We start from the raw sequence: 57671 nt of genomic DNA, 5'->3' as shown, positions 1-57671 counted from the left end.
ATGGTGGCAGCGACAGCGTTCAGCGCGTACGCGGCGTGGCGGACGGCGCAGGTAACCTCGCACATCTTCGCGCTCGAGGAGCGCCCGTTTGTCGGTATCGAGAACGTCACCTTCGAGCAGGGCGACACGCCCAATCCGCGGGCCGTGATCCAATATCGCAACTTCGGTAAAATTCCGGCGAGCGGCGCGATCCTTACGGTAACCGCGCTGGCGGAGGGCAAGCGCCTCGCCGATACGCCCGGCGAGATGTCCTCGACGTCGCCGGGGATGCTTTCGCCCGGCGTGCCGCACTTTTTCTATACCTACTTTCCGCCGGATACGTACAAAGCCGTCGTCGCGGGGAAGGAGACCCTGATGATCGACGTGCACGCGGAGTACAAGGGCACGAGCGGAGACATCTTCTGCTATAGCGAGCGCGTCGTCTTCGACTATCGGTCGGCAAGTTTCAGGCCGGCCGGCGGAACCGATAGCTGCCGGGGTTCCGACATCTTTTGATTGGACGTGCGGGATGATGACGAGCCGGATGAGGATTTGCGCGCCGCGCCGCCATCTGGCAATTCTCGAATCGGGTGAATGGCGATGCGCTGTCCAATTTGCAAGCAGCCTGCGGAGATGAGGCCGGCCAACCGCTTCCGCCCGTTCTGCTCGGAGCGATGCCAGATGCTTGACCTCGGCAAGTGGGCGGGAGAGGACTATCGCGTCGCAGGCAACAAGGTCGAGGATCGCGAGCATCCTGACGACCTGAAGAAGAAATTCCTCAATTGAGCATCCAATCCGATGCTCCGGCCGAGGCTACGGCGCCGGCCCGGATCCATCCAAGCGCGGTGGTTGGGCCCGAGGTCGTGCTTGCGCCGGGCGTCGAGATCGGAGCGTTTTGCCTGCTCGACGGCGCGATCCGGATCGGCGCGCGCACCCGGCTTATCGGCCACGTTACGGTCCTCGGCGAGGTCGAGATGGGCGAGGCCAACGTGCTGCATCCCAACGCGGTGATCGGCGGCGAGCCGCAGGACCTTGCCTATAGCGGCGCTCCGCGCCGCGTGCGGATCGGCGCGCGCAACGTCTTTCGCGAAGGCGTGACCGTCCATCGCGGCAGCGAGCGCGGCGACATCACGATCATCGGCGACGACAACTTCCTGATGCAGAACGCGCACGTTGCGCACGACTGCCGCGTCGGCAACTCGACGATCATCGCGGGCGGCGCATTGCTCGCGGGATGGGCCGAAGTCGGCGAGCGGGCGCTGGTTTCGGGCAACTGCGTGGTGCATCAGTTCGTCAGGATCGGGCGGCTCGCGATGATGCGCGGGATGAGCCGCACCAGCCGCGACATCCCGCCTTTTTGCCTCGCCGACGGGACTCACACGCTGCGCGGAATAAACGTCGTCGGGCTGAGGCGCGCGGGAATCGATGCGCGCGCGATCTCCGCCCTTCGCCGCGCCTTCAAGACCCTGTTCGGCGAGCGGCGCAATCTCAAGCTGGCGCTTGCGGAGCTGGCAGCGGCGGGCCCGATGACGCCCGAAGTGGCCGAGATGGTCGAGTTCATCCGCGCCTCGCGCCGCGGCGTCGCCTTCGGCCCGCGCAGCGCTGACGATGCGGGATCCGACGGCGCAGCGGAATGAGCGCTGCTTTCAGCTATGTGAGCGATGCCGTCGATGAGTCGGAGAGCTTGCCCGCGACCCTTGCGCCTACACCCACAGCGTTGCGATTACGCCGATATGATCCGACGGCCAAAGCCACGTGCCGTCGCTCTGGCGATGCGGCCGGTCGGCGAACAACGCGACTTCGCTTACTTCGGGCGCGCGGCGGCCTGCCGGACGCATCATCAGGTAGTCGATGCGCTGATTGTGCGATGCATGCTCGGCATTCAGCTCGAGATCATCGCGATCGTTGGTGTAGCCGGGGCCGCTGCCGAAGGCTTCGTGCAGATCGATGAAGCCGGCGCGGCTCAATTCAGCGATCGTCTCCGACCCGGGAACGTCATTGAAGTCGCCCGCAAGGATCAGCGTGCTGTCCGTATCGCCTTCGGCCGGGGCCCATGCGGCGAGCTCGCGCGCCTGCATCGTCCGCACCGCGGCGCCGCCGACAGCTTCCGCTCGGTCCGTCAGATGCGAGACAGCTATGTCGACACTGGCGCCGTTCTCCAGCCGAAACCGCCGGCGCAACGCGACACGGTCATCCGGCAGGCGGTAGCGATGTCCGGCCACCTCGGTCGCTAGCTCGACCTGCGCCGCATACTTGAGCGTCTTGGCCGGGCCTGCCGGCGCCACGCGGCTCAGCAGCGCGACGCCCTCATCGAAGGAAAACTCACCCTCGCCGGCGCCGTCGGCCGCCACGTAATCGAGCCTGTAGGACTCTCCGCCGCAGAGCTGATTAACACGGTCGCGGATTTTCGCCCCGATATCCCCCGTGCTCGTTGCGCGCAGCACCTCCTGGAGTGCGGCGACGTGCGGACGGCGCGCCGCGATAGCCTCGGCGATAAGCTCGCAGCGGCGCTCCAGGTGGCGGTATGCCGGCAGGTCATGGAAGATGTTCAGCGTGAGAATGGTGAATTCGCTGCGATGCATAGGCTCGCGATCCTCCTTGCGCGCCGCGGAATCTGTGCCGGTTTGTCTGCCTGCGGACGCTGCTGAGATGGCGGATCTCCCGCGCCCGGCGGCGATTTTCGCGAAGAGGCGGCGCTTGCTTGAAACGGCCTCGCTCGGCCACAATTGCTACGATACTGAAGGATAAGAGAATTCGATGCGCTCGAAGCTGCGTTTTGTGATCGGGGCGGGCCTTATCGTGCTCGCCATCGGCTACCTCATCGTGACGGCCGTCCGTAACACGTCCGAATATTATCTGACGGTCAACGAAGTCGGCGCGCGCGAGGCCCAACTGAGCGGCCAGATGCTGCGCGTGGCCGGACGGGTCAAGGCCGGCTCGATCAGCTGGGACCCGGCGACGCTGACGCTCGGCTTCGCGATGGTCTCGCCGCCCAATCCCGACGGCTCGCCGGTCAAACCGGTCGCCGTCACCGACGCCACCGAGTTTCGCGTGATCGCACGCGGCGAGCCCAGGCCCGACATGTTCGCGGCGGGACGCGACGTGATCGTCGAGGGGCGCCTTGGGGCCGGCGGCACAATCGAGGCGCGGCAGGTGCTGACGTCGTGCCCGTCCAAGTACGCGCCCAAACAGCCTGCGAAGTGAAGGTACAATGCCGCTCATAGGTCAGCTCGCTCTCGCGCTTGCGCTGATGGTCGCGGTCTATTCGATCGCGGCCAACCTGCTCGGCATCCGCCGCAACTCGCCTGACCTGCTGCTGAGCGCGCGCCACGCGCTATGGGCGATGTGCGCGATGGTGACGGTCGCGGTGGGCGCGTTGTGGACCGGCCTGCTGACCAGCGATTTCTCGCTGGAGTACGTCGCTTCATATTCCAGCGTTACCCTGCCGATCCAGTACAAGGTCGCGGCGCTATGGGGCGGGCAGCAGGGCTCGCTGCTCTTCTGGACCTGGCTGCTCTCGATCTTCACCTCGATCGCAATCTTTCAGAACCGCCGGCGCAATCCCGAGATTACGCCCTGGGCGCTGATCGTGCTGGCCGGAGTCGCGATCTTCTTTCTCGGGATGCTGAACTTCGTCACCCGCCCGTTCGACCTGCTCGCCAGCATGCCGCCCGACGGCTCCGACCTCAACCCGCTCCTGCAGAACTACTGGATGGCGATTCATCCGCCGTCGCTCTATACCGGTTACGTCAGCGCGGCGGTGCCGTTCGCCTTTGCCTGCGGCGCGCTCGTCACGCGCCGGCTCGACGACGGATGGATCCGCACGACGCGGCGCTGGGCGATCTTTTCCTGGTTCTTCCTCACGCTCGGCAATCTGTTCGGCGCGCGTTGGGCTTACGAGGTGCTGGGATGGGGCGGTTACTGGGCGTGGGATCCGGTCGAGAATGCTGCCTTCATGCCGTGGCTCGTGATGACCGCGTACCTGCACTCGGTGATGATCCAGGAGCGCAAGGACATGCTGAAGGTGTGGAACCTCGCGCTCATCGGGATGGCCTTCATGCTGACGCTGTTCGGCACGTTTCTCACCCGCAGCGGCGTGATTTCGTCGGTTCACTCGTTCACCCAATCGGGCCTGGGTCCATACTTTCTGACGTTCCTGATCGCGGTCGTCGTAGCATACACAGCCCTGCTGCTGAGCCGCGTCGGGGATTTGAAAAGTCCGGCCGAGTTCGAATCGTATCTGTCGCGCGAGGCCACGTTCCTGTTCAACAACCTGATGCTGGTGGGAATCGCGTTCGCGGTTTTCTGGGGCACGGTCTTTCCTGTGCTCTCGGAGGCGGTGCGCGGCGTGAAGATAACCGTGGGGCCACCCTTCTTCGACAAGGTCAACGGGCCGCTCGCGCTTGGGCTGATATTTCTGATGGGTGTGGGACCGCTGATCGCGTGGCGGCGGACGTCGCCGCAGACGCTGCTTAGGACCTTCCTTGCGCCGGTCACGATGGGCGTGGGCGCAGGCATCGCGGTCTTCGCGATGGGGCTCCGCCAATGGTACGTGCTGACAGCGCTTTCGCTGGCCGTGTTCGCGCTCGGCACGGTGGTGGTCGAATTCCGCCGCGGCGTGATCGCGCGGCGCCATCTGGTGCACGAAACCCCGGCGCGCGCGCTGGTCAATCTCGTCGCCAAGAACAACCGCCGCTATGGCGGCTATATCATCCATCTGGGCGTGATTTTCGCGTTTATCGGAATCGTCGCTTCATCATTCTTCAGGACCGAGGTCAAGCGCAGCGTGCGCAGAGGACAGAGCTTCACTATCGGCGCTTACCAGATTACCTATCTCGGAATGAAGGGCGTCGAGAACGCTCATCTCGAGGACCTGAGCGCGCGCCTCGACGTGCAAAGCGGCGGCCGCGAGATCGCCACGATGACGCCCGCGCGGCTCTTCTACAAACGCCCGCAGCAGCCTGCCACGCGGGTCGCGATTCGCTCGACCCCGCTCGCCGACCTCTACGTGGTGTTCGCTGGCGTTGACGATCAGAGCGGACTTGCCACCTTCGAGGTGTTCCTCACGCCGCTGGTTTTCTGGCTCTGGGCGGGCGGCCTGATGATGGCGATCGGCACGGTGGTCGTGATGTGGCCCAACGTGCGCGAACGCGCCGCGATGGCCGCTGCGTTCGAGCGGGCGGATGAGGCGATTGCCGCCGAACCCGCGCCGGGAGGCGACTGACCGGATGAATGCCAGGGGACGGGAATTCTCGGCGCCAGCGATGGCCGCGGTGCTCGCCGCAATCCTGATCGCTTCGCTGATGGCGCCGATACGCCCGGCGCACGCGGCCGCCGCGACCCGCCAGGAGATCGCGGAGGGACTTACCTGCCAATGCGGATGCGGCCTGACGGTCGCCAACTGCAATCATCCGAACTGCAGCTTCTCCGTGCCGATGCGCGAGCGGATCGACACGATGCTCGCGCACGGGATGGGCCGGGCCGAGATAATCGGCTACTTCCGCAAGCAGTATGGCGAGAAAATTCTCTCCGCTCCGACCACTCAGGGCTTCAACTTGCTCGCGTGGACGATGCCCTTCGTCGCGCTGATGATGGGCGGGGGCCTGGTGGTTCTGATGATGGGACGATGGCGCGGCAGAGCATCCGCGGCCCCCGAATCGCAGCAATCCGGATCGCGGCAATCCTCGGGCGGCTCCGGCGCAGGCGATTCCGAGCCGTCGAGCAAAGCCGCTTCGGCGCTCCGCGAACGCCTGGAACGCGAGCTGCGGGAGCGTCTCTAGGCTGTGCTCTACCTGGCCGCGGTGCTGATCGTCGCGAGCGTGGCACTGTTCGTCGCCGCGCCGCTCGGTGGCGGATTGCTCGCGACGCGGCGCGCCGGACGCGATGCGGCCGAGGCCGAGCGGCTCGAGCATGAGCGAGGGCTCGCGATGCAGGGATTGCGCGAGCTGGAGTTCGATCGCGAGATGGGCAAGCTCTCCGAGACCGATTACGCCGGGTTGCGTGAAGCCCTGATGGCGCGGGCGCTCGCCGCGAGCGCCGCGCTGGAGCGTCTGCGCGCGCCCGATGCGGCTCCGGCGCGTCCGCGGTTGGTCAAAACCGTCGCGGCGGCGCCCCCCGCCGCCGCGCGTATTCGATTCTGCCCGCAGTGCGGCGTCGAGGTTGCGGCAGGGAGTTTCTGCAGCGAATGCGGCGCGCCGCTTTCCGTCGCGGCGCGCTCCGTTGCGCGGGCCGAGCGATGACCGCGCCGCTTATCGAAGCGCGCGCACTGGGCAAGAGTTTCGGTCCTGCGCCGGTCCTGCGCGAGGTGAACCTGAGCGTTGCAGCCGGCGGCGGCCTCGCGGTGGTCGGCGCGAACGGGGCGGGAAAGTCCACGCTCATCCGGTTGCTCGCCGGACTTTCGGCGCCGAGCTTCGGCGACGCGATGCTCTTCGGCGAGGCGGCGCGCACGCTCGCGCCGGCGCTGCGCCGGCGCGTGGGCCTGCTGAGCCATCAGAGCTTTCTCTATCCCAACCTTAGCGCGCAAGAGAACCTGGAATTCTACGCGACGCTCTACGGCGTCGAAGACGCGCGGAAGACGGCGGCGCTATGGCTCGAGCGCGTCGCGCTCGGCGCCGCCGCCGACGCGCGCGTGCGCGGATTTTCGCGCGGCATGGAGCAGCGCCTTGCGCTCGCGCGCGCGATGCTCGCGCGGCCCGACGTTTTGATGCTCGACGAGCCGTTCGCGGCGCTCGACGGCGACGGCGCGGCGCTCGCCGCCGCGCTGGTGCGCGAGGCGATGAGCCGCGGATGCGCGGTGCTGGCGAGCGCTCATTCGGCCGAGCCGCTGGCGGCCCTGGGCTTCGCGGTCCTGGCGCTTGCCCGCGGCAAGCTGGTGCGCGCAGAGCCGGACGCCGCGCGCCAAAGCGCGGCGCGCGCGCCGCTTGCGCGGCAGGTTTCCTGACACAAGAGCCGGAGGGGATTCGCGCGCTCATCATGAACTCCTTCGCCGCCGTGCTCCGCAAGGACTTGCTGCTCGAAGTGCGTGGCGGACAGAGCACAGTCGCGCTCGGCGCGCTGTCGCTGCTGGTGCTGGTCGTGCTGGTGTTCGCGTTCGACCCCGGCGGCGGCGAACAGGGGGCCGCAGCGGCGGCGGGCGCGCTCTGGGTCGCGCTCGTGTTCTCGGGGATGCTCGGGGCGACGCGTGCGGTCAGCGCCGAGAACGAAAACGGCTGCCTGCGCGCGCTTTTGATGAGCCCGCTCGACCGCGCCGTGCTCTATGCGGCGAAACTCGCCGCGGCCTTCGTCTTCATGGCCGTGGCAGAGGCCGCGTCGATCGTGCTGATGGTGCTGTTCTTTAATCTCGACTTCGACGCGCGCGTGATGCGGATGGCGCCGGTGGTGCTCCTCGGCGCGCTCGGCTTCGCCGCGCTCGCGACGCTTCTCGCCGCGATTTCCTCGCGCCTGCGCGGCGGCGAACTGATCCTGCCGCTGCTGGCGGTGCCGATGTTCGTGCCGGCGCTGATCGCCGGAGTCAAGGCGAGTGCGCTCGCTCTGGGCGGTTCGCCCCTGGACGAGCTTGCGGTCTGGATCAAAGTGTTGGCCGCGTTTGACGCGATCTTCGTCGCCGCCGGCTACCTGCTGTTCGAATATGTTGCGGGAGAGGAGTGAATGAACGGCCGGCCGGTCAGACTCGGATTGGGATTCGTCACACTGGCGCTCGTGCTCGCGGCGCTTTACATGGTGTTCGTTTACGTGCCGACCGAGGCCGACCAGGGGATCGTCCAGCGCATCTTTTATTTTCACGTTCCCTGCGCGTGGGACGCCTTCGCCTCTTTCGCGCTGGTCGCAATCGCGGGGATCTTTTACCTCTGGCTCGGGCAGCAGGTATGGGATGACCTGGGCTATGCGGCGGCCGAAGTGGGGATGGTCTTTTGCACGCTGGTACTCGCGACCGGTTCGATTTGGGCCAAGCCGATATGGGGCGCGTGGTGGACGTGGGACTCGCGCCTGACGACCACGCTTATCCTGTGGCTGCTATATGGCGGCTACCTGATGCTGCGCGCGATGGCGGGCGATTCGGCGCAGGGCGCGCGCTTCGGCGCGGTGGTGGGAATCGTCGCCGCGGTCGACGTGCCGATCGTAATCGTCTCGGTGCGGCTTTGGCGCACGATCCATCCTGCGGTGCTGGTCACGCGCCAGGGCGGCCACGGCCTCGAGGATCCGCGGATGGTCGCGACGCTGCTGGTTTCGCTCGCCGCGTTCACCGCGCTCTTCATCTGGATTCTCTGCCTGCGTTTCGTCACCCTGCGGATGCGCACGCGCCTGGGTGCGCTGGCGCGTTCGCTGGCGATGGCCGAGGCTGCGGCGCAAGACTAGCCAAAACCAGGCAAGATTAGGAACGTCTCAGGAACCGCCTATGGAGAACCTGAATTACCTGTTCGCCGCTTATGCGATCATCTTCGCAGTGATCTTCGGCTACGTGCTGTTCATCTGGCGCCGCCAGGCGGCCCTCGAGCGCGAGTTGCGCGCGATGGAGGCGCGGATGCGCGCGCTTGAAGAGGCCGGAGGCGGCGGCGCTGGGGCCGGCGCTTCGCGCATCGGGGCGTGAGTGCTCTTGCCGCGGTGGACTATCATGCGCATCTTTTATTGATGCCCCAAATTACGCAATGGTTCATCCTCGGATGGAGCGGGCCCGACGGTGAGGACCTGCCCTGCCAATGAGGAGCTGCCGGTGAAGACAAGCGCCGCCTAGCTAAATGGAATACCGCGACTACTACAAAACGCTTGGCGTCGAACGCGGCGCGCCGGAGGCCGAGATCAAATCGGCCTACCGCAAGCTCGCCCGCAAGTATCATCCCGACGTCAATCCCAACAACAAGGAGGCCGAGGCCCGTTTCAAGGAGATTAACGAGGCGTACCAGGTCCTCAGCGATTCCGAGAAACGCAAGAAGTACGACGAGCTTGGCGCGGACTGGGAGCGCGGCGTCACCGAGGAGGAGATGCGCCGGCGGTACGGCTGGAATGCCCAGCCCGGTACAGGCGGCTTTGCGGGCGGCGGGGGGGGCGGCGGCTTCAGCGATTTCTTCGAGCAGTTTTTTGGCGGCCTCGGCGGAGGATTTTCCACCCGCGGCGGCCGCGCGCCCCGCGGCTTTTCGGCCTACGAGTTCGCCGAGGCCCCGCCGCGCGGACATGACGTCGATGCTCAGGTCGAGGTGCCGCTGCGCGACACGATGCACGGCGCGAAAATGCGCATCACGCTCAACGCCGAGGACGGATGCGCCAATTGCGGCGGCACCGGCCTGGTCGCGCGCGGGGAGCGCCGCGGCAAGCGCGTCGTCCGCGGCGCCGAGCCCTGCCCGGTGTGCGGAGGCCGCGGCACGATTCCGGCCCGCCGCTCGCTCGAGGTGACGATACCGGCCGGCGTAGTCGACGGCACCCGGCTGCGGCTCAAAGGGCAGGGCGGCAAGGGCCCGCGCCCCGAACTCAACGGCGACCTCTTTCTCACGGTGCGGCTCAAGCCCGATCGCGTTTTCAGCGTGAACGGGCGCGACGTACGATGCGAGCTGCCGGTTTGGGACTACGAAGCGGCGCTGGGTACGGAGATTACCGTGCCGACGCTTGACGGGCGGCTCTCGCTGAAAATTCCTCCCGCGAGCCAGACCGGGCGCGTGATGCGGCTTCGCGGACGCGGCCTGCCGGCACGCGGAAAGGAGGCGGCCGGCGACCTTCTCTACGAACTCAAGGTGCTGGCGCCGACCGATATGACCGATGAAGAGCGCAAGCTGATGCAGGAATTCGCCGAACGGCGCAAACGGCGCGCGCTACCCGACCCTCGCGCGGACCTTATGAGAGAATAGTCTCTGCCGTCGCGCGATCATCCACCAAAGGGCTTCCTCTTTCATTTCGCCGGAGGCGCGGCGTTCGGCGTTCCGATTGCGGCGGCGCGGATGCCGTCGTAGTCTTGATGGCCCATCGTGTCCGAGATGAATTCCGCTGCAAAATCAGGCCTGGTCGGCAAGATTGCCAGGTCGCTCGAAAGGGCTGGATTGCGCCGCGTAGGGCGGCCTGATGCAGCCGCTCGGCAATCGGTTCCTGATTCGATCCTGCTTGCGCTCTCGGGCGGTGCCGACTCGGTCGCGCTGTTCTACGCGCTTGGCGAGCTTGGGCCGCATTTCGGTTATCGGCTGGTCGCCGCCCATCTGAACCATCGCTTGCGTGGCGAGGAATCCGACCGCGACGAGGCCTTCGTGCGCGATCTGTGCTCGACGCTTGGCGTCGAGCTGATCGCTGAACAAGCGAACGATCTCGATCCGGCGGCGCCCAACCTCGAGGAGCGGGCGCGCGAAGCCCGATGGACGTTTCTCGCCGCGGCCGCCGAGCGGATTGGCGCCTCGCGTATCGCGACCGCCCATCACGCCGACGACCAGGCGGAGACCGTGATGCTTCGGATGCTGCGCGGCGCGGGCGCGGCCGGACTTGCGGCGATGGCCGCGACCCGGCAGCTTGGGGAGGCCGGCGTGACGATTATGCGGCCGATGCTCGGCGTGTGGCGGCGCGAAATCCTGCGCTACCTCGATTCGATCGGCGCGCGCTACGTGAGCGACAGCAGCAATGCAAACCGGAGTTTCCTGCGCAACCGCATCCGAATCGAATTGCTGCCGGCGCTCGAGAGCGACTACGCTGCGGGGGTGCGCCGCCGGCTCGCCGCGCTGGCGGCCGAGATGCGCGACCTCGATGATTTCGTCACGAGCGCCGCAAGGACGGAACTTGGCCTGCGTCTTCACGAGCGCATCCTGGGCGGCCCGCTGGATCTTCTGGACCTTAATGGCTTCGCCGGATTGCCTCCGGCACTCGCCGCGGCGGTTCTGCGGGAATTTCTCGCCGCGCGAATCTGGAAGCTCCGCCGCCTGAGCCGCCGCCATATCGACGATCTTCGCCGGCTTTGCCTGGCCGATTCTCCCAGCGCGACCCTCGACCTCCCCGGCGGATGGCGTGCCGAGCGCCGCTACGCCGCGCTGGCAGTCGAGCCGCAGCGCCACGCCGGAGACCGGCGCGTCGCCGCCGTTGCCGGAGTTCCAGTCGCTCTTGCGCTAAACGGGATCACCAGGGTGCCGTGGTCGGGTTTCGTCTTTCATTCCCGGGTGATGCCGGCCGACGCAGCGCCGATGCCGCTCGGTCTCGATGAGGCCTGCTTCGACGCGGACCTTGCCGCCTCAGGCCTCGTCGTGCGCAACTTTGCACACGGTGACCGCGTCGCTCCGCTTGGGATGGAGGGCTCACGGAAGGTCCAGGACGTTTTCGTCGACCGTAAACTGGCTCGCACCCGTCGCTTTACCTTTCCGATGGTTACGTTAGATGGGCAGGTGGCGTGGCTTCCTGGGATGGTGCGCGGCCGGGTCGCGCTGGTCAGCGAGCAAACCGTCTCGGTGCTGCGCTTACGCGCCTTCGAAGAGGCAGTGCATCCATAAGAAAGGCGGTTTGCGGTTCAGCTAATAATCCGTTGCCTGCAAATGAAGCCGCGTGGTACCCTTTAAAAGAGAATGAACCAGTTTTCCCGCAGTATTGCGCTCTGGCTCGCCCTTGGACTGATGTTCCTGCTGCTGTTCAACATGTTCAGCCGCCAGCAGGTCAAAGAACCCGAGGAAATCTTCTCCAAGTTCCTCGACGACGTCCAGGACGGGAAGGTCTCCAAGGTAACGATCCAGGGCAGCACCATCCACTTCATCGTCGGCGGCGATCACTACAAAACCTACGCGCCCGCGGATCCTGACCTGGTCAAGACGCTGCGCGCCAAGAAGAATATCGACATCGAAGCAAAGCCCTCCGAGGGCGACCCTTGGTGGATGGTCTTGCTGGTGCAGTGGTTCCCGATGCTGCTGCTCGTCGGGGTGTGGATCTTTTTCATGCGCCAGATGCAGATCGGCGGCGGCAAGGCGATGTCCTTCGGGAAGAGCCGCGCCAAGCTACTGACCGAGAATACCCATAAGGTTACTTTCGCCGATGTCGCCGGTATCGATGAAGCCAAGGACGAGCTCGAGGAGATAATCCAGTTCCTCAAGGACCCCAAGCGCTTCACGCGGCTTGGCGGACGCATACCCAAGGGCGTGCTGCTGGTCGGTCCTCCGGGCACGGGCAAGACGCTGCTCGCGCGCGCGATCGCGGGCGAAGCGGGCGTGCCGTTCTTTTCCATCTCGGGATCCGACTTCGTCGAGATGTTCGTGGGCGTTGGCGCTTCGCGCGTGCGCGATCTCTTTGTCCAGGGCAAGAAACATGCGCCCTGTATCATCTTCATCGATGAAATCGATGCCGTCGGACGCCATCGCGGCGCGGGCCTGGGTGGCGGCCATGACGAGCGCGAGCAGACGCTCAACCAGTTGCTGGTCGAGATGGACGGCTTCGAGGCGAACGAGGGCGTAATCCTGGTCGCTGCGACCAACCGGCCCGACGTTCTCGACCCCGCGCTTTTGCGGCCGGGCCGCTTCGACCGCCGTGTCGTGGTGCCGCGCCCCGATTTCAGGGGCCGCGAGGGCATCCTCAAGGTCCACACGCGCAAGGTCCCGCTCTCCGACGACGTCGATATCACCAAGGTCGCGCGCTCCACTCCCGGCTTCGCCGGCGCCGATCTCGAGAACCTCGTCAACGAGGCGGCGCTGTTGGCGGCGCGGCGCAACAAGGAAAAGGTCGAGATGACCGATTTCGAGCTCGCCAAGGACAAGGTCCTGATGGGAGCCGAGCGGCGCTCGATGGTGATGTCGCTGCAGGAGCGGCGCAATACCGCCTACCATGAATCGGGCCATGCGCTGGTCGCAATGCTGCAGCCCGGCGCCGACCCGGTGCACAAGGTCACGATCATTCCGCGCGGAATGGCGCTCGGCGTGACGCAGCAGCTTCCGCTCGACGATCGCTACACCTATTCGCGCGACTACCTGATGACCCAGCTCGCGACGATGTTCGGGGGCAGGGTGGCCGAAGAGCTGGTGTTCAGCCAGACCACCACGGGCGCGGGCGACGATATCGAAAAGGCGACCGAGCTGGCGCGCAAGATGGTCTGTCAGTGGGGCATGAGCGAGGAGTTGGGGCCGATGACCTTCGGGCGGCGCGAGGAGCAGGTGTTTCTCGGCCGCGACATCGCGCATCATCGCGACTACTCCGAGCACACCGCGATCGAGATCGACCGCGAGGTGCGCCGCATGGTGGATGCGGCTTTCCAGCGGGCGCGCAAACTGCTGACCGAAAATCTGCCGCTGCTGCACGCGGTCTCCGAGCGGCTGCTCGAGAAAGAAGTGCTCGACGGCAGCGAGGTCGCCGAGATGGTGAAGGCCTACCAGGAAGGGCGCCCCTTCCCGGCTGACTCGCCGGCGCCCTCGGCCGGGCCTCCGAAATCGGGCCAGCCCGTTGTCGTGGAGAAGCCCAAGCCGGCCGGTGACGAAGCTCCGGCGATACCGGGCCTCCCGCCCAAACCGGTTCTCGCGTAAGGCGTTTCCGTTCCGCTCGAGGCGTTGGTTTCCGTGCGGCGCCCCCCTGTTTAAGGGCGTCGCGGATTGCCGTTCTGTGTAACCCCGTCCCGTCCGAGCCGCACCGGGTGTATCCTTATCGAAGATCCGTCGTCCAACTATAGGCGGGCTAATTCGATCGGGAATCCGGAGAATTCAGGCTTGGAAGTAAGAGCACATCGCCGCCGTCACTCGCTTCGCCTTCACGACGGCCGGATCGTCCGATTTCCAGCCGTGATGGGCGTGCTCAACGTCACGCCTGACTCGTTTTCCGACGGCGGCCGATACCTCGACCCGCGCCGCGCGGCCGAGCATGCGCTCGAAATGGAAGCGGCGGGCGCGGCGATTATCGATATCGGCGGCGAATCGACTCGCCCCGGCGGAGCGCGCGAGGTCCCGGCCGAAATCGAAATCGCCCGAATCGCGCCGGTGCTGAAGCGCCTTGGCGGACGGCTGCGCGTGCCGATTTCCGTCGACACGCGCAAGGCCGCGGTCGCGCGCGCGGCGCTGGATGCCGGCGCGGCGATCGTCAACGACGTGAGCGCGCTTGCGGGCGACCCGGCGATGGCGCCGCTGGTTGCGGCACGCAGATGCGCGGTCGTCCTGATGCATATGCGCGGTGGACCGCTGGATCACATCAGGTTCGCGCGCTATCGCGACGTGGTCGGAGAGGTCGAATCGGCTTTGGCGGCGCGCGCGCGCTTTGCAATCCGCGCCGGCGTTACGCCCTCGCGCATCGTGCTCGACCCCGGGCTTGGATTCGCCAAGCGGCCACGGCACAGTCTCGCCCTGCTCGGCGCCTTGCCGCGGCTCTGCGCGCTGGGCTATCCCATATTGGTAGGAGCGTCGCGCAAGGGCTTCGTGCGTGCGGCGGCCGGGGCCGATTCGGCCGCGCTTGAATCGGCGACGGCGGCGATTAGCGCGATCGCGATAGCCGGCGGCGTTGCGATCGTGCGCGTACACGACGTTGCCCGGACGGTGGCGGCGGTGAGGATGGCGGCGGCAATCAAATCCTCGGGCGGCAATTAGGCCAACCCGGCGATGGAACAATACCTGGGCCTGATCCCGCGGCTGCGATGGCAGGATGTGCTCGACATCCTGATCGTCGCCTATGTGATTTACCGCATCGCGTTGCTCATTCGCGGCACGCGCACGATGCAGATGGTGGTCGGACTGCTGATCGTGGCGGGCGCCTTCGTCGGCTCGCAGTTGCTCGGATTGTTCACGCTCAACTGGCTGCTGAACAACTTTCTCGGATCGTTGTTTCTGATCCTGGTGGTGATCTTTCAGTCGGATATTCGCCGCGCGCTGACCCGGGTCGGCACGCCGACTTTCCTCGGCCGCGCCACCGTGGCCAGCGTGGCGCAGGAACTGGTCAACGCGGCCGCGTGGCTCTCCGCCCGGCGGATCGGCGCGCTGATCGTGCTCGAGCAGGAAGTCGGACTGAGCGACTATGTCGAGACCGGGCGCATTCTGGACGCGCGGCTCTCGCCCGAGCTTTTGGAGACCATCTTCATGCGCGGATCGCCGCTGCACGACGGAGCGGTAATCGTCAAAGGCGAGAGCGTGCTGGCGGGCGCCTGCCTGCTGCCGCTCTCGACCAATCCCAACGTGAACCTAGCGCTCGGCACGCGCCATCGCGCCGCCATCGGCATGACCGAAGAAAGCGACGCCGCGGTGATCGTGGTTTCCGAACAGGACGGGACCATCTCGCTCGCACGTAACGGCAAACTCGAGCGCGGCCTCAGCCCCGAGGAGCTACTCGGCGTTCTGGTCACTATGGTCTAGGGCGGCGGACGATGGCGCGTACTGAGAAACCGAACCGCTTTCGGAGCCTGCTCATGAGGGTCGCGGTCGGCGCGGACGTGCCGCGCCAGGTCAGACCGCCGCTCAGGTTGCTGCTGCTGCAGCGCGCAAGGCGCAACCTGGGCCTGCGCGCGATCGCGCTCCTGCTCGCGGTCGGTCTGTGGTTCTTCGTCAACGCCGGGCAGCGCGGCGCGCTCGCCCCGATGCGCGTGCCGATAAGCTATCGCGCATTGCCGGCCGGGCTCGTGATCGTCAACCAGCGTCCCGACTTCGTGCAGATCGAAGTGCGCGGTCCGCGGACGCTGCTGTCGCTGCTCAATCCCGACCGGATGCTGTTACGTCTCGACTTGAGCGGCGTGACCGCCGGACAAGCCGTATTCAAGATTGGTCCCGAGATGTTCAACGTTCCGCGCCAGACCGACATCACGCGCATCTCGCCGAGCCAGATCGTGCTCGACATCGACCGCATAACCGATCGCCAGGTGCCGATCCACGTGAGAGTCGACGGCCAGCCGGCTGCCGGTTACCATGTCGTGTCGGCCAAGGCCAATCCGCTCGCAGCCACCGTGCGCGGCCCGAGCCGCTTCGTGTTTCACACCGACGTCGTCCAGACCTCGCCGGTCGAGGTCAACGGCGCCAAGGCTGACATCGATCGGCCCGTGAGCCTTCTGCCGCCCAGCGATCGGGTGGCGGTGGTGGGTCAGCAGGCGGTCGAAGCGCGGGTTGCGATAGGCGAGATCATCGCCGATCGCGAGTTCCGCGGTATCGAGGTCGAGGTGCGGGATACTCCATACCGGGTCAAGGTAGATCCGCGGCGGATCGCCATCACCGTGCGCGGGCCGATTAATCAGCTTTCCGGTCTCGACCTGCATGGCTCGGTTTACGTGACGGCGGAGGATGCGGAGCCGGGCGTGCGCGACCTAGCGGTACAGATAGAATTGCCGGACGGAATAGAACTGGTGCGCGTGAATCCGGACAACGTCAGGGTGCGATTCTACCGGCAGAAGCGCGCCGGGAGTGGATGAAACGTAGTCATGGCTAACAGGCTTTTCGGCACCGACGGCGTGCGCGGCGTCGCCAATGCCGAACCGATCACTTCCGAAACCGCGCTCAAGCTGGGACGGGCGCTGGCGCATGTGCTCAAGACTCAGCCGGCGCGCCATCATCGCGTCCTGATCGGCAAGGACACGCGCCTTTCGGGATACATGCTGGAGACCGCGATGGCCTCGGGAATTTGCTCGATGGGCGCCGACGTATGGCTGGTCGGGCCGCTCCCCACCCCGGGAATCGCGTTTCTCGCCCGCAGCATGCGCGCCGACGCCGGCGTGGTGATCTCGGCCTCGCACAATCCCTTCGAGGACAACGGCATCAAGTTCTTTTCGCGCGAGGGATTCAAGCTTGACGACGAAACCGAGCGGCGGATCGAGGAGCTGGTCTTCGACGACGGCGCGCTAGCCCATCTTCGCGCGCGCGCCGGCGACATCGGCAAGGCGGCCCGAATCGACGACGCGATCGGCCGCTACCTCGTCTTCCTGAAGGGTTGCGTGCCGCGCGCGATGACCTTCGACGGGCTCAAAGTGGTGGTCGATTGCGCCAACGGCGCGGCCTACAAGGTCGCGCCCGACGCGCTGACCGAGTTGGGCGCCGACGTCGTCGCCCTAGGCGTCGATCCCGACGGCAAGAACATCAATCTCGGCTGCGGCGCGCTCCATCCGGAGAAACTGCGCGAGGCGGTGCTGCGCGAGGGCGCCCATGCCGGTATCGCGTTCGACGGCGACGCCGACCGCGTGCTGCTCATCGACGAGCGCGGCGAGCCTTTCGACGGCGACGACGTGATGGCGACGATCGGGACCCGGATGGCCGGCGCGGGACGGCTCGCCGGAGGCGTGGTGGTCGCCACCGTGATGAGCAATCTCGGACTTGAGCTTGCGCTGCGCACCAAGGGGGCGCGGCTGGTGCGCACCGAGGTGGGCGATCCGGCCGTCGCGCGCGAGATGCGGCTGGGCGGCTACAACCTCGGCGGCGAGCAGTCCGGCCACGTCATCTTCATGGACCATTCGACCACCGGCGACGGGATCATAACCGCGCTGATGATATTGACCTTGATGGTCGAGACGGGGCGTCCGCTGAGCGAGCTGCGCGCGATGCGCCGCGTGCCGCAGGTGATGGAGAATATCGAGGTGGCGGCGCGCGTGCCGCTTGCCGAGATGCCCGACGTGCAGCGGCTGATCGCGGATGTCGAAAAGCGCCTCGGCGCCAATGGCCGCCTGCTGGTGCGCTACTCGGGCACCGAGATGCTCGCGCGCGTCATGATCGAAGGCGAGGACGACGCCGAGATCGGCGCGCTCGCGCGCGAAATCGGCGCGGCGATCGGCAAACACGCGCGCCGCGCGCGAGCCTGACGATGCCCCTGCTCGGCGTCAATATCGACCACGTCGCCACGCTGCGCCAGGCGCGGCGCGCGGATTATCCCGACCCGGTTGAAGCCGCACTCGCCGCTGAGCGGGCGGGAGCCGCCGCGATCACTTTCCATCTCCGCGAGGACCGCCGTCACATCCAGGATCACGACCTCCTGCGTTTGCGTCAGGAGGTTCACGTCCGCCTTAACCAGGAACTGGCGCCGGTGGACGAGATGGTCGAGCTCGCGCTGAAAATTCACCCGCACGAAGTTTGCCTCGTGCCCGAGCGGCGCGAGGAGATCACCACCGAGGGCGGCCTCGACGCCGCCGCCATGAGGGCGCGCCTTGCCCCGATCATCGAAAACTTCAAACAAGCGGGCATCGGCGTGTCGCTCTTTATCGATCCGGAGCCGCGTCAGATCGAGACGGCGGCCGCGCTGGGCGCGGACTTCGTCGAAATTCACACCGGTGCCTACGCCAACCTCGCCGATAAGGATCTCGCCGAGCGCTACCTGAGCGGCGTAGCCCCTCCGCGCGCGCTCAAGGCGGCCAGGGTAAAACCCAGCGAGGCGACGGCGGCGGAGTTGCACAAGATTCGTGCGGCGGTGAAGGCCGCGCGCGTCGCCGGACTCAAAGCGAATGCCGGCCACGGGCTCAACTACGGCAATGTCGCCCCGATCGCCGCCATCGCGGGAATCCAGTGGCTCCATATCGGTCACGCGATCGTCGCGCGCGCGATTGCGGCCGGGATGAGCCGTGCGGTGAGCGAGATGCTGGCGCTGGTCGATACGGAACGCGCCGCGGCGCCGCAGGCTCGCGCGCGAGGCGTCAGCGCTCCGCGGCGCTGAAGGAAGGCTCGCGCGTGAAGCTGCTCAACGCTGCCGAGAGCCGCGAACTCGACCGTCTTAGCCAGGAAAAATATGGCGTCGCGCCGTACTCGCTGATGACGCGTGCGGGTGAGGCGGTCGCCGCTGCGGCAATACGCCGATGGCGACACGCGGTGCATCAGGGCGTGCTGGTGGTCGCGGGCAGGGGCAACAACGGCGGCGACGGGATGGTCGCGGCGCGTGCGCTGATGGGCGAGCAGGTGCCGGTGCGCGCGATCCTGCTCGCGAGCGCGTCGGCGCTCAAAGGCGACGCGGCCCGCGCGCATGCGGAGTTCGTCAGCCACGGCGGGCGGGTTGTCGAAATTGGCGACGAGGGCGAACTCGATGCGGCGATGGATGCGCGGCCGGGCGTGATCATCGATGCGATCTTCGGCACCGGGCTTAACGCCGAGGTGCGCGGATTGCCGCGCCGCGCGATCGAAGCGCTGAATCATGCAGGCGCTCCGGTGCTCGCGGTCGATATCGCTTCGGGCGTCGACTCGGATAGCGGCGCGGTGATGGGCGCGGCCGTGCGCGCGGCGCTGACGGTCACTTTCGGTTTTGCGAAATTCGGCCACGTTTCGTACCCGGGCGCGGAGTTGTGCGGCGACTTGGAGATCGCGGAGGTCGGATTCGCGCCCGCCGCGATCGCCGAGATCGCGCCGCACGGCAGGTTTTTCGACGCGGCCGAGGCGCGCCCTTATCTGCGGCGGCGTCCGCAAAATTCGCACAAGGGCAACTTCGGCCACGTGATGGTGGTCGCGGGCGGCCGCGGCAAGTCGGGCGCTGCGATCCTGGCCGGTCGCGGCGCGCTCCGGCTGGGCGCGGGGCTGGTGACTGCCGCGATTCCGGAAACCGTCGGAGCGATCGTAGCGGCGGGGCAGGCGGAGCTGATGACCGAACCGGTCGCCGACCGCGATGGACATTTCGACGGACGGGAAGCGCCGCGCGTTCTCGCGAAGCTTATCGAAGGCAAGGATGCGCTCGCAGTCGGGCCGGGAATCGGCCAGAGCGACGATACGCGCGCGCTGATGGAGTGGCTTATTGCAGAGGGCGCGGCGCCGCGCCGGCCGATGCTGATCGATGCCGACGGCCTAAACGCGGTCGCGCTGATTGGTGCGGGTGCGCTCAGGCGCGCAGCCGGTCCAGTCGTCCTGACGCCTCATCCGGGCGAGGCCGCGCGTCTCCTAGGGATGACCACGGGGGAGGTCAACGCCAACCGTATCGGCGCGGCGCGGCGCCTTAGCGATCTAAGCGGTGCGGCAGTCCTGCTTAAGGGGGCGCGCACCGTTATCGCGGGCTCGGGCGGCGAGGTCTATGTCAACGCGAGCGGCAATCCCGGGATGGCGACCGCGGGGATGGGCGACGTGCTCTCCGGGATGATCGGTGCGCTCCTGGCGCAGCGGCTGGCGCCGCTCGACGCGCTCGCCCTGGGCGCCTTCCTTCACGGCTATGCCGCCGATCGGCTGGCCGCAAGGATTGGCCCGGTCGGCTATCTGGCCGGCGACCTTGCCGACGAACTGCCGTCGGCGCTGGCTTCGCTTGCGGCGTCCGGCGCTTGAACGACATCGCCCATTGGCGCACGCTTGAAGCGTGACGTTCGTCATCGAAACCCGCTCCGCACATGAGACTAAAAGCTGGGGCCGGCGGCTCGCGTCGGTGCTCGAGGGCGGAGAGCTGCTCGGACTGATGGGCGATCTCGGCGCGGGCAAGACCTGCTTCGTCAAGGGGCTTGCAACGGGGCTCAATCTCCGCGAAGGAGACATCCTGAGTCCCACCTTCACGATGATCCAGGAGCATCGCGGCCGCGTCCCCCTCTATCATATCGACCTCTATCGCCTCGAGGAGGCCGGCCTCGACGACCTCGGGTTGCGTGAATACCTGTTCACGCCGGGTGTGGCCGCGGTCGAGTGGTTCGAGCGGTTGCGCGAGGCCGATGAGCTGGAAGTTCTCTCGGTACGGATAAGCTACGTGGGCCCGAGCGCGCGCCGGATCGAGTTCGTCGCAGGCTCCGACCGCTACGCGCAGTTGTTGGAACGCCTGCGCTCGCGGTTTGCCTGAACCCCATCCGTAAAAAGTATCGAACGGGGGGCTCTGGTTCGAACCGCCCGATGCCGCCATAATGATCGGTCACGCCGCGAACTACCCCGCGGCGGCAAAGACGTGGCCCTGATTGTACAGAAATACGGTGGGACTTCGGTCGGCTCGATCGAGCGGATCAGAGCGGTCGCGGACCGCGTCGCGCGCACGCGTGCGGACGGCGACCAGGTGGTGGTCGTGGTCTCGGCGATGGCCGGCGAGACGAACCGGCTGTTCAAGCTTGCTTCTCAGCTGAGCGATTCGCCCAATGCGCGCGAGACCGACGTGCTGGTGGCGACCGGCGAGCAGGTCTCGGCGGCGCTGCTTGCGATTCGGCTTCAGGCGCTCGGCCATCCGACGGTGTCGTTCCTCGCCCATCAACTCAAACTCGCGACCGACTCCCGCCACGGCAACGCCAGGATTCGCTCGGTCGAGGCGGACCGCCTGACCGCGGCTCTCGCCGACGGCAATATCGCCGTCGTCGCGGGCTACCAGGGTGTCGACGCCAAGGGCGACATCACCACGCTCGGGCGTGGTGCGTCGGACCTGACGGCGGTGGCGCTTGCGGCGGCGCTCAAGGCGGACGCGTGCGAGATCTACACCGACGTCGAGGGCGTTTTCACCGCCGACCCCAACATCTGCCCGCACGCCCGCAAGCTCGGGCGCGTGTCTTATGATGAAATGATGGAGATGGCCGGGCTGGGGGCGAAGGTGCTGCAGTTGCGCTCGGTCGAACTGGCGCGGCGCTACAACGTGCCGCTGGTGGTGCGCTCCAGTTTCAGCGAAGCCGAGGGCACCTGGGTTGGCCAGGAGGACAAATCGATGGAAGAAGTGATGGTCTCGGGCGTGACGCTCGACCAGAACCAGAGCAAGATAACGATCTCGGGCGTGGCTGACCGCCCGGGACTCGCGGCGCGAATTTTCGGCCCCATCGCCGAAACCGGAATCGTGGTGGATATGATTATCCAGAACGCCAGCGCCGACGGCCGCACCGACGTCACCTTCACCGTGGGGCGCGACGACCTGCGCGGCGCGCTGGAGTTGTGCCGCATGATGGCCGCCGAAATCGGCGCCGCCGGCGTGCGTCATGAAGACCAGGTGGCCAAGGTTTCGATCGTCGGGCTCGGGATGCGCACGCACGCCGGAGTCGCGGCGCGGATGTTCAGGGTGCTCGCCGACGAGCGGGTCAACATTGAGATGATCGCGACCTCCGAGATCAAGATTTCGGTCGTGGTCAACGCGAAATACGGAGAGCTTGCGATGCGGGCGCTGCACGACGCATTCTTGGGCGAAGGCGGCAACGCGACGCCGGCGGAGTCGGTCTAGGCAGATGGCGGTAGCGAAGAAAATACAGGTGTACGACACCACGTTGCGTGACGGGTGCCAGTCGGAGGACGTTTCGCTCACGGTCGAAGACAAGCTCGAGATTGCCGAGCGCCTCGACGACCTCGGCATCGACTACATCGAGGGCGGATGGCCCGGCTCCAACGATCGCGACGCGGCGTTCTTCCGCGAAGTGAAGAAACTCCATCTGCGCCACGCCAAAATCGCGGCCTTCGGCTCGACCCGGCGCGCCAACATCCGCGCCTCGGCCGACCGCAACCTGGCGCTGCTGCTGCGCGCCGAGACTCCGGTCGCGACCGTGGTCGGCAAGACCTGGGACCTGCACGTCAAAGAGGCGCTTCGGATTTCCAACCAGGCCAACCTCGACATTCTGCACGACACGATCGCGTACCTGAAGCGGCACGTTGACCAGGTCATCTTCGATGCCGAGCATTTCTTCGACGGTATCGCGGCCAACCCGGTGTTCGCGCTGGATTGTCTGCGCGCGGCCGATTCGGCGGGCGCCGACCTGATTGCGCTCTGCGACACCAACGGCGGCCGTCTGCCGCACGAGATCGAGGCTGGAGTGGAGGCGGCGAGCGAGGCGGTGCGATGCCCGCTCGGAATCCATCCGCACAACGATTGCGAGGTCGCGGTAGCCAATGCTGTCGCCGGCGTGCGCGCCGGCGCCGTGCAGGTCCAGGGCACGATCAACGGCATCGGCGAGCGCTGCGGCAACGCGAACCTGGTCTCGATCATTCCTGACCTGCAGCTCAAGCTCGGCTACCAGTGCGTGCCGCCGGCCAAGCTCAAAATGCTGCGCGAGGTCTCGATGCTGGTCTACGAACTGGCCAACATCACGCCGCATACGCGCCAGCCCTACGTCGGCCACAGTGCGTTTACGCACAAGGCGGGACTGCACGTCTCTGGCATCCAGCGCAGCGTTCACACTTACGAACACATCGATCCGGCGACGGTCGGCAACGATCGTCACGTGGTGCTGTCGGAGCTGTCCGGCCGCGCCAACATCCTCTACAAGAGCAAGGAATTCGGTCTCGACATCGAGCCGAGCAACGAAAAGATCGGCGTACTGCTCGACGAGCTCAAGCGGCTCGAGGCGCTGGGCTACACTTTCGACGGCGCAGACGCCTCGTTCGAGCTGCTGATGCTGCGGACGCTTGGCTTCGCGCGCGAGCATTTCCGCTTCGTCAGCTTCCGCGTGTTCGACGACAAGTGGCACGAGGATCATACGCCGTTCAGCGAAGCCGTGGTGGTGATCGACGGGCCCGACGGCGTGCGCTCGCGCAATTCGGCGACCGGCAACGGACCGGTCAACGCGCTCGATTCGGCGCTGCGCGGCGCGCTGATGCCGTATTTCCCGGCGCTCGAAGCGATGCAGCTTGCGGACTACAAAGTACGCGTGCTCGACAACGGCGCGGGCACTGCCGCGCGCGTGCGCGTGCTTATCGAATCGACCGACGGCCGCCGGCGCTGGGGCACGGTTGGCCTTTCCAGCAACGTGGTCGAGGCGAGCTGGCAGGCGCTGGTCGATTCGGTCGAATACAAGCTGCACAAGGGTGCGGCCAAGCCGCGCATCGTCAAGCATCCGCCGGCCAATGGGACGCGCCCGCGCGAGCGCGCCTTGCCGCGCAATGGCGCGGCGGCGAGGGCATAGCCGGAGGGCATAATCATATGGCGCTCCCGACCACCAATGGCCTCGGCGCCGAGACCCACGCGCCCATTGGCGTCGTCAATCGCCTGCGCGAGGACATACAAGCGGTCTTCGATCGCGACCCGGCCGCGCGCAGCACGCTCGAGGTGGTGCTGGCTTATCCGGGGCTGCACGCGATCTGGATGTATCGCGCGGCGCACTGGCTGTGGGAGCATGACCTCTGCCTGCTCGGCCGGCTGCTGAGCGAGTTTGCGCGATGGATTACCGGGATCGAAATCCATCCCGGCGCAACTATTGGACGGCGGCTTTTTATCGATCACGGGATGGGCGTGGTCGTCGGCGAGACCGCGGAAATCGGCGACGACGTCCTGATTTACCAGGGCGTTACGCTCGGCGGCACGAGCCTCAAGAAAGAGAAGCGTCATCCGACGATCGAGGACCAGGTGATGATCAGCGCCGGCGCCGCGGTGATCGGCCCGGTGCGCATAGGACGCGGCAGCCGTATCGGCGCGGGCGCGGTGGTGGTTTCCTCGGCGCCGCCGTACTCGACCATCGTCGGCATCCCCGGTAAGGTTATCGAAGGCGAGAGCACGCGCCAGGATGTCGCGGGCCTCGACCATGTGCATCTGCCCGACCCGGTGGCGCGCGCGATGCAAGGTCTGGTGGACAAGCTCAACCGGATCGGCGTGCGTATCGAGGAACTCGAAGAGCGCCAGGACTGCCTCGAAGACAAGCTCAATCCTAAAATTTCGCGCAGCGCGCCGGACGCGGAAACGGCTGCGACGGACGAGCCCGATCTCTTCAAGAATCGCTGAGCCGCAAGCGCGAAGCCCGATGCGCGCGCCGCCGCGTGCTAGCGCTTGAGGCGGAGCGAAGTCTCCGTGATCTGGCCGCCCGCGGTAATCTGTCCGATTCGGGTCGGTCCGCCGGTTACCCATCGTTCGCTGAACACCAGCGTGCCGTCGCGCCGGGCGATAAGGCCGGAGACGCTCGCGCCGCTCGGGAGCGGAAAGACCGTGCACGCGCCGCTCGGCGTGACCCGCAGGATAGCGCCGCTGACCGAGTCGGCCGTTGCGCCCGCACGATTGACCGCGATCCACAGGTTGCGGTCGGGCCCCGAGACGATCGCTTCGTATTTTCCGCTGACCGGCAGGGTGAATTCAGTCACCTGGCCCGCGGGCGTCATGCGCGCGACGCGGTTGCTGAAGTTTTCCGTGAACCAGATGTTACCGTCGGGGCCGGCCGTGATTTGCGCCGGCACCGTGCCCTTGGGCAAGTGGTATTCGACAGCTTTACCGTCGAGCGCGATCCTGGCGATCCGAGCGACCGGCGCTTCGGTGAACCAGAGGCTATGTTGCGGGCCGCCGGCGATGGTCGTGGGGCCGGTCCCCGGTTCGGGCATCGGAAACATCGTGACGGCGCCCGCAGTGGTGATCTGTCCGATCGCCACATTGCCGTCGGGGTTGGCGCCCACCCATGCGGTGAACCAGAGATTGCCGTCAGGCCCGGCGGCGAGTCCTTCGGGCACCCAGTTCCCGGGCAATTCATAGACGGTCGAGTGCCCGTCGGGCGTCATCCTGATGATGTTGCCGGAGATCGAGGTACCGAACGTCGTGATCCCGACCATCCAGAGATTGCCGTCCGCGCCGGTGACGATATTTGCCGCGAAGCTCACGGGCGGCAGCTTGAATTCGCTTACCGAACCACTGTGACCGAGCCTCCCTGTCTTGGGAATCCCAAGGATCGTGAACCAAAGGTTTCCCTGCGCGTCTTCGGCCAGCGACGAGGGCTGTATCACCAGTCCCTGCGGCAGCGCCGGCGGCGGAGGTGGAGGCGGCGGAGGGGGCGGATTCTCGACCACGCATCCGTTCGCCAGCAGGGCCGCAAGGAAGGCTGCGATAGCTATCGCGGCGCGCAGCGGCCAATTCCTGGGAGCGCGGGTCATCCGACGGTCGTCGCGCCTCAGAGCTTGTGACCGAAGTTGGCGCCCATCAGATACTCGTGTTCGCCGCGGATCGGACGTCCCTCGCGCAGGCGCGCGAACCCGAACGGACGCAGGTCAACGGTTGTGGAGCGCCCGTCAATGATCAATTCCGCCATCGCGGCGCCGACCGCCGGCGCGGTCTTGAAGCCGGTGCCGCTGAAACCCGCGGCAACATAGAGGCTGCCGGTTCCGGGAACGGGGCCTATCACCGCGCGCGAGTCGGGGCTTACGTCGTAGATTCCGGCGTGGCCGCGCGAATATCCCGCACCTGCCATCGCCGGCACGCGATGGGTGAGGCGCTCGGCGACCTCGGTGACGAAGTCGGCGTCGTTGTCTTCGCGGAAGCTGTCCGGATCGGGTTCATATTCCGCCTTGACGTCGCCGAGCCCGATCAACGTCTCGGCGTCACCCTGCGGACGAAAGTAGCTGCCCGAGATCGTGTCGATACATCCGCAATGGCTGAGCGATGCCGGGCGTTTGAAAAAAGCTATCTGCGCGCGCTCGGCGCGAATTCCAATCGCGGCGCCGAGCGGCTTCAGCAGCCGGTCTGTCCACGGACCGGCCATCACGCATACCGCGTCGGCCCCGTGACGCGCGCCGGAGGCGTCCACGACGCCGCGTGCACGGCCGCCGGCCGCGTCGATAGCGCTGATCATCGCCCCCGTCCTGAACACCGCGCCGTGCCGCGCGGCCGCCTCAGCCATCGAGCGCGTCGCCGCCACCGGGTCGGCATAGCCGCTTTGCGGCTCGTAAGCCGCGAGCGCCACGTCGTCAACGTTGATCGCCGGTTCGATGCTGCGCAATTCGGCTGGCTCGATCGCGGCCGTATCGACGCCGACCGCGCGGAGCATCGCGACATTGGCGCGCAACCTCTCGACGTTAGGCGGCCCGACCACGATCGCGAAACCGGTTCTCACGAAGCCGCATCCGCGCCGCTCCGCGTCGCCCCCTACTATGTCTTCCCAATTGGCGAAGTACCTGAGGCTCTTCCATGCGAGTTCGGCCTCGGGCGCGAAAGTGTAGTGCATTCGCAGCAGGGCGCCCGAACGCGCCGACATCCCGGAGCATACCTCGCGCCCTTTCTCGAAAACCGTGACGCGCGCTCCGCTGCGGGCAAGATGGAACGCGAGGCTGCATCCCACCACCCCGGCGCCCACCACGATTACATCAGGCCTGGCCATAGATAGTCCGCGTTGCGACGACTTTTGTCGGCCGATCCGCTAGGCTAAGTTATTCGTTCGCCTTGGGCCTATCAAACCCGTATGCGTATTTATCTCGACTACAATGCCGGCGCGCCGCTGCGGCCTGAGGTGCGCTCCGCGATCGCTCGCTTTGCCGAGGCGGACGAGGCGGGTAATCCGGCCGCGGTCCATCGAAGCGGCCAGCACGCCCGGCGCGCGCTCGAGCAGGCCCGCGAGCGGGTTGCACGGCTTATCGGGGCCGCGGCGCACGAGATAGTCTTTACCGGCGGCGGGACCGAGTCGAACAACCTTGCGATTCGCGGCGCGGCCGAAGCGTCGGCGGCGCGGCGCAGGATCGTGACCTCGGTGATCGAACATTCATCCGTCCTGGCGCCGCTCGAATATCTCGCCGCCAGGGGCTTCGAGGTAATCCGCCTCGCGCCGGATCGCGGCGGGCGAATCGCGCCGGCGGCCGTGGAGGCGGCGCTCGATTCCGATACGGCGCTGGTCTCCTTGGGGCTCGCCAACGCGGAAGTGGGTACGATCCAGGACGTGGCCGCGATGGGCCCGCCCATCGCACGCGCGGGAGCGATTTTTCACCTCGACGCCGCGCAGGCCGCGGGGCGCATCCCGATTCGCGTCGGCGATTTGCGCTGCGACCTTCTGACGATTAGCGGCCACAAGATTGGGGCGCCGGCGGGAATCGGTGCGCTCTACGTCCGCTCTGGATTGGCGCTCGCGCCTTTGATGATGGGCGGACCGCAGGAAGCCGGGATGCGCGCGGGGACGCCGAACCTGCTCGGCGCGATCGCTTTCGGTATCGCTGCCGAGGCGGCCGGAGCACATCGGGACGAAGAATCCGCGCGGGTTGCGAGGCTGGCGGAACTGATGCTCGCGCGCCTCGACGCGTCGATTCCCGGCCTGCGTCTTAATGGCGCTTCCGATCACAAGCTCGGCAACACGCTCAACCTGACTTTTCCCGAGGTACTCGGCGAAAGCATGCTGATCGCGCTCGACCTCGAAGGCGTGGAGGTCTCGATGGGCTCGGCGTGCGCGGCGGGTGCGGTCGAGCCTTCGCACGTCCTGCTCGCGATGGGGCTCGGACGCGACGAAGCGCGCAGTTCGCTAAGGCTAAGCATTGGATGGAGCACGACCGCGGACGAGATCGATCGCGCGGCGGAGATAATCGCCCGCGTATGGCGGCGGGTTCGCGCCGCCGAGCCGCTGGCCAGCGCGGTCTCGACGCGGCCGAATGCCGCTACCGAGGCGATGCGATGAGCGCGCGAGTGCTGGTCGCGATGTCGGGCGGCGTGGATAGCTCGGTTGCCGCAGCGATCCTGCGTGAGCGCGGCTACGACGTGGTCGGGGTGGCGATGCGTCTTGCTGCGGAAGCTCCGGCTCCGGCCGCGCGGCGGCGCGGGACGTGTTGTTCGCACGAGGATTTCGAGGATGCGCGCCGCGTCGCCGAGCGGATGGACTTTCCGTTTTACGTGGTAGATCTGCGTGCAGAGTTCGGCGCCCGCGTGATCGACAATTTCGTGTCCGAGTACCTCGACGGGCGAACGCCAAATCCGTGCGTGATGTGCAATCGCGAGATCAAGTTCGCGCGCCTGAGCGAGCGCGCCGCGGCGCTCGGCGCGGACTACGTCGCGACCGGCCATTATGCCCGTATCGAGCGCAACCCGCGCGGCCGCTTCCGCCTGCTGCGCGCTGCCGATGCGACCAAGGACCAGTCGTACTTCTTGTTTACGCTCGGCCAGACCGAGCTGAGCCGCACGCTCTTTCCGCTCGGCGCGATGACCAAGGCCGAGGTGCGCGCGCGGGCGCGCGAGCTTGGCCTCGCCAATGCTGACAAGCCCGAGAGCCAGGAGATCTGCTTCGTGCCCGACGGCGACTATGCGCGCTTCGTCGAGCGAGCGGCGCCCCGCCAGCGTCTTCGTCCCGGCAACATCGTCGACGCAAAGGGGTGCACGCTGGCGGCACATGGCGGAGTTCATCGCTTCACCGTCGGACAGCGCCGCGGACTCGGCCTTAGCTCGCCCGAGCCGCTGTACGTGCGCGAGATTCGCGCCGAGAGCGGCGACGTCGTGGTCGGCCCGCGCGACGGTCTCACGGCGGCGGGCCTGGTCGCGCGGGATGTCAGCCTTGTCGATCCCGAAAGCGTCGTTGAGGGCGCGATTGCGGTCGAGGCGCGCATCCGCTACCGCCATCCGGCGCTGCCCGCGACGCTCGCGATCGAGGCGGGCGATCGCGCGCGCGTGACCTTCGAGAGCGGCGGCGGCCCGGCGGTGACGCCCGGACAGGCGTGCGTGTTCTATCGCGGCGACGAAGTTTTGGGCGGCGGCTTTATCGAGCGCGCATTGTGAAGACGACGGCGAGCACTCCCGCAACAACGCGCGTGGCGCGCTTCGCGATCGCAACGCTTGGATGCAAGGTCAACCAGTACGACTCGGCGATAATCGAGTCGCGCCTCGGCGCGCGCGGGATGGAGCGATGCGAGTTCGACGAGGTCGCCGACATCTATATCGTGAACACCTGCACGGTGACCGATCGCGCCGATACCGAGAGCTTAAAGCTCGCGCGGCGCGCGCGCCGGCTCAATCCTGATGCGCGCGTGGTGATGACCGGATGCCTTGCGCAGGCAAACCCCGCGGTGCTGGCAGGCTCGCCCGCGATCGACGCGGTGGTCGGACTCGGCCGTCCCGAAGACCTGGAACGCGCGGTGCTCGGCGAAGCCGCGGACCGCGTGATGGTTGCGAACCTGCGCAAGGAGCGCGCGCCGATCGAGCTTGGAGCGGTTGCGCTGGAGGGCCGCACGCGCGCGTTCCTCAAGCTGCAGGAGGGATGCGACCAGTTCTGCAGCTTCTGTATCGTGCCGACCTCGCGCGGAACTTCGCGCAGCGTGGAGCCGCGGCGCATCTTCGACGCGATCGATCGGCTCGCAGCCTCGGGCTTTCGCGAAGTGATCCTGACCGGAGTTCACCTCGGCGGCTATGGCCGCGACCTCGATCCGCCGGTCAGCCTGGAGGCGCTGCTCGAGATGGTCGCCGAGCGCTCGCCGATAGGCCGGGTGCGGATAAGCTCGCTCGACCCCGAAGAACTGAGCGACCGAATCCTGGAAATCATGGCCGCCAGCGACAAGTTCTGCCCGCATCTGCACCTGCCGCTCCAGGCCGGCACCGATGCGACGCTGGTCCGGATGCGCCGACGCTACGACGTCGCGCACTTCAGGAACCGGATCGAACGCGTGCTCGAGCTGATGCCATCTGCTGCGGTCGGCACAGACCTTATCGCGGGCTTTCCCGGCGAGACCGCCGCAGATTTCGACAATTACTTCAAATTTATCGAAGCGCTTCCGCTTGCCTACTTCCACGTCTTCCCGTACTCCGTGAGGGCGGGGACCACGGCCGCCAAGCTGCAGGGCAGGGTCGCGCCAGGCGACATAAAGCGCCGCGCGGAAATCCTGCGCGCGCTCGGCGAGGACAAGCGGCGGCGCTTCATCGAACGGTTTGATGGATCGAAACTTAAAGTGCTGCTTGAAGAACGGGGCGCGGACGGTAGGCTGAGAGGCTACAGCCGCAATTATATCCGCGTGCTGGTGGAGGGTCGCGAAGCTCTTGGGAACGACGAAGTTGAGGTGGTGGCATCGCATATTGAAGGCGTTGCCCTTGTCGGGCAGGTGGCTCGGCCCCAAACCGGGCCCGGAGCCTGCGCCGCCACCGCGCGCTGAGGAAGACCGCGCAGACCTGGAACGGCGGTTCAACTACACTTTCGTGCGTCCCGAGCTGCTGCGGACCGCACTCACCCATCCGAGCGCCGCGGTCGGTCCCGAGCCACACTATGAGCGGCTGGAGTTTCTGGGCGACGCGGTGCTCGACCTCGCGATCGCGGACCTGCTGATGCGCCGGTTGCCCGAGGCCAAGGAAGGCGTGCTCTCCAAGGAGCGCGCCTCGATCGTCAACGGCCGCACCCTTGCGGCCAAAGCGCAGGAAATCGGTATCGGCCGGGCGCTAAGGCTGGGCAAGGGCGAGGAGAAAAGCGGCGGACGCGAAAAGATCTCGATACTCGCGGCGTCGTTCGAGGCGGTGATCGGCGCGATCTACACCGACAGCGGGCTTGGGCCGGCGCGGACGGTGATCGAGGGGCTCTTCGCGGGCGACATCGGCGGTCCTTCAACCGAACGCGACTACAAGACCGAATTGCAGGAAATCGCCTACCGCCGCTTTCGCAGCCAGCCGGTTTACGAACTGGTGTCGTCGCGCGGCCCCGATCACGCCAAGATGTTCACCACGCGAATCCGAATCGCCGGCCGCGATCTTGGCGTGGGCGAGGGCGGCAGCAAAAAGCAGAGCGAGCAAGCCGCGGCGCGCGCCGCGCTCGACCGCATCGAGAGCGAAAAACGTGAGCGTCGCTGAACCACATCGCGCAGGCTTCGTCACGCTCGGCGGGCGCACCAACGTCGGCAAATCGACGCTGCTCAACCGGATGGTCGGGCACAAGGTCGCGATCGTCACGCCGCGCCCGCAGACCACGCGCCGCCGCATCCTCGGTATCCGCTCCGACCCCGACGCGCAGTTAATCTTCGTAGATACCCCGGGATTGCATCGTCCGCGAAGCGCGCTCGACCAGCACATGATCGAAATCGCGCGCCGATGCCTCGGCGAGGGCGAGGTCGTTCTCGGCGTGGTCGAGGCGGCCGCTCCGCTTGGCGAGGGCGACCGCGCCTTTCTCGCCGAATTGCGCGAGATAAAGGCGCCGCGGGTTGTCGCGGTCAACAAGATCGATCGCGTGAGCCGCGCCGGCTTGTTCGCCGCGCTCGAGCAATGCGGGCGCGAGGCGCCCGAGGCCGAGATCGTTCCCGTGAGCGCTCTTAAGGGCGGCAACGTCGAAGAACTGGTCGCGGTCGTCAAGCGGATGCTGCCCGAGGGTCCGGCGCTGATGCCCGAAGACGAATACACCGACCAGACCGAGCGGACGATCGCCGCCGAGGTCGTGCGCGAGAAAGTGTTCCTCGCGATGCGCGAGGAGGTGCCGTTTTCGACCGCCGTGGTGGTGGAGAATTTCGTCGAGGAAAGCGATCGCCGGCTGCTCAGGATCGACGCGGTAATCGTCGTCGCGCGCGAGGCGCATAAGGGGATGCTGATTGGGGCAGGCGGGCGGCAGCTCAAGCAAATCGGCACCGCGGCGCGCCTGGAACTGGAAAAGATGCTGGGCGCGCGCGTCTTCCTGCAGCTCCTGGTCAAGGTCGAAAAGGATTGGACGCGCAGCCCGCGCAAGATCGCGGAGCTGGGGCTCTAGGCGGAGCCGGGATTCGATGATGAAACCGGTCGCGAACGCCGCCGGCCCCGCGGACGCGCTGGGCGCGCTGCTCAGGGGCGCGCCGGTCGTGGTCCTGGTCGGCCGCGCCAACGCCGGCAAATCGACCCTGTTCAACCGGATCGCCCGCGGCCGCCGCGCGATCGTAAGTCCGGTCGCCGGCACCACGCGCGACCTCAACCTCGGCCAGGCCGAGCATCGCGGACGCAGTTTCTTCATCATCGACAGCGGCGGACTCGAATTGGGCGGCCGCGAACGGATGGGCAAGCGGGTCGCACAAGATGCCTTGCGCGCGGTCGCGCTGGCCGACGTCGTGGTCTTCATGCTCGACGGGCGAGGCGGTCTCGGCCCCGGCGATCGCGAAGCCGTCGAGCTGATTCGGGCGACCGGACGGCCGATGGTCGCGGCGGTGAATAAGATGGACCGCGCGGGGGTGGAAGCGGCGGCCGCCGAGTATCATGCGCTCGGAATCTCGCCGATGCTGCTCATCTCGGCTGCTCACGGACGCGGGATCGAGGACTTGCTCGACGAGATCGTCGAACGGTTGCCCGCCGCCGAGGCCGCGCCGCCGGCGCCGCCCGATCTGCGCCTTGCGTTCATTGGCCGTCCCAACGTCGGCAAATCGTCGCTGCTCAATCGTCTCGCCGGTTTCGAGCGCGCGATCGTGGACGATACGCCCGGCACCACGAGGGATCCGGTTGACCTGCGCCTGCGCGCCGCGGACCGCGACGTGCTTCTGATCGACACCGCAGGAATCCGCCGCCCTGCAAGGGTGGAAGGCGAACTCGAGCATTTCTCGGTCGGCCGCGCGATCGAGACGATTCGCCGCGCCGAGGTGCTGGTCCTGGTGATCGATTCGACCGAGGGCGTCACCGACCAGGACGCGCGCCTAGCTCACCTGGTCGAAAGCGAGGGCCGCGCCCTGGTCGTGGTGTGCAACAAGTGGGACCTTGCCGCGAAGGCGGGACGGCGGGTCGCGGCCTTCGTGCGCGATGCGGAGGCGCAGGTGCCGTTCCTGGGGTTTGCCGAGATGCTGTTCACGTCGGCACTGACCGGCGACGGCGTGGATAAGATCATCCCGGCGGCGATGAGGGCCGCCGATTCATGGCGCGCGACCTTCCAGACTGCGAATCTCAACCGCATCCTGGCCGAGGCCACGGCCGCGATGGATCCCCCGATGATCGAGCGGCGGCGGCTTCGGCTGATGTACGTCACTCAGGTCGGCCACTCGCCGCCGCGTCTCGCGTTCTTCGCCAACGTCGAAGGCGATATTCCGGCGCACTACCTGCGTTTTCTCGCGACCCGATTTCGCGCGGCGCTGAGACTCGTCGGTACGCCTCTTTTGATGAGCTTCCGCCGCACCGGCCGCACGTGGGCCGAGGCGCGCGCAAGCGGCGCCGTGCGGCACAAGGAATCGCCTCCTAAGCCGCTCGCCAAGACGTCAGCAAAAATCCCAGCCAAGAAATCAGTCAAAACATCCGCCAAGACATCCGCCAAGGGGCCCAGGGCGAAGCGATGAGCGTGCGGACGAGCGGGGTGGCGGCCCGCGCCGAGCGAAGCGGCGCCGGCGTTGTGGAAAGGTGCGCGCCGGCCGCATTTCGCCGCGTCAAACGGGTCGGATATAGTAGCTATACGCAAGGTCGGCTTTAGTGATCCTGATCCTGGATTTCGGCAGCCAGTACACGCAGCTAATCGCTCGCCGCGTGCGCGAGGCCAAGGTCTATTGCGAGATTCATCCCTACAATCTTGCGATCGAAAAGATTCGCGCGATGCATCCGCGCGGAATCATCCTCTCCGGCGGCCCGGCGAGCCTCTACGAGGCCGACGCGCCGGATATCGCGCCCGAGGTGTTGCGCATCGGATGCCCGGTGCTGGGAATTTGCTACGGGCTCTACGTGATCGCGCAGCATCTGGGCGCGCATAGCGCGGGCGCCGGCAAGCGCGAGTACGGTCCGGCCGAGCTCATAATCGACCGTCGCGATGAATTGTTCGAGGGGCTCGCCGACCGCGAATTCCCGGTATGGATGAGCCACGGCGACCGCGTCGAAGAAATTCCGTCCGCGCTCGAAGCGATCGCGCACAGCGGCAATTCGCCGTATGCGGCGGTGCGCTCGCACGACGGTCTGCTCCGCGGCATCCAGTTCCATCCCGAGGTCGCCCACACGCCGTGCGGGATCCGGGTGCTCGGTAACTTCGTGCACCGGATTTGCGGCGAGGCGGGCGATTGGACGCCGGCCGCTTTCGTCGAGACCAAGCTCGGCGAGATTCGCGCCCGCGTCGGCGGCGACGGTCGCGTGCTGATGGGGCTCTCGGGCGGGGTCGATTCGTCGGTCGCCGCCGTGCTCATCCATCGCGCGATCGGCGACCGCCTCAAGTGCGTCTTCGTGGACACCGGCCTCCTGCGCGCGGGCGAGCGCGAGCGGATGGAGACGGTGTTCGCCGGGCAACTGGGAATCTCGCTCAGCGTGGTGGATGCCTCCGAGCTTTTTTTCAAGCGCCTCGCCGGCGTGCTCGACCCCGAGCAGAAGCGGCGCATCATCGGCCACACCTTTATCGAAGTTTTCGAAAAGGAGGCCGAGCGGCTTGGCGGCGCGAAATTCCTCGGCCAGGGAACGCTCTATCCGGACGTGATCGAGTCAGTCTCGTTCAAGGGCCCCTCGGCCGTGATCAAGTCGCATCACAACGTCGGCGGATTGCCGGAGCGGATGCGCCTGGAGCTGGTCGAGCCGCTGCGCGAGCTGTTCAAGGACGAAGCGCGCGCGGTCGGCCGCGAACTGGGCCTTGGTGCCGACGTCGTCGATCGCGAGCCGTTCCCGGGCCCGGGCCTGGCGGTGCGGATCGTGGGCGAGGTGACGCGCGAGCGCGTGGAGCTATTGCGCCGCGCCGACCTGATCGTGATGGAGGAGATCGCGGCGGCCGGGTTAGGCGCGCGGCTCTGGCAGGCGTTTGCGGTGTTGCTGCCGCTCAAGACCGTGGGCGTGATGGGCGACGGGCGCAGCTACGAGAGCGTGATCGCGATTCGCGCGGTCGAGTCGTCAGACGGGATGACCGCGGACTGGGCGCGGATCGATCCGGGGGTGCTCGCGCATCTCTCCAACCGCATCACCAACGAGGCGCGCGGCGTCAACCGCGTCGTCTATGACATCACCTCCAAGCCGCCCGCGACCATCGAATGGGAGTAGCACACGCGTGACCGTACGTACCCGCTACGCGCCGAGCCCGACCGGCGCGCTGCATATCGGCAACGTGCGCTCGGGATTGTTCGCCTACCTGTATGCGCGCCACAGCGGCGGCGAGTTCATCCTCCGCATCGACGACACCGACCAGGAGCGCTCGACCGAGGAGTCGCTCGCCGAGATTCTTGAAAGCCTGCGATGGCTCGGGATGGAGTGGGATAAGGGACCGCCCGATCGCAGCTATTTCCAGTCAAGCCGCTTCGACCGCTATCGCGAGGGCGCGCTTCAGTTGCTGCGCGAGAAAAAGGCCTATCCCTGCCATTGCACCGCCGAGGAACTGGAGGCGAAGCGCAAGCAGGCCGAACGCGAGCATCGCAAGCCCGGCTACGACGGCAAGTGCCGCGACCTGCCGTTCTCGCCGGACCTCGAGCTTCCCGACAAGCGCGCCGGGCGCAATTACACGATTCGCTTCCGGTCGCCGCGCACCGGCCAGACCGTGGTCGAAGACCACGTCAAGGGCCGCGCCGTGTTCGATAACGCGGAACTCGACGACCTGATCATCTTCCGCTCCGACGGCGTGCCGACCTACAATTTCGCCACCGTGCTCGACGACGCCGACTTCGGCATCACCCACGTCGTCCGCGGCGACGACCATCTTCCCAACACGCCGCGCCAGATGCAGATTTTCTACGCGCTCGGGCTCAAGCCGCCCGAATACGCGCATCTGCCGATGGTGATGGGGCCCGACGGGCAGAAGCTCTCCAAGCGCCACGGCGCGACGTCGGTCTTTGCCTATCGCGACGCCGGCTACTTTCCCGAAGCCTTGTTGAACTACCTGGCACGGCTCGGATGGTCGCACGGCGACCAGGAGGTCTTTTCCAAAAAGGAGCTGGTTGATTATTTCGGCTTCGAGGCCTGCGGCAAATCGGCCGGCATATTTAACGCCGAGAAACTTCTGTGGTTGAACTTTCACTACATGAAGGAGCGGCCGTTGCCCCAGCTAGCGCGCGAGGTCATCCCATTCATCAAACGCGCCGGCTATGCGGATATTCCCGGCGACCAGGCCTGGCTCGAAAAGATGATCGCGACGCTTCGCGAGCGGGCCAAGACGCTGGTCGAGCTGGTCGAATTCGCGAAGTTCTATCTGCGCGGCGCGATTGAAATCGATCCCAAGGCCGCCGCCAAATTCCTCAAGCCCGAGACCGCGCGGCCGCTGGAAGCGCTCGCGCACGAAATCGAATCGATCTCCGGCGACTTCGACGAGGCGGCGGTGCAGGCGGCGTTCGAGCGGGTGCTCGGGCGGTTCGAGATGAAGCTTGGCCAGCTCGCGCAGCCCGTGCGCGTCGCGCTGACCGGCGGTACGGTCAGTCCGGGAATTTACGAGGTTATAGCGGTGCTCGGCAAGGCGCGAACCGTCGCGCGATTACGGGCCGCGCTTGAGCGAATCCAACCGGGCTGATTCGGCGTTTTGCGAATATTTCCGCGCAGGTGCCTTTTTCTCGCATTTCGGGAAACGCCGCCATTAGAAATTCCCGTTTTTCTTGACTATTCTCACAAGCACGGAAATTGCTCCAGCATCTGAGAAGTCATAGCAGTCCGTCGGCACGGACGCAGAAGGCAGGACCCGGACAATGAATGAAAGCACCCATAGCGGCGAGGTTGTTGGCAGTGTCGAGGCCGCGCTGAACTACCTCGCCGAGAGCGCCGAAAAGCCGGTCACCTACATGTACAAGACCGAAGACGGCGCGCCGCAGCGGACCTACCACAACATCAAGCACACGATGACGATTCTGAACGGCCGCGCCGTTGACGAGCGGCTGACCCTGGACGGCCAGGGCTTCGCGCTGGTTCATCACCCGACCGCGGTCACCAACTTCTACGACGAGGCCGAGGTCCGCGCTATCTACTATCCCGAAGTTGAGCGCCTGGTGAAGCAGGCGACGGGAGCGGTGCGGGTGGTGGTTTTCGATCACAACGTGCGCTGCGGGCCGATGGCGAAAGAGGGGCGCAACGGCGCGCGCGAGCCGGTTCGCTTCGCACACAACGACTACACGCTTAAATCCGGACCGCAACGCGTGCGCGATCTGCTGGGCGCCGAGGCCGAGACGCTGCTCAAGAACCGCTTCACGTTCATCAACGTATGGCGGCCGATTCGCGGCCCCGTTGAAGAAGCGCCGCTTGCGGTATGCGACGCGCAGAGCATGCGCCTTGCCGACTTCGTTCCGACCGATCTCAAGTACCGCGATCGCACGGGCGAGGTTTACTCGGTCTCCTTCAATCCGGAGCATCGATGGTTCTATTTTCCGCGGATGCTGCGCGATGAAGCGCTGCTGCTGAAATGTTACGATTCCGCCGCCGACGGGCGTGCGCGCTGGACCGCGCATACCGCCTTCGACGATCCGACCTCTCCCCCCGACGCCGCGCCGCGCGAGAGTATCGAGGCGCGCACGATCGCTTTTTTCGCGCCTGAGAAAAGGAATTAGCGCCGGGCGCAGCGCGCGCTCGCCGCGCTGTCTATCAGGTTTTACAAGTCTTCCAGGGTTAGTAGTCTTCGAAGGTTAGTAGTCTTCGGCGTTTGCCGCCGCGCCCGGTGCAGGGGGCGCGACCGCGATGCCCTCTTGCTCGCAGGTGTTGGCGACGTCGTTGACGGTGGCGCGGCGGACGTCGCGCGGCCAGCGCAGATCGTCGAAGTCGGTGCCGCGATGCATCGTGCAGCGATCGTCCCACATCACGAGGTCGTGCACGCGCCATCGATGGCTGTATACGAACTGGCGCTGGGTGGCGTGCGCGATCAGCCGATCGACCAGCGCGCGCGCCTCAACGTCGGGCATCCCGGCGATATGGCCGATGTGTGACGCGACATAAAGCGTCTTTCTGCCGTTTTCCGGAATCGTCCGCGACATCACCTGGGGCACCGGCGGCAGGTTGTTGCGCTCGGCCTCGGTGAAGGCGGTGAAACCGATGCGCGCGCGCGAAAAGGCAAGCGCGTGTTCGGCGACCAAGCCTTCGAGCCGGCGCTTAAGGCCGTCGTCGAGCGCGTCGTAAGCGGCGCGCAGGTCGGCGAACTCGGTGCGCCCGCCGAGGGGCGGAATCGTGCGCGCATAGAGGAGCGAGGCGCGCGCCGGCAGATACTTGAACGAGCTGTCGGTATGCCACAGACGATTGGCCAGCTGCAGCATGCGCGTCCGGCTTTTCTCGCCCCAGATTGCGCTCCGCGAGTTGAGGTTCGAAACGTCGGCGAGCTTGTCCGAGACGCGCAGTCTCGCGCCCGGGTTCAAGGCCGCGATAGTGGTCTCCAGCGGTCCGAAGTGGCGGGAGAAATCCAGGTGCTGCTCGTCGGTGAGTTCCTGATCCGGAAATATCAGCACCCCGTAATCCCAGAACGCCTGCTTGATCGCCGCAAGGTCGGCGGAATCGAGCGGTCGCGACAAATCGATGTCGCCGATCTCGGCGGCGAAACTCTCCGTCACCGGACATACCGTGATTGCCATCGGCGGTATACTCCTGCCTGACTCGGGAGCGCGCGCCGCTTAGGGCGAAGGAGTGGAATCGGGCGCCGATCCCTGCGCGCCCGCACGCATGCTCTCGAAGAAGGCCGAGTTTGCGCTCGCGAGCTGCCCCAGGGCGGCGACAACCTGGTCGGACATTTCGGGCACCTTGTCCTTGCCGACCCTGAACACGGAGGCGTCCTCGAACACTTCGCCCGGCAGCTTGTCGGAATAGATCGTGAAGGTCAGCGCCACCGCGGACATGCGGCCGGCGAGCTTGCTGTCGATACCCTTCCACATATCAACGCATGAAAGATGAACGCCCATTCCGTAGCCGCCGCTGCCGTCGGCCAGCTGATAGCCGACCGACTTTTTGATCTTGTCCTTGAAGTCCGCGCAGAACTTCTCTCCGACGGGGTCAGAGCAATGGCACGCGACGTTGATATTGATCTTTGCGCTCGCGTCGTCGGCAATGCTGTCCGCAGGCGAAACCGCCGCCGAGACCGCTGCGATAACCAGCGCCATCACGCCTGCCGCAATTGTGAAGCGATGAATTCTCAAGACGGGGTGCAGGCTAACCAACGCCGTCGGCGCGGGCAAGAGGGAGCGCATCGAGGCTCGCGGTTTGGGCTCCATCGTCCTGCTTTCAGATCGCGCCGCGCGCGCGCAGTCCGGCGATTGCCGCGGCGTCGTATCCAAGCGTGCCCAACACCGCGTCGGTATGCTCGCCCTTCTCGGGCGTCGGCGTCCGCACCTCCCACGGGGTGCGGCTGAGATTCACCGCCTGGCCGACCAGCACCTGGCGTCCATGTGCGGCGTTCTCGATCGCGCGTGCGATACCGAGATGGCGCACCTGCGGATCGGCGAAGACCTGGTCGATACGGTAGATTGGGCCGCACGGAACGCCGGCGCGGTTGAGAACCTCGACCCATTCGGCCGACGGGCGGGTGCGCGTGATCGCCTCGATCGCGGCGTTGAGCCGGTCGCGGTTGCCAAGGCGCGCCTTTCCGCTCGAGTACGCCGGATCGGCGGCGAGTTGCTCCGCGCCGAGCGCCTTGCACAGGCGCGCGAACAGTTCATGGCCGGAAGCGGCGATATTGATGTATCCGTCGGCGGTGGCGAAGACGCCGGTCGGAATCGAGGTCGGATGATTGTTGCCGGCCTGTTCCGGCACCTCTTTGCCAAGCAGCCAGCGCGCCGCCTGGAAATCCAGCATCGCCACCTGCGCCGCCAGCAGGGAGGTTTGCACCCACTGTCCTTCGCCCGATTCTTCCCGTTCGAGCAGCGCGAGCAGAATGCCCATCGCGCAAAAGATCCCTGCGGTGAGATCGGCGACCGCGATCCCCACGCGGACCGGACCCTGGCCGGGCAGGCCGGTTATCGACATCAAACCGCCCATCCCCTGCGCAATCTGGTCGAGACCCGGACGATCGGCGTAGGGTCCGTCCTGGCCGAAACCTGAGATGCTCGCGTAGACCAGGCGCGGATTGATCGCCCGCATCTTCTCGTAATCGATGCCGAGGCGGCGTTTCACATCGGGGCGATAGTTTTCGACCAGCACGTCGGCGCTGGCCGCCAGCCGTTGGAGGATTTCGAGCGCCTCGGGATGCTTGAGGTTGAGTGTCAGGCTTCGCTTGTTGCGATGGAGATTCTGGAAATCCGGACCCGCACGCGAGCCGACTTCGGTGGCGTCGTTATCGGGCGTCTCGATTTTCAGGACGTCGGCGCCCCAGTCGGCGAGCTGGCGCACCGCCGTAGGTCCAGAGCGGGCGCGAGTTAGGTCGATGACCTTGAAGCGCGAAAGCGGAAGCTTGCCCATAGCATTCGCATCATAGTGCGGCCGACGCTGCGATCGCCAACAGACCGCTAAGACGCGCGCATCGCGCGCAGGCGCCTGCCAGAGCTGCGGGTGCCACACCCGGGATGCTCGGTTACAAGCGCGCGCAAGTCTGGCGCGCTAAGTTTTGCTCTTGGGTGTTTCGGGAACGCCGCCTTCCATCTGCGACCGCCATTTGTCGATGGTCTCGATATTGAAGCGCCAGTCGCTGCCGATCCGAAAGGCTGGAATCTTACGCCGTTTGATTAGCCGGTAGATGGTGGAGGGATGAACGTGCAGATACTCTGAAACCTCCTCCACGGTCATTACCTTGCTCTGTCGTCCGAACAACGGCCGGTCACTATCTCGAGCCATATCATCCCCCCAACCCTGCAAACACCCGCGACACGCCGGAGATTCTTCTAATGAGCCGGGAAAGGTTCTCACTCACCGGATCCGGCACCGGCGCTCCCTTGGCAGCGCCTATCGCAGTCTCGCACGCGGCTGACAGCATATCTGCGCGGCGCAGAGGCTGTTATTGCCTGTCTAGCATCATCAGCTAAGGCCGCATAGATGGCGCGGCGAATTCGCTGAATTGTACGCGCACATAAAGTTAAAAATGCTCAGAACTGCGAAAATTTGAAAAAAAATTTGCTGATGATGGTTGTGCGGCGCAGCAAGCGGTCAAAAAAGCGACACATCGCTGTGGCGCGGGCACGACAGCATCTGCGCGATCTTGCAGCGCCAGTGTGCGGGATGCTTCGACGAATATCCCCGAGCGGATCAGATCTCTGCAGTGTGGTGCCTATTTATGGCGAACATTGACTAACAGTGCTCACCCTCGAGACGCGAACGAAACCTCAGTTGTAGCGAGCGCAATAACGAGCGGGAAATTTGGTCATAGGTGCGTCATAACGCTCATCTAGGCATAAATTCTGCATAAAGACAGTTTCCGCGGGAATTTTTTCCCAAGGCCCGCGGGAGGCTCCAGAATCCGCGGTATTGGATCGCGCTGCTCACTGTTGGCCTTGGAAAGCATGCCGAATCTGCACGCGGAGGCTTGAGGCATTAAGACAATGGCGGACCTTTCCGGAATCGGAGCCAACATGCTGGAGTTTCTGAGAGCGCGATCCAGGCGCAGCGGCGCGCCCGCGTCCTCCGACGCGGCCGGCTCGGGCGCGCTCGAGCTACCACCTCGTCATCAGATCGACCTGCTGCAGTTCGTGCTCGACAATATGGGCGAGGGCGTGATGGTTTGCGATCGGGATTCGCGCCTGGTGCTGTTCAACCGCGGCGCAAGCGCGATCTGTGGCGCCGACCTGCGAGGGGTCGACCTCAACGCCGCCGGCGACCAATGCCAGTTGCTCGCCTCTCATGACGGAAACCCGATCGCGGTGGAGGAGTGGCCGCTCTCCCGTGCGATGCGGGGCGAGGAAGTCAACAACGCGCAGTTCATCGTGCGTGGGCCGGCCAGGGCGTCCGACTTGTGGGTCGAAATCTTCGCGCGCCCGGTCAGAACCGACGACGGCACCATCCTTGGCGGGATGGTGGTGATAAGCGACATCAACGAGAGAAAAATTGCCGAGGAGCATACAAAACGCGCCCAGGCGCTCGCGCGCGAGGCGGAACGGCTGCGCTCCGAGTTCCTCAGCAACATGAGCCACGAAATCCGCACCCCGCTCAACGGCATTATCGGAATGACGCAGCTGCTGCTCGGCACCGAGCTCAGCCCCGAGCAGCGCGAGTACGCCGAGACCGTGCAACTGAGCACCGACCTGCTGTTCGGAATGGTCAACGATCTGCTGGATTTCTCCAATCTCGCCGCGGGCAAGGTTGTGCTGCAGCAGATCGACTTCGACCTTCTGCAGGTAGTCGAGACCGCGGTCGGGCTCTTCGGCGAACGCGCGCAGCGCAGCAACGTCGAGCTTATTCTTGATGTCGACGATGAGGTGCCGCGTCTGCTCCGGGGCGATCCCGCGCGGCTTCAGCAGGTGCTGGTGAACCTGATCAGCAACGCGGTCAAGTTCACCGAGCGCGGCGAGATAGTTCTGCGCCTGGTGAAAGAAGAGGAGTCCGCAGCCGCAACGGCCGTGCGCTGCGAGGTGCGGGATACCGGGATTGGGATCGCGCCCGAGGCGCAGAAGCTGCTCTTTCAACCGTTTTCCCAGGTTGACGGTTCGACCACGCGCAAGTACGGCGGTTCGGGGTTGGGGCTGGCCATCTCGGCGCAGCTGGTCGAGCGAATGGGAGGGCGGATCGAGGTCGAGAGCGAGCCCGGCCGCGGATCCGTGTTTCGCTTCACGATGAGGTTGCACAAGCAGCGCCCCTTCGTGAGCGCTGCGACGGATTTGCGCGCCGAGCTTAAACGCATGCGGCTGCTGGTGGTCGAGGACAACGCGACGCTGAGCGCGAGCCTCTGCAAGCGGCTCGCGGGATGGGGCGTGCACGCCGACGCGGCGGCCGACGGCGCGCGCGCGCTGCACTTGCTGTGCACCGGCGCCGCTGCGGGAACGCCGTACGACGCGGCGATCGTCGATCTGCACGCACCCGCCGGCGGCGGCGTTCATCTCATGCGCGCGATCAAGGCGGACCCGGCGATCAGCGGCACCTGGCTTATCGCCACCAGTTCGCCCGACGCGGAAGCTTCGAGCCGGGCGCGAGATTCGTTGCAAGCCGACCGCTGGCTCGCACGGCCTATCAGGCCGTCGCAACTCCTGCTCATCCTGGGCGACCTTCAGAAGCACAGACATCGCGAGCAGCAGGCCAGACACGGCGTCAACGGCGCGCTGATCGGAGAAGCTCAATCGCGCCGCCAGCCCCCCAATGCCTTGCGGGTGCTGGTAGTCGAGGACAACGCGATCAACCAGAAGCTTGCGCTCAACCAGTTGCGCAAGCTTGGCTACGCCGCCGACGCGATCGACAACGGCCCCGCTGCGCTGGAAATGCTGGCGCGCGGATCATACGCGGCGGTCCTGATGGATTGCCAGATGCCGAAGATGGACGGCTACGCGACCACCGCCGAGATTCGGCGGCGCGAATCAGGCCTCCAGCACACGATCATCATCGCGATGACCGCCTTTGCCCAGGAGGGAGCGCGCGAGCGATGTTTTGCCGCCGGCATGGACGACTACATGGCCAAGCCCGTAAGGCTGGAGGCGCTCGAGGCGGCGCTGGCGCGCTGGGTCCCGTTGAATGGGGCCGCAAACGCGCACAACGGCGCAGGCCGGGCGGGGGCTTCCTCGAGTTGCGACAGTATCGATCCCGAGGTGATGATCGAGCTGCTCGACCTCTCGCGCGGATGCGAAAGCGGCGATTTCCTGCGGGAGCTTATCGATATGTTCTACGGCGAACTGGACTCCCGGCTGGCCTCGATGCGCGAAGCCTCGTTGCACGGCCAGCTGAGCGCGCTCGACGAGCGCGCTCACGAATTCAAGGGCTCGTGTCTTAGCCTGGGCCTCGCCCGGATGGCGAGGCTGTGCAGCCAACTCGAAGTCCTGGCGCGCGAAGGGTCGGGTGAAGGGGCGCAGCCGCTGCTCGACGAGATCGAACATGAGGCGAGAGTCGTCCGCCCGCTGCTCGAAGCCGAAAGATCGTGCGCGTCGCGCGAGGGCAGCGCTCCGCGCCCGTCAAATTCGCATTGAACTGATTCGGCCGGCTCTCCAAAGCCGCATCGAGCTGCGACGCGCCGCCCGGTTTGCCGGCGTTCGCCTTCCGTCAGGAAGATCGCTTGCCTCCGGTCGCTTCTCCCGCGTAAAGACTTATGCATGCCGCGAGCATCCGCGAGGCAAAATTCCGCCGCCCAAGCCCCGGCCAACAAAAGTTCCGCAGACGAGCTCGAATCGTTCCGCCAGGCTGTGCGCCGCCGCCCGGTCTCGCGCCAGGAAATCCCGGACGAAGCCGAAAGTCCGTCTCTGCCGCCGGCCGTGCAGTTCCGCGTGATGCGGATAGCGCACGCGCATGGAATGGCGGTGCCGGAGCCGATTTTCGAATGCGACGCGGCGGATGCGATGGGGAACGGCTATGTGACCGCCTTCGTCGAGGGCGAGACAAATCCGCGGAAGATCCTGCGCGAGGCGGAGTTCGGCGAGGCGCGCGCGCGCCCCGCCCATCTCGATCCTGAGCATATCGATACGGGCCATCGCGGGCTTCCTGCAAATGGTTGGGGAACCGGCGATGGCCGATAGTCATCGAGATAGTTATCGGATTTTCGGATTCACCGACGAAGAGCTTGCGACGCTCGAGCTCAGCTGGCGGCCCGGCCTGTTCGAGGGCCAGGTGGCGCTGGTCTCCGGTGCAGGTACGGGGCTGGGCAAGGCGATCGCCTACCAGTTCGGCCGCCTCGGAGCGAAGCTGGTGATTTGCGGTCGCAGGGCCGAGCCGCTGGAGCGCACGGCTGCGGGGATGCGTGCGCTTGGAATCGATTGTCTCGTTCATCCGATGACGATCCGCGACCCGGAGCAGGTCGCGGCGCTGTTTGACGCCGCGTGGAGTCGCTACGGACGGCTCGACGTGTTGGTCAACAACGCCGGCGGCCAGTTTCCGCAACCGGCGATCGACTTCAGCGTCAAGGGGTGGCTCGCGGTCATCGACACCAACCTGAACGGCACCTGGTACATGATGCAGGCGGCGGCGCGGCGATGGCGCGCCACCGGGAGCCCCGGATGTATCGTCAATATTGTCGCCGTAGTGGAACGCGGTATGCCGGGAGTCGCGCATACGGCGGCCGCGCGCGCCGGGGTTATCTACCTGAGCAAGACGCTCGCCGTCGAATGGGCGCCGCTCAAGATTCGGATCAACAATGTGGCGCCCGGCGTAACGGCGACCGAAGGCATGAACGTCTATCCGGAGGAGGCGAGGGCGGAGTTCCGGCGCGCCAATCCGATGATGAAATTCGGCGACGCGCAGGACGTTGCGGACGCCTGCTGCTACCTCGCCGGGCCAAGCGGAAAATTCATCACCGGCGAAATCCTCGCAATCGACGGCGGCTTCCAGATGTGGGGGGAACAATGGACCGCCGGCCGCCCTGACTACTTCAAGCTCAAAGGATGATCGAAGATGGCGTGGGCTCGCGCGACCGTTGGCGCTTTTTTCAAGGCGGTGGTATAGGGCGGATCGGAGAGCCGACAAAAACCTTGCGGAAGATCGCGCGGCGATCGTTCCGCGGCGGTCCAGGAGGAAAATATATGGCGGGCAGCGGACACGTTTCCGAACACAAGCAGCAGCCGAAAGCCAAGGGCCAACATCCGATGACCCAGATCGCGACGCGGTCCTTGTTCGAGAACCAGGAAGTGCGCGTGTGGGAGATGGACGTCGCGCCCGGCGCCACCTTCGGCCTCCATCACCACACCAACGACTACGTGCTCTACATCACCAGCGGCGCGAATCTCAAAGTTGACGACCGCGACTACGGCGCCTACGACTTCGTCGCGCACGATCGCTCGGTCTATTACATCAAGGCCGGCGGCACCGAGAGCTTCCGCAACGTCAGCGAGACGCCATTTCGCGAGGCTCTGATCGAAATCAAGCGGCCGCCGAAGCCCGGCCAGGATCGCGCCGGCTTCACCTCCTGCGACGCGCTGGTCGGCACCGCGGATCGCGCGGGCAGCATCTGCGTGATGGAGAATGGGCGGATGCGGATCGTCGAGACTACGCTGCCGCCGGGCAAGAGCCTCGGCAAGCGGCACTGCGAGCGCGATACCGCGGTGTTTGTGGTCCAGCCGGGCAAGGTCAAGGTGACGGAACGTGCCGCCGCGGGCCCTGAGCGGTCCAAGGAAGAGACGCGCAACGCCAAGGATGTGTACTGGCAGCCGTCCGGAGTCGAGCGCGACCTCGCGAACGTCGGCAAGAGTGTGTATCGCGAGATCAGCGTCGAAGTTAAGTAGGTCAAATAGTCCGGCGCGCCCGGATGCGTCGAAAAAACACGGCGGCCGTATCCTCAATCAGGGGATCGCGGGCGCCGTGCGTTTTGGGGCGAAGGGCCGAGGGGTGCGTCTATAGCTCCCAGGCTTCATGCGCGAGCACCACGCGATATCCGTCGGGATCTTCGAAAGTCAGTCCATGTTGGTCCCAGTAGGGATTGAAGGACGGGACCGGCTCGTAGCCCGCCTTTTTGATCCGCGCAACAGCAGCATTCCATTCGCCTTCATCGGGTAGATAGAACACCAGCAGATTGTCGGCCGTTGGCGCTCGGCCGGCGCAATGCCCATGCGCTTTCGTGAATTCCAGATGATACGGCGCGCCCGGCGACCCGAGCATAACTCCGTCAAACCCGGCGTGATGCTCGAAGCGGTATAACTCGGCAAAGCCGAGGCCTTCGTTGTAAAAGCGCGCGACCGCTTCCAGGTTGTCGGTTGGTCGCGCAACCCGCATTTTGGCCGTACCGGTCATGTGGGCACCTGGGCGCTAATCTCATGAACTTCAGGCCGTCCGACGCGCGCCCGGAGGTGCGCGCGGCGGCCGAACGCACAACGGCCGCAGCCCTTTAGGGGGCTGCGGCCGTTGCTTTTGCTGTTTACAGCCCGGCTCTTACTGATTCGGAATCAGTTCGACCCGGCGGTTCTGAGCACGTCCTTCGGCGGTCTTGTTGGTCGCGACGAAGTCCGTCTTGCCATAGCCGTGCGGGCTCAGGCGGTTCTCCGCGATTCCGTGGTCGACGAGGTATTTCACCACCGCGTCGGAACGGCGCTCGGAGAGCTTCAGGTTGTAGCGCACGGAACCGATCGCGTCGCAGTAGCCGTTGACGTTGACCGATACATCGGCGTGCTGCTTCAGGATACCCGCGGCTTCGTCGAGCACGGCCGCATCTTGCGGACGGATCTTCGACTTGTTGAAGTCAAAGTGCACGCCACGCAGGATTAGCTTCTCCGGCGGCGGAGGAGGCGGCGGCGGAGGCGGAGGAGGCGGCGGCGGAGGCGGAGGAGGCGGCGGCGGAGGCGGCGGCGGTGGACACAGATAGTGACCGATCGCTCCACCGGCCAGACCGCCCACGGCTAGACCGGTCGGAATGCCCCAGGCGAAGTAGCTGCTCTCGTGCGAGCTGTGATTCTCCTCTGCCAGGATCACGGCAGTGGCGATTCCAGCTCCGACTACCGCGCCCCCCAAAGCGCCCAGCGTTTCACAGCCCCTTTGTTCCTCATTGGCTGAACAGCCGGCGACCATGCATACGGCGGCCGCTCCCATCAGGTACAGACCGAATTTTCTAATCACCATCATCCTTCCTTCCCAGCCATGGACGAGCAGCGCGCTCCAGCGATGCCTCTCCCCCGGCCAGCTAGAGTTACCTGGGAACCTTCCCCCCTCAAAAACTAACCTGCAAGGTTGTTGCATATGTCATCACCCGCGACAAGCCCCATCCGCCCCTATTTTTCACCCCGATGGCTTGAATTTGGGCGCTCGCGCCGCCTGGCTAACCCGGATTCCGGGGCGCCGCGCGCTCTGGCTGTCAGGCTGAAACCGGCTGTGGTATAGCAGCGCCTATACTGAGCCGGCTGGCTCATCAGGAGCAAAACCATGCGTTTCGGCCTCTTGTACTCCCAACAAACACGACCCGATAAGCCCGCCACGCAGGCTCAGCTTTACCGGGAGATGCTCGAGGAGCTTGAGGCGGGGGAGGCCCTGGGCTTCGATTCCGCCTGGCTCGTTGAGCATCATTTTCTCACTGACGGCCTTTGCCCGTCGCCGCTCATCGCGGCGGCCGCCATAGCGGCGCGCACGCGCCGCATGACCATTGGCACCAGCATGTATCTCCTGCCGCTCCATCGCCCGGTGCAATCGGCCGAAGACGTGGCGGTGCTCGACAACATCTCCAACGGCCGCATCATCCTGGGCGTGGCGGCGGGCTACCGGCCCGAGGAGTTCGCCGGATACGAAGAAGAACGCGCGGGCCGCGAGCGGCGGATGGAAGAGCAGCTCGACATCATGATCAAGGCCTGGACCACCGAGTCGTTTTCGTACGAAGGCCGCTACTACAAGATTCCCGAGACCTCAGTCACGCCCAAGCCCGTGCAGAAGCCGCGCCCGCCGATCTGGATAGGCGCGTCGACGCGCGGCGGCGTGCGCCGCGCCGCGCAATGGGCAGATGCGCTGGTCGCCTCGCCGCGCCACCACGTTGCCGAGCTCAAGCAGCATTTCGCGGTCTATCACGAGTACCTGGGCAAGTTCGGCAAGCATCCCACCTACGTGCCGGTCATCCGCGAGGTCTATTGCGCCCCGACCACGGCGCAGGCCGAGGAACAGGCGCGCGACGGTGTGATGCACATCCACGGCGGAATGTACGGCAAATGGTCGGGCGTGCGGCCGCTGCGCGACGACCACGGCGAGCTGGTCAAGGACCCGGCCACGGTGACTTTCGAGAGCCATCGCGAGCGCTTCATCATCGGCAGCCCCGACCATTGCGTGCGCGAGATCAAGCGCTATCGGAGCGAGATCGGAATGGACTATCTTATCTGCTGGATGAAGCTTCCCGGCGTGGATATGGACAAGACCATGAACTCGATGCGGCTGTTCGCGAAGGAAGTGATGCCGCACGTCAAAGGCTGATACAGGAGGTTCACCGACAATGCGCAGCTGGATCGATCTTAACAGCGACATGGGCGAGTCCTTCGGCAACTACGTGCTGGGCCGCCCTGACGAAGTGATGAAACAGATCAACCACGCCAACATCGCCTGCGGCTTTCACGCCGGCGACCCGGTGTGGATTCGGCGCACGGTGGAATCGGCCAAGCGCTATGGCGTGACGCTCGGTGCGCACCCGGGCTTTCCCGACAAGATGGGTTTCGGGCGGCGCCTGATGAACATCACGCAGCAGGAAGCGCGCGACTACGTGGTTTACCAGGTCGGCGCGGTCAAGGCCTTCGCCGATGCCGCCGGAGTCAAACTGATCGCGGCCAAGCCGCACGGCGCGTTCTACCTGTGGGCGCAGCAGAGCGAGGCGAACTCGCGGGCGATCCTCGAAGGCTTCCGCGAAGTCGATCCCAACTTCGTCGCTTATCTGCCGGCGCTGCCGCGTCATCCGATGCTCGAGGTCGCGGAGAAGATGGGCTTTCGGGTGATCAAGGAGTTCTATCCCGGCCTGGTTTACTCCGAAGACGGTTCGATCGGCGTCAAGCGCACCTACGGCGAGGAAAACATCGAGGAGATGGTCGGCCTTGTGATGAAGTTCGTCACCGAGGGCAAGGTCAAAAGCTCAAGCGGCAAGGACATCAAGATCGACGCCGACAGCATCTGCGTGCACGGCGACGTGATCAACGCGCCCGAGGTTCTGGCCGCCTTGCACAAGGCGCTCAAGCAGGCCGGAGTGACCGCGCGGAGCGCCGTGCAGGACCTAGCGGCCAAGGGCAAGAGCAAGGGCAACGGCCGCGCGCATGCCGCGCATGCCCATGCCTGATTAGCTGCGGATTCTCGTTTTCGGTGGGAAAGACCGGGCGGAAGGCGGGCCGCGGTGCGTAGCCGGCCCACGTAAATATTGCGCCCGCTCAAGTCAGGAGAATCGAATCACGATGGCGCTCGAAAAATTCGTCAACGCCTACATCGCGCGGACGCCGCGCTCGCGTGCGATCTACGAAGACGCGCGCACGGTCCTGCCCGGCGGCGTCAGCGGCAACGCCAAGTTTCTCAAGCCCTACCCGCTCTATGTCAAGCGCGCGCGCGGCGCGCACGTCATCGACGTTGACGGCAACGACTACGTCGATTTGCTCGACGCGGTCGGCGCGGCGATTCTCGGCCACGGTCATGAGGCAATAACGCGCGCGGTCAAGGAGCAGATTGACGAGGCGATCCTGCCGCTGATGGCCACCGAGCTCGAAGTGAAGCTAGCGAAGAAAGTCGCGCAGCTTATGGACTACATGGAGATGATCCGCTTCGTGAACAGCGGCTCGGAGGCGACGCTGATGGCGATGCGAGCGGCACGCGCGTTCACCGGGCGCGAGCGGATCGCCAAGTTCGAGGGCAACTACCACGGCCAGCACGACTGGTCGCTGGTCGGCGGCGCGGTGGGCGGGCAGGGACCCGAAAACGAGCCGCTCGCGATGCCGGATTGCGCCGGAATTCCGCATTCGGTGATCGATAGCGTGCTGCTGCTGCCGTATAACGACATGGCCGCGATCGACCTGGTGCGCCGCCACGGGCGCGAACTCGCGGCGGTGATTATCGAGCCAGTGGCCGCGTTTTTTACCGGCGCGGTGCCGGCCGATCCGGAATTCCTGCGCGCGCTCCGCAAGGCGACCGAAGAGAACGGCGTGATGCTTATCTTCGACGAGATCGTGACCGGCTTCCGCCTCGGTCTGGGCGGCGCGTCGGCCCACTTCGGCGTGCGCCCGGACCTCGGATGTATCGGCAAGATCGTCGGCGGCGGCTTTCCGGTAGGCGCCTTCGGCGGGCGGCGCGATTTGATGGAAAAAGTGATCACGCCGACCAAGCAGCCGTCGGACGTCAAGGAGAAGAGCTTCGCCTCGGGAACGTTTTCGGGCAACCCGATCAGCATGGCCGCCGGACTCGCGGCGCTCACGGAACTCGAACGCAATCCGGTTTACGAGTATGTCGGCGCGATGGGCCACGCGGTGCGCGAGGGTATCGCCGCGAGCGCGCGCCGCCACGGCTTCCCGGTCCAGGTCACCGGCGTCGGTTCGCTCTTTCACGTCCACTTCGCCGACGCTCCGGTCACGAGCAAACGCACCGCGATCCGCGCCAACGCCGCCCGCCAGTATGAGTTCAGCATGGGTCTCCTCTCCAAGGGCATCCTGCTTACGCCCCATCATCCGGGGTTCCTCTCGGCCGCGCATACCGCCGACGACGTCAAGGAAGTGCTGCGGGTGGCCGACGAGGTGCTGCGCGAGATGGCCGCGGCCTAGCGCGGGAGAGAGAGGGGGGCGCTGCGCGATGGAGACCCGCTACGACTTCGGCGGCGACGAATACATCTTCGTCGACTTCGATATCGAGATGAGCCTCGAGGTCAACTTCAAGATTCTCTCGATCTGCCAGGCGATCGATCGCGATCGCGTGGACGGAGTGATCGAAGTATGCCCGGGCAACTCATCGTACCTGGTGCACTACCGGCCCGAGGAAATCGATCCGCACAAGCTGGTCAAGGCGTTGCGCGAGTTCGAGCATCAGGCCGAGCACATCACGAGCATCAGCTCGCGCATCGTGGACATCCCGGTGCTCTACGATGATCCGTGGACCAAGGAGTGCGCCAGGCAGTTTGCCGAGCGCCATCAGGACCCCTCCGTCACCAACCTGGAGTACCTGATGCGGATCAATGGCTTCAGCGACAAGCAGGAGTTTATCGCGGCGCACTCGGGGCGCCCTTACTGGATTTCGATGGTCGGTTTCGTGCCCGGCACCGCCTGGGGCTACCAGATGGTGCCGCGCGAACGCGCGCTGCAGGCGCCCAAGTACATCCGCCCGCGCACCGACACGCCCGAGCGCACGGTTTCGCACGGCGGCGCTTTCATGGCGATCTACCCGGTGCGGGGGCCGGGCGGCTATCAGTTGATCGGGATGACGCCGGTGCCGGTTTACGAACCCGAAGGGCGGCTGGTCGATCTGCGCGAGACGCGAATCCTGGCCAAGGCGGCCGATCGATGGAAACTGCGGCCGATCGATCTCGACGAGTTCAACGCGATTCGCGCGGAGGTCGAGGCCGGCACCTATCGCTACCGAATCGTCGAGCAGGAATTCAGACCTGCGGTCTATTTCAAGGATCCTGAGCGCTACCTCAACCGCCTCGAGCAAGAAGCGCGCTGATGCTCAAAGTCTTAAGACCAGGGCTGGTTACTACCATCCAGGACGCCGGCCGCTTCGGCTGGTATCACATCGGGATGCCGCCGTCGGGCGCGATGGATCAGTTCTCTCTCCGCGCCGGCAACCTGCTGGTCGGCAATGACGCAGGCGCCGCAGCGCTGGAAACGACATTTCTCGGCCCCGAGCTCGAGGCCGCCGCCGAGGTCACGGTCGCGGTGACCGGCGCGCCGCTTGAGTTGCGAGTTAGCGGGCGGCCCGCGCCGATGTGGGTCGCGCTCGCGCTCAAGGCGGGCGACAGGCTGCAGTGCGGACAGGCGGTCGCGGGCGTTCGCTCGTACGTTTGTGTGGCCGGCGGAATCGACGTGCCCGAACTATTGGGGAGCCGCTCGACCTATATGCTCGGACGTTTCGGCGGAATAAGCGGGCGCGCGATCGCCGCGCAAGACGTCCTGGCCATCGGCGCGCCCCGGCGCGCCGCCGCGGAGTTGACCGGGCGGCGGCTTGATCCGCGAATGCTGCCGGCCTTTCCGGAGGTCGTCGAACTGCGCATCCTGATGGGCCTTTGCAGTTATCGGCTTACCGAGGAGAGCGTCGCGCAGTTTCTGAGCACGCCGTGGGAGGTTTCGACCGAAGCCGATCGTATCGGTTACCGGATTCACGGGGTCGGATTTAAATTTCGCGATCGCGAACCGCCCTTTGGCGCCGGCTCCGATCCCTCGAACGTGGTTGACGTCGGCTATCCGGTCGGATCGATCCAGGTGCCCGGCGGCAAAGAGGGAATCCTGCTGATGCGCGACGCGGTTACGGGTGGCGGCTACGCAACGATCGGAACCGTGATCCAGTGCGACCTCGATCGCGTGGCCCAGGCGGCGCCGCGCACGCGCTTTCGTTTTCGCGCGGTCACCATCCAGGACGCGTTGCAGTTGCGCGCACAGTACAAGGCGCGCCTGCGCGCGCTTGGGGATTCGCTTGCGCTGTTCGATCGCGCCGGATGGCTGGGGCAGTAAGCTGCAGTCCCCGGCTCCCTGGTGCGCCGGGTGCGATTCGCCGTTTCAATTTGAAAAACGATCCGCCCCCTGATTTCGCCTTCGACGCTTCTGTCGGCGATACCAGGGGGCGGTAATGATCGGGTCGGACGCTCGCGTCCGGCCCGGTCAAAATGAAGGAAGCTCTGGCCTACTGTCCGCCGCCGGCGGGCTTGGCGAGCTTGTGGTACATCTCGGCCATCTTCGCGTACTGATCGGCCAAGGCGTTGTAGTGCGCAGCCGACCGCTTCATGAAGACGCGCTGCGTGGTGATCACTTCCGTGTCAGCTCCCGTGCGCAGGCCCTTGGGCGCGTGAATCGTGTTGTACTGCGCCTTGGCGTCGTCGGCCCGTTCCTTGGCGGCCTTGGCCTGGGCGTCGTAATAGTTCGCGAGCGCCGCGTAATCGTCGGCTGTCTTGGCGCTGCTCGCCATCGTTCCGACGTTTTCGGGGGTGATATCAGCTGCCATCCCCATCCCCGACCACGCCCCAACGATCATGGACGCCACGATCGCCACAAACAACGATGATTTCCTTCTCAACATCAGCTTCGGCTCCTTTGGTTGGTGCTCCCCCCCGATGCCGCTATTGTTTCGCAACGGGTTGCCGGATAGCTCAAGCATTTCGGTGAATTTTTTTCAAGCGGAGGCTTGGCGCTCGGGCTGTCGAATCCGGTTCCGTTCTTTTCCCCCGGGAGTGACATAGCCGCGGATTGGCTTCATCTATGAAGTGTTTATAGCTCACAAGGTTATCTTTTGACGATGAAGCGGCGGGACCTCCGAATGCCGCCCGGCGGGCAGCCAGGCTATTGTCTTCGGCACCTCGTGGACTTAGTGCCGGACTAATGTTACCGAAATATGACTCTGGAGGGGATCGGGAAAAAAACGGTGGATGTTAATTGCTTCGGGCTGCTTGACATTCCCTTTGGATCAAGCATTATAGCGTCCAACTCAGGGCGTGGCCTGCGGAGGGGTCTTACCCAAGGGAAGTGTGTCCATTAGGGCAACTCTCGGTCTGGCTCTGGGGCAACTGATGGGTGAAATAGGGAAGGCGCGATAGCGCAAGGCATCGCGTCCAATTGGTCCGTACGTAACCGTTCGGGGGTCGAGGCCGAGTTTGCGGTGGCCGGGGAGGCCGCGCACGAGAGTTCGCCATCGAAAGTTACGGTAACGATGCGGCGTCGAGAATTTTTCGAGAGGTGGCCTTTGCTGCACGGGGCAATGGGTAGAATCGGCAAACTGTCAATTATGTGCGCGGCGCTGGCGGCGCTGTGCGTGACGTCGGTGGGATGCGAGGGCGAGGCGCAGAAGCGCATGATCGCCGAGCGCATAGGAAACTCCTCCGAGGGGCGATCGCTACCCGAGCATGAAGATTATTATGGCTCAACCGTGGCGGACAAAGACCACGCGTGGGCGGTCGGCACCTACGGAACCATCCTGAGCATCACTGACAACGCGACCAAGGTTGCGCTGCAGAAGAGCGGGACACATTACTCGTTGTTCGCGGTGAGCTGTGCCAGCCCCAGCGACTGCGTAGTCGGGGGCGAGCGCGCTCTCATCCTGCACACGACCGACGGCGGCAAGACCTGGGATAAAGTTGACGCCCCAAAGAACGTCAGCGAAAACCTGCTCTCGATCGGGCGCGGCAAAGACCCGAATCAGATCTGGGCAGTTGGCCCCGAGGCCACCATCATTCACTCCTCTGACGGCGGTAAGACCTGGGAAGACCAGAGCCTTCACAAGGACGAGGCGCTCAACGGGGTTGCATTCCTCGACGACAGGGACGGCTGGGTGCAGGGCGAATTCGGGGTTATCAAGCACACGACCGACGGCGGCAAGACCTGGACGGAATCGGACAAGGTCGTGGGGCTGCCCAAGTACGTTGAGGACGTGACCGACGAGGAGGCGTACCATCGCGGAATACCGGAACTGAACGAGCAGGATCTGTACCTCTTCGGCAGCGCATGGACGAGCCCGCAGAAGGGTTACATCGTGGCCGCCAGCGGCTACGTGCTGGAGACCAACGACGGCGGCGCGACGTGGCAGGCTCATCGTGGCGGCACCAACTCGCTGTTTGCGATCGCCGCGCCCGCCGGACATCCGGCGGTAGCCGGTGGGCTCCTCGGGACGGTGGTCCACGAAGGTGACAAGGGGTGGGCGATTGACGAGAGCGTTTCGAGCCGTGTTTACACGTGGCTGCGGAGCGTGTCGTTTTCTCCCGACGGCTCCCTGGGAATTATGACGGGAGGAAACGGAGCTATCCTCGTCTCGCACGACGGCGGCGCGACGTGGGAAGCGTTGAACAAGGATACGATCATGGCCGCGGGAATCGCCGCTGCCAAGAGCTGAACCGAGCAGAGAGCTAAGCCGAACCGACCGGGGGCCTAGCGGCTGCGCGATACGCCGTCAGAAAATCCCGACGTTAAAAGCAGGAACTTCAATGGCAGTCAAGGATCTCAGCAAGCTACCGGCGGCGGAACGCATCACCCACGGCATTGCTCGAATAACTCTGCGGCATCGATGGCCCACGCTGGGGGTGCTGGCCGTGATCACGGTCTTTTTCGCCTTCCACGCGGTCAAGGTTCAGATGTACAGCCAGTTCGCCGACCTGTTGCCGCAGGCCCATCCGTACATCAAGGCGTACAATCACTTCCGCACGACTTTCGGCGGCGCCAACATCGTCAGCCTCTCCCTGCGGGTGAAGGAAGGCGACATCTTCAACACCGACACGCTGAAGAAGATCCGTTACGTCACGGAGAAAGTGGACCAGATCGACGGCGTCAACCACTACCAGGTCGCCTCGCTCTCCCACGTGAAGATTCGGCGTCTAGAGGCGCGTTCGGGCGGCCTCATCAAGTCGGTGCCGGTCTTGCCCGAGCAGGTTCCGACCGACCCGGCCGAACTCAAGGAACTCAAGAAGGCGATGTACAACAACGACATCGTCTACGGGAAATATCTCTCGACTGACGGCAAGGCCGCGCTGATCCTGGCGGGCTTCAACGAAGAGCGTCTCGACTACGGCAATATCCAGCACCAGATCATGGAGATCCGCAAGCACGTCGAGGATAGCAACACGGTGCTGTACGCGGCGGGCGAGCCGATGCTCAAGGGCTGGGTGTGGTTCTACACCGGCGAGCTGGCGGAGATCTTCGCGGTCACGTTCATCTTCATCTTCGGCACCTTGATCGTTTACTTCCGCCGACTCTACGGCGTGCTGCTCCCGTTCATCGGCGCGGTCGCACAGGCTATCTGGGGCCTCGGCTTCCTGGGTATTCTGGGCTACAACCTCGACCCTCTTGTCCTGGTTATCCCGCTGCTGGTTTCAGCGCGCGCCGCCAGCCACGGCGTGCAGATGGTCGAGCGTTATTTCGAGGAGCTTGAAGCCACCGGCGACAAGCATCACGCCGTCGCAATCGCGATGGGTGAGTTGCTGCTCCCGGGCGGAATCGGCGTCCTCGCGGACGCCGCCGGCATCCTGGTGCTGGCCGTCGCCACCATCCCGCTGGTCCGCAAGCTCGCCTTCTTCGCGAGCTTCTGGGGCTTTTCGAACATCTTCACGATTCTGCTGCTGATCCCGCTGCTGCTCGACGTGCTGCCGCGCCCTGCAAAGACCCATCACTACGTCCCTCAGTGGATGCACGATCTGCTTGCGTGGGTCGGTGAATTCTGTACCAGCAGGAACGGACGCTGGGCGGTCTTTGCGATCTCCGCGGTGATCGTCGCCGCCGGCGCCTACGAGGCGACTTCGGTGCAGGTCGGCGAGACCGAGGCCGGATCGCCGCTGCTGTTCCAGAACTCGGACTTCAATATTTCGGCGCGCGCGATCAACGCCGACTTCGCAGGCTCCAACCAGCTGGTCATCTATATGCAGGGCAGCCGGGACGACGCACTCAAGGATCCCGAGGTCCTCGCCGTGCTCGACAACCTGCGCCACTACATGATGGAACAGACCGAGGCCGGCGGTACACGCGATCTGCCGACCCTGGTGCGTAGCGTCAACCGGCTCTATCACTACGACGACCCGGCGTGGGCGGTCATTCCGCGCACCGAAGCCGGCGTGGGCAACATGACGTTCATGTATGAGGCCAACGCGCCGGTGCCTGGCGTGATCCTGGAGTACATGGACTTCCATGCCCGCGACGGACAGTTCGTGGTCTTCTACAAGGACGCCAAGGGCACGACGATCGATGAAGCGATCATGCGGGCCAAGCTGTTCATGGCCGCACATCCGATGAAAAACGTCAAGTTCGTGCTGGCCGGCGGCACCATCGGGACCACCGCCGCACTGAACGACGAAGTGGCATACTCCGACCGCGTAAGCACCATCCTGATCGTCGCGGTGGTGTTCATGC

The 57671-nt window shown here is 65.6% G+C and carries 54 protein-coding genes (1 of these 54 running past the window's edge); 44 read left to right on the top strand and 10 right to left on the bottom strand.

Going from position 1 to position 57671, the window contains the following annotated elements; genetic code table 11:
• The 3 genes from VMI09_09560 to lpxA form a co-directional block, all read left to right on the top strand.
• A protein-coding gene (locus VMI09_09560) for a hypothetical protein (protein ID HTQ24932.1) crosses the window boundary here: on the top strand, positions 1–495 show its 3' portion. 108 nt of this gene lie to the left of the window's left edge; only the last 495 of its 603 coding nucleotides appear in the window; the start codon falls outside the window, past its left edge; its stop codon occupies positions 493–495.
• A gap of 84 nt (positions 496–579) precedes the next feature.
• Positions 580–765: a DNA gyrase inhibitor YacG gene (locus tag VMI09_09555; protein HTQ24931.1), complete on the top strand. Its 186-nt coding sequence runs from the start codon at positions 580–582 to the stop codon at positions 763–765.
• Positions 762–1616 (top strand): acyl-ACP--UDP-N-acetylglucosamine O-acyltransferase, encoded by an 855-nt coding sequence (gene lpxA, locus VMI09_09550; GenBank protein HTQ24930.1) that lies wholly within the window; start codon positions 762–764, stop codon positions 1614–1616. Before VMI09_09555 ends, lpxA begins: the two co-directional genes overlap by 4 nt.
• Positions 1617–1682: 66 nt before the next feature.
• Here lpxA and VMI09_09545 read toward each other — a convergent pair whose 3' ends face one another.
• A complete protein-coding gene (locus tag VMI09_09545) occupies positions 1683–2561 on the bottom strand; it encodes an endonuclease/exonuclease/phosphatase family protein (protein HTQ24929.1) in 879 nt (292 codons plus the stop codon).
• Between the two features lie 175 nt (positions 2562–2736).
• Here VMI09_09545 and VMI09_09540 point away from each other — a divergent pair, with 175 nt between their 5' ends.
• The 21 genes from VMI09_09540 to epsC all read left to right on the top strand — a co-directional run bounded on the left by VMI09_09540 (position 2737) and on the right by epsC (position 24411).
• Positions 2737–3183: a cytochrome c maturation protein CcmE gene (locus VMI09_09540; GenBank protein HTQ24928.1), complete on the top strand. Its 447-nt coding sequence runs from the start codon at positions 2737–2739 to the stop codon at positions 3181–3183.
• A gap of 7 nt (positions 3184–3190) precedes the next feature.
• On the top strand, positions 3191–5203 hold the full coding sequence (locus VMI09_09535) for a heme lyase CcmF/NrfE family subunit (protein ID HTQ24927.1): 2013 nt from the start codon (positions 3191–3193) through the stop codon (positions 5201–5203).
• Positions 5204–5207: 4 nt separating this feature from the next.
• On the top strand, positions 5208–5759 hold the full coding sequence (locus tag VMI09_09530) for a cytochrome c-type biogenesis protein CcmH (protein ID HTQ24926.1): 552 nt from the start codon (positions 5208–5210) through the stop codon (positions 5757–5759).
• Between the two features lie 3 nt (positions 5760–5762).
• Complete coding sequence (locus VMI09_09525) at positions 5763–6218, top strand: zinc ribbon domain-containing protein (GenBank protein ID HTQ24925.1); 456 nt, start codon at positions 5763–5765, stop codon at positions 6216–6218.
• A complete protein-coding gene (gene ccmA, locus VMI09_09520) occupies positions 6215–6919 on the top strand; it encodes a heme ABC exporter ATP-binding protein CcmA (GenBank protein ID HTQ24924.1) in 705 nt (234 codons plus the stop codon). The genes VMI09_09525 and ccmA overlap by 4 nt, the downstream gene beginning before the upstream one ends.
• Before the next feature lie 32 nt (positions 6920–6951).
• Positions 6952–7626, top strand: coding sequence for a heme exporter protein CcmB (locus tag VMI09_09515; GenBank protein ID HTQ24923.1), 675 nt, complete (start codon positions 6952–6954; stop codon positions 7624–7626).
• Complete coding sequence (gene ccsA, locus VMI09_09510) at positions 7627–8334, top strand: cytochrome c biogenesis protein CcsA (protein ID HTQ24922.1); 708 nt, start codon at positions 7627–7629, stop codon at positions 8332–8334.
• Positions 8335–8374: 40 nt separating this feature from the next.
• Entirely contained in the window at positions 8375–8566 is a 192-nt protein-coding gene (locus tag VMI09_09505) for a CcmD family protein (GenBank protein ID HTQ24921.1), read from the top strand.
• A gap of 148 nt (positions 8567–8714) precedes the next feature.
• Positions 8715–9815: a DnaJ C-terminal domain-containing protein gene (locus VMI09_09500; protein HTQ24920.1), complete on the top strand. Its 1101-nt coding sequence runs from the start codon at positions 8715–8717 to the stop codon at positions 9813–9815.
• 126 nt (positions 9816–9941) lie between these two features.
• A complete protein-coding gene (gene tilS / locus VMI09_09495) occupies positions 9942–11426 on the top strand; it encodes a tRNA lysidine(34) synthetase TilS (protein ID HTQ24919.1) in 1485 nt (494 codons plus the stop codon).
• A 72-nt stretch (positions 11427–11498) separates the two neighbouring features.
• Positions 11499–13433, top strand: a complete 1935-nt coding sequence (gene ftsH, locus VMI09_09490; GenBank protein ID HTQ24918.1) for an ATP-dependent zinc metalloprotease FtsH — start codon at positions 11499–11501, stop codon at positions 13431–13433.
• Positions 13434–13613: 180 nt separating this feature from the next.
• Positions 13614–14480: a dihydropteroate synthase gene (gene folP, locus VMI09_09485; protein HTQ24917.1), complete on the top strand. Its 867-nt coding sequence runs from the start codon at positions 13614–13616 to the stop codon at positions 14478–14480.
• A 12-nt stretch (positions 14481–14492) separates the two neighbouring features.
• On the top strand, positions 14493–15239 hold the full coding sequence (cdaA, locus tag VMI09_09480) for a diadenylate cyclase CdaA (protein HTQ24916.1): 747 nt from the start codon (positions 14493–14495) through the stop codon (positions 15237–15239).
• A gap of 53 nt (positions 15240–15292) precedes the next feature.
• Positions 15293–16282 carry a CdaR family protein gene (locus tag VMI09_09475; GenBank protein ID HTQ24915.1) on the top strand — a complete coding sequence of 330 codons (990 nt, stop codon included), beginning with the start codon at positions 15293–15295 and terminating at the stop codon, positions 16280–16282.
• Positions 16283–16291: 9 nt separating this feature from the next.
• Positions 16292–17659, top strand: coding sequence for a phosphoglucosamine mutase (gene glmM / locus VMI09_09470; protein ID HTQ24914.1), 1368 nt, complete (start codon positions 16292–16294; stop codon positions 17657–17659).
• A 2-nt stretch (positions 17660–17661) separates the two neighbouring features.
• Entirely contained in the window at positions 17662–18504 is an 843-nt protein-coding gene (locus tag VMI09_09465) for a pyridoxine 5'-phosphate synthase (GenBank protein HTQ24913.1), read from the top strand.
• 14 nt (positions 18505–18518) lie between these two features.
• The gene (locus VMI09_09460; GenBank protein ID HTQ24912.1) at positions 18519–20084 is read left to right on the top strand and encodes an NAD(P)H-hydrate dehydratase; all 1566 of its coding nucleotides are present in this window, start codon (positions 18519–18521) and stop codon (positions 20082–20084) included.
• 31 nt (positions 20085–20115) lie between these two features.
• Complete coding sequence (gene tsaE / locus VMI09_09455) at positions 20116–20583, top strand: tRNA (adenosine(37)-N6)-threonylcarbamoyltransferase complex ATPase subunit type 1 TsaE (GenBank protein HTQ24911.1); 468 nt, start codon at positions 20116–20118, stop codon at positions 20581–20583.
• A 102-nt stretch (positions 20584–20685) separates the two neighbouring features.
• On the top strand, positions 20686–21927 hold the full coding sequence (locus VMI09_09450) for an aspartate kinase (protein HTQ24910.1): 1242 nt from the start codon (positions 20686–20688) through the stop codon (positions 21925–21927).
• Between the two features lie 4 nt (positions 21928–21931).
• The gene (gene cimA / locus VMI09_09445; protein HTQ24909.1) at positions 21932–23599 is read left to right on the top strand and encodes a citramalate synthase; all 1668 of its coding nucleotides are present in this window, start codon (positions 21932–21934) and stop codon (positions 23597–23599) included.
• A 17-nt stretch (positions 23600–23616) separates the two neighbouring features.
• A complete protein-coding gene (gene epsC / locus VMI09_09440; GenBank protein ID HTQ24908.1) occupies positions 23617–24411 on the top strand; it encodes a serine O-acetyltransferase EpsC in 795 nt (264 codons plus the stop codon).
• A 38-nt stretch (positions 24412–24449) separates the two neighbouring features.
• On the opposite strand, the gene VMI09_09435 is transcribed toward epsC, so the two are convergent.
• Complete coding sequence (locus VMI09_09435; protein ID HTQ24907.1) at positions 24450–25541, bottom strand: hypothetical protein; 1092 nt, start codon at positions 25539–25541, stop codon at positions 24450–24452.
• 17 nt (positions 25542–25558) lie between these two features.
• Entirely contained in the window at positions 25559–26761 is a 1203-nt protein-coding gene (locus tag VMI09_09430; GenBank protein ID HTQ24906.1) for an FAD-binding oxidoreductase, read from the bottom strand.
• 81 nt (positions 26762–26842) lie between these two features.
• Between VMI09_09430 and VMI09_09425 the strand changes: the two genes are divergently transcribed.
• The 9 genes from VMI09_09425 to VMI09_09385 all read left to right on the top strand — a co-directional run bounded on the left by VMI09_09425 (position 26843) and on the right by VMI09_09385 (position 37736).
• A complete protein-coding gene (locus VMI09_09425) occupies positions 26843–28039 on the top strand; it encodes a cysteine desulfurase family protein (protein ID HTQ24905.1) in 1197 nt (398 codons plus the stop codon).
• Positions 28036–29127 (top strand): tRNA 2-thiouridine(34) synthase MnmA, encoded by a 1092-nt coding sequence (gene mnmA / locus VMI09_09420; GenBank protein ID HTQ24904.1) that lies wholly within the window; start codon positions 28036–28038, stop codon positions 29125–29127. The genes VMI09_09425 and mnmA overlap by 4 nt, the downstream gene beginning before the upstream one ends.
• On the top strand, positions 29124–30491 hold the full coding sequence (mtaB, locus tag VMI09_09415; GenBank protein ID HTQ24903.1) for a tRNA (N(6)-L-threonylcarbamoyladenosine(37)-C(2))-methylthiotransferase MtaB: 1368 nt from the start codon (positions 29124–29126) through the stop codon (positions 30489–30491). The genes mnmA and mtaB overlap by 4 nt, the downstream gene beginning before the upstream one ends.
• Positions 30430–31176 carry a ribonuclease III gene (rnc, locus tag VMI09_09410; GenBank protein ID HTQ24902.1) on the top strand — a complete coding sequence of 249 codons (747 nt, stop codon included), beginning with the start codon at positions 30430–30432 and terminating at the stop codon, positions 31174–31176. The genes mtaB and rnc overlap by 62 nt, the downstream gene beginning before the upstream one ends.
• Positions 31163–32059: a GTPase Era gene (gene era, locus VMI09_09405; protein ID HTQ24901.1), complete on the top strand. Its 897-nt coding sequence runs from the start codon at positions 31163–31165 to the stop codon at positions 32057–32059. The genes rnc and era overlap by 14 nt, the downstream gene beginning before the upstream one ends.
• Positions 32060–32075: 16 nt before the next feature.
• Entirely contained in the window at positions 32076–33596 is a 1521-nt protein-coding gene (gene der / locus VMI09_09400; protein ID HTQ24900.1) for a ribosome biogenesis GTPase Der, read from the top strand.
• 130 nt (positions 33597–33726) lie between these two features.
• Positions 33727–35259: a glutamine-hydrolyzing GMP synthase gene (gene guaA, locus VMI09_09395; GenBank protein HTQ24899.1), complete on the top strand. Its 1533-nt coding sequence runs from the start codon at positions 33727–33729 to the stop codon at positions 35257–35259.
• A gap of 7 nt (positions 35260–35266) precedes the next feature.
• Positions 35267–36712 (top strand): glutamate--tRNA ligase, encoded by a 1446-nt coding sequence (gene gltX / locus VMI09_09390; GenBank protein ID HTQ24898.1) that lies wholly within the window; start codon positions 35267–35269, stop codon positions 36710–36712.
• Positions 36713–36884: 172 nt separating this feature from the next.
• Positions 36885–37736 carry a CmcJ/NvfI family oxidoreductase gene (locus tag VMI09_09385; protein HTQ24897.1) on the top strand — a complete coding sequence of 284 codons (852 nt, stop codon included), beginning with the start codon at positions 36885–36887 and terminating at the stop codon, positions 37734–37736.
• 75 nt (positions 37737–37811) lie between these two features.
• On the opposite strand, the gene VMI09_09380 is transcribed toward VMI09_09385, so the two are convergent.
• From VMI09_09380 to VMI09_09365, 4 genes are all read right to left on the bottom strand, one after another.
• The gene (locus VMI09_09380) at positions 37812–38744 is read right to left on the bottom strand and encodes a TauD/TfdA family dioxygenase (GenBank protein HTQ24896.1); all 933 of its coding nucleotides are present in this window, start codon (positions 38742–38744) and stop codon (positions 37812–37814) included.
• Between the two features lie 39 nt (positions 38745–38783).
• Positions 38784–39266 carry a hypothetical protein gene (locus VMI09_09375; protein ID HTQ24895.1) on the bottom strand — a complete coding sequence of 161 codons (483 nt, stop codon included), beginning with the start codon at positions 39264–39266 and terminating at the stop codon, positions 38784–38786.
• A 121-nt stretch (positions 39267–39387) separates the two neighbouring features.
• The gene (locus tag VMI09_09370; protein HTQ24894.1) at positions 39388–40560 is read right to left on the bottom strand and encodes a CoA transferase; all 1173 of its coding nucleotides are present in this window, start codon (positions 40558–40560) and stop codon (positions 39388–39390) included.
• 138 nt (positions 40561–40698) lie between these two features.
• Positions 40699–40884, bottom strand: a complete 186-nt coding sequence (locus tag VMI09_09365) for a helix-turn-helix domain-containing protein (protein HTQ24893.1) — start codon at positions 40882–40884, stop codon at positions 40699–40701.
• Positions 40885–41633: 749 nt separating this feature from the next.
• On the opposite strand from VMI09_09365, the gene VMI09_09360 reads away from it, so the two are divergent.
• The 4 genes from VMI09_09360 (at position 41634) to VMI09_09345 (ending at position 46439) form a co-directional block, all read left to right on the top strand.
• Positions 41634–44198 carry a response regulator gene (locus tag VMI09_09360; protein ID HTQ24892.1) on the top strand — a complete coding sequence of 855 codons (2565 nt, stop codon included), beginning with the start codon at positions 41634–41636 and terminating at the stop codon, positions 44196–44198.
• 123 nt (positions 44199–44321) lie between these two features.
• Positions 44322–44741 (top strand): hypothetical protein, encoded by a 420-nt coding sequence (locus VMI09_09355; protein ID HTQ24891.1) that lies wholly within the window; start codon positions 44322–44324, stop codon positions 44739–44741.
• Positions 44731–45606, top strand: a complete 876-nt coding sequence (locus VMI09_09350) for an SDR family oxidoreductase (GenBank protein ID HTQ24890.1) — start codon at positions 44731–44733, stop codon at positions 45604–45606. Before VMI09_09355 ends, VMI09_09350 begins: the two co-directional genes overlap by 11 nt.
• A 134-nt stretch (positions 45607–45740) precedes the next feature.
• On the top strand, positions 45741–46439 hold the full coding sequence (locus tag VMI09_09345) for a hypothetical protein (GenBank protein ID HTQ24889.1): 699 nt from the start codon (positions 45741–45743) through the stop codon (positions 46437–46439).
• A gap of 109 nt (positions 46440–46548) precedes the next feature.
• On the opposite strand, the gene VMI09_09340 is transcribed toward VMI09_09345, so the two are convergent.
• Both VMI09_09340 and VMI09_09335 read right to left on the bottom strand, forming a co-directional pair.
• On the bottom strand, positions 46549–46944 hold the full coding sequence (locus VMI09_09340) for a VOC family protein (protein HTQ24888.1): 396 nt from the start codon (positions 46942–46944) through the stop codon (positions 46549–46551).
• A gap of 138 nt (positions 46945–47082) precedes the next feature.
• The gene (locus VMI09_09335) at positions 47083–47766 is read right to left on the bottom strand and encodes an OmpA family protein (protein HTQ24887.1); all 684 of its coding nucleotides are present in this window, start codon (positions 47764–47766) and stop codon (positions 47083–47085) included.
• 300 nt (positions 47767–48066) lie between these two features.
• Here VMI09_09335 and VMI09_09330 point away from each other — a divergent pair, with 300 nt between their 5' ends.
• The 5 genes from VMI09_09330 (at position 48067) to VMI09_09310 (ending at position 53303) form a co-directional block, all read left to right on the top strand.
• Positions 48067–49095, top strand: a complete 1029-nt coding sequence (locus tag VMI09_09330; protein ID HTQ24886.1) for an LLM class flavin-dependent oxidoreductase — start codon at positions 48067–48069, stop codon at positions 49093–49095.
• Positions 49096–49114: 19 nt separating this feature from the next.
• Positions 49115–49942, top strand: a complete 828-nt coding sequence (locus VMI09_09325) for a 5-oxoprolinase subunit PxpA (GenBank protein ID HTQ24885.1) — start codon at positions 49115–49117, stop codon at positions 49940–49942.
• A 112-nt stretch (positions 49943–50054) separates the two neighbouring features.
• Complete coding sequence (locus VMI09_09320; GenBank protein HTQ24884.1) at positions 50055–51404, top strand: glutamate-1-semialdehyde 2,1-aminomutase; 1350 nt, start codon at positions 50055–50057, stop codon at positions 51402–51404.
• 28 nt (positions 51405–51432) lie between these two features.
• On the top strand, positions 51433–52299 hold the full coding sequence (locus tag VMI09_09315) for an allophanate hydrolase subunit 1 (GenBank protein HTQ24883.1): 867 nt from the start codon (positions 51433–51435) through the stop codon (positions 52297–52299).
• Complete coding sequence (locus VMI09_09310; GenBank protein HTQ24882.1) at positions 52299–53303, top strand: biotin-dependent carboxyltransferase family protein; 1005 nt, start codon at positions 52299–52301, stop codon at positions 53301–53303. Before VMI09_09315 ends, VMI09_09310 begins: the two co-directional genes overlap by 1 nt.
• Before the next feature lie 169 nt (positions 53304–53472).
• On the opposite strand, the gene VMI09_09305 is transcribed toward VMI09_09310, so the two are convergent.
• On the bottom strand, positions 53473–53865 hold the full coding sequence (locus VMI09_09305) for a hypothetical protein (protein HTQ24881.1): 393 nt from the start codon (positions 53863–53865) through the stop codon (positions 53473–53475).
• A 702-nt stretch (positions 53866–54567) separates the two neighbouring features.
• Between VMI09_09305 and VMI09_09300 the strand changes: the two genes are divergently transcribed.
• Positions 54568–55668 carry a YCF48-related protein gene (locus tag VMI09_09300; GenBank protein HTQ24880.1) on the top strand — a complete coding sequence of 367 codons (1101 nt, stop codon included), beginning with the start codon at positions 54568–54570 and terminating at the stop codon, positions 55666–55668.
• 91 nt (positions 55669–55759) lie between these two features.
• The coding region (locus VMI09_09295; protein ID HTQ24879.1) for an MMPL family transporter at positions 55760–57671 on the top strand (1912 nt) is incomplete at its 3' end.

The organism is Candidatus Binataceae bacterium (assembly GCA_035500095.1).
Lineage (GTDB): Bacteria > Desulfobacterota > Binatia > Binatales > Binataceae > JAKAVN01.
This window is presented reverse-complemented; position numbering and strand designations above follow the sequence as displayed.

Coding starts and splice junctions, on each gene's coding strand:
- VMI09_09360 (HTQ24892.1), top strand. CDS start 41,634: ATGGCGGACCTTTCCGGAATCGGAGCCAACATGCTGGAGTTTCTGAGA.
- VMI09_09320 (HTQ24884.1), top strand. CDS start 50,055: ATGGCGCTCGAAAAATTCGTCAACGCCTACATCGCGCGGACGCCGCGC.
- VMI09_09315 (HTQ24883.1), top strand. CDS start 51,433: ATGGAGACCCGCTACGACTTCGGCGGCGACGAATACATCTTCGTCGAC.
- VMI09_09535 (HTQ24927.1), top strand. CDS start 3,191: ATGCCGCTCATAGGTCAGCTCGCTCTCGCGCTTGCGCTGATGGTCGCG.
- VMI09_09555 (HTQ24931.1), top strand. CDS start 580: ATGCGCTGTCCAATTTGCAAGCAGCCTGCGGAGATGAGGCCGGCCAAC.
- VMI09_09545 (HTQ24929.1), bottom strand. CDS start 2,561: ATGCATCGCAGCGAATTCACCATTCTCACGCTGAACATCTTCCATGAC.
- VMI09_09500 (HTQ24920.1), top strand. CDS start 8,715: ATGGAATACCGCGACTACTACAAAACGCTTGGCGTCGAACGCGGCGCG.
- VMI09_09365 (HTQ24893.1), bottom strand. CDS start 40,884: ATGACCGTGGAGGAGGTTTCAGAGTATCTGCACGTTCATCCCTCCACC.
- cdaA (HTQ24916.1), top strand. CDS start 14,493: ATGGAACAATACCTGGGCCTGATCCCGCGGCTGCGATGGCAGGATGTG.
- VMI09_09340 (HTQ24888.1), bottom strand. CDS start 46,944: ATGACCGGTACGGCCAAAATGCGGGTTGCGCGACCAACCGACAACCTG.
- VMI09_09370 (HTQ24894.1), bottom strand. CDS start 40,560: ATGGGCAAGCTTCCGCTTTCGCGCTTCAAGGTCATCGACCTAACTCGC.
- der (HTQ24900.1), top strand. CDS start 32,076: ATGATGAAACCGGTCGCGAACGCCGCCGGCCCCGCGGACGCGCTGGGC.
- VMI09_09530 (HTQ24926.1), top strand. CDS start 5,208: ATGAATGCCAGGGGACGGGAATTCTCGGCGCCAGCGATGGCCGCGGTG.
- VMI09_09345 (HTQ24889.1), top strand. CDS start 45,741: ATGGCGGGCAGCGGACACGTTTCCGAACACAAGCAGCAGCCGAAAGCC.
- VMI09_09425 (HTQ24905.1), top strand. CDS start 26,843: ATGCGTATTTATCTCGACTACAATGCCGGCGCGCCGCTGCGGCCTGAG.
- VMI09_09380 (HTQ24896.1), bottom strand. CDS start 38,744: ATGGCAATCACGGTATGTCCGGTGACGGAGAGTTTCGCCGCCGAGATC.
- epsC (HTQ24908.1), top strand. CDS start 23,617: ATGGCGCTCCCGACCACCAATGGCCTCGGCGCCGAGACCCACGCGCCC.
- ccsA (HTQ24922.1), top strand. CDS start 7,627: ATGAACGGCCGGCCGGTCAGACTCGGATTGGGATTCGTCACACTGGCG.
- ftsH (HTQ24918.1), top strand. CDS start 11,499: ATGAACCAGTTTTCCCGCAGTATTGCGCTCTGGCTCGCCCTTGGACTG.
- VMI09_09355 (HTQ24891.1), top strand. CDS start 44,322: ATGCCGCGAGCATCCGCGAGGCAAAATTCCGCCGCCCAAGCCCCGGCC.
- VMI09_09385 (HTQ24897.1), top strand. CDS start 36,885: ATGAATGAAAGCACCCATAGCGGCGAGGTTGTTGGCAGTGTCGAGGCC.
- VMI09_09335 (HTQ24887.1), bottom strand. CDS start 47,766: ATGGTGATTAGAAAATTCGGTCTGTACCTGATGGGAGCGGCCGCCGTA.
- ccmA (HTQ24924.1), top strand. CDS start 6,215: ATGACCGCGCCGCTTATCGAAGCGCGCGCACTGGGCAAGAGTTTCGGT.
- VMI09_09515 (HTQ24923.1), top strand. CDS start 6,952: ATGAACTCCTTCGCCGCCGTGCTCCGCAAGGACTTGCTGCTCGAAGTG.
- VMI09_09350 (HTQ24890.1), top strand. CDS start 44,731: ATGGCCGATAGTCATCGAGATAGTTATCGGATTTTCGGATTCACCGAC.
- VMI09_09305 (HTQ24881.1), bottom strand. CDS start 53,865: ATGTTGAGAAGGAAATCATCGTTGTTTGTGGCGATCGTGGCGTCCATG.
- glmM (HTQ24914.1), top strand. CDS start 16,292: ATGGCTAACAGGCTTTTCGGCACCGACGGCGTGCGCGGCGTCGCCAAT.
- VMI09_09375 (HTQ24895.1), bottom strand. CDS start 39,266: ATGGCGCTGGTTATCGCAGCGGTCTCGGCGGCGGTTTCGCCTGCGGAC.
- VMI09_09330 (HTQ24886.1), top strand. CDS start 48,067: ATGCGTTTCGGCCTCTTGTACTCCCAACAAACACGACCCGATAAGCCC.
- VMI09_09430 (HTQ24906.1), bottom strand. CDS start 26,761: ATGGCCAGGCCTGATGTAATCGTGGTGGGCGCCGGGGTGGTGGGATGC.
- VMI09_09475 (HTQ24915.1), top strand. CDS start 15,293: ATGAGGGTCGCGGTCGGCGCGGACGTGCCGCGCCAGGTCAGACCGCCG.
- VMI09_09465 (HTQ24913.1), top strand. CDS start 17,662: ATGCCCCTGCTCGGCGTCAATATCGACCACGTCGCCACGCTGCGCCAG.
- mnmA (HTQ24904.1), top strand. CDS start 28,036: ATGAGCGCGCGAGTGCTGGTCGCGATGTCGGGCGGCGTGGATAGCTCG.
- VMI09_09540 (HTQ24928.1), top strand. CDS start 2,737: ATGCGCTCGAAGCTGCGTTTTGTGATCGGGGCGGGCCTTATCGTGCTC.
- cimA (HTQ24909.1), top strand. CDS start 21,932: ATGGCGGTAGCGAAGAAAATACAGGTGTACGACACCACGTTGCGTGAC.
- VMI09_09325 (HTQ24885.1), top strand. CDS start 49,115: ATGCGCAGCTGGATCGATCTTAACAGCGACATGGGCGAGTCCTTCGGC.
- VMI09_09435 (HTQ24907.1), bottom strand. CDS start 25,541: ATGACCCGCGCTCCCAGGAATTGGCCGCTGCGCGCCGCGATAGCTATC.
- VMI09_09300 (HTQ24880.1), top strand. CDS start 54,568: ATGTGCGCGGCGCTGGCGGCGCTGTGCGTGACGTCGGTGGGATGCGAG.
- tilS (HTQ24919.1), top strand. CDS start 9,942: ATGAATTCCGCTGCAAAATCAGGCCTGGTCGGCAAGATTGCCAGGTCG.
- VMI09_09505 (HTQ24921.1), top strand. CDS start 8,375: ATGGAGAACCTGAATTACCTGTTCGCCGCTTATGCGATCATCTTCGCA.
- VMI09_09310 (HTQ24882.1), top strand. CDS start 52,299: ATGCTCAAAGTCTTAAGACCAGGGCTGGTTACTACCATCCAGGACGCC.